The following is a 57,671-nucleotide window of genomic DNA, read 5'->3' as shown; positions in this document are numbered from 1 at the left end:
AACCGTATTTTAAAGCAACATCAGTAACTTTTTCTCCATGTAATAAATTCATACTAGCTTCAGATAATTTTCGATTTTTAATATATTCACTAAGCGTCATCTCTGAAAGATAAAAGAAAATTTTCCTAAAATGATAATCAGAAACACCAGCATAAATAGAAATTATTTCAAGAGATAGGTCATCAGTTAAATGATCTTCAATATAATCAATTACTTTATTTAAATCTTTTAACATTATCTTCTCACCTTCCATATCTACATAATATCAAAGCTGCTTTTTTCATGCTCGACTTTTTTTACATAAAAAATATCGAATTGGACCTATATCAATAACTAAGTCATAGAAACATGCACTATCATAAGGGTTGATTTTACTGATAAAGGAATGAATATTTTTTTATCTGCTATCATTTGTTGAAATTGACTATAAATATATTGATTCCCAAGATCAATGAGAAGTATTATACATTTGTATTAGGTACAGCATATTTATGAATCAAGTAACTTTATACCCAATTAGCACCTTGTCATCGGCATAAATCACAGTTTACTGTTAGATTGAAAAATTACTAAATATTACCTTTATATAAAAATTGTATTGACATTGGAAAAATAATGAATTAATATTTTACTATAGCTTAATTTAATATGAAGTCGAAGGGAGTGTTATTATGACAGCAGTATTTGAGGTGGTTTTGAACTAATTAAATATAGAGCAAAAGGGTTTTTAAAATGGATGAAGATGCCATTTATTCATGTTGCCTTTTGCTGATGTTATGAGTATAACCGTTCGGCCTAAATAATTTTGGTGGTTAACGCGATGCAGGTTATCGTGTTTTTTTTATGCCTATAAATTTATTATCCCGCAGGAGGTCTATTCTCTTTGCGGGATTTTTGTATCCTTTTTTAGAAGACGGATCAAACTAATTTGTTCTAACACTTATAATAATGTTTTATATTATGGAATTAAAATAAATGAAGGTTCAATAAAGCCGTGATATTGTAATAATTTACGAATTAGGCTTAGTGATATAAGTTATTGTGATGAAAGGAAGATTTTATGAATTTAGAAAAATTAGGTTGGAATAATTATTTTGAAGAAGAATTTAGAGTGTATTTTAATAAAGGTCTTATTGCTGGAAGAATAGTTTCACAGCAGAAAAATAACTATTTACTACATTATGAAAAAGGTATAATAGCTGCAAAGCTTGCAGGTAAATTTAGATATAATGTAGCATACAGTAAAGACTTGCCAGCAATTGGTGATTGGGTAGCTGTTCAGTTAATAGAAGGCAGCACCAAAGGAATAATTCAAGGTGTTTTGCCTAGAAAGAATTGTTTTGCAAGAAAACAACCTATATCTGGTGGAAGAAAGATTAGAAATGGAATAATAGTAGGAGGGCACATTGAGGAGCAGGTTGTAGCTTCAAATATAGATACAGCTTTCATTGTAAGTGGGCTTGATGGAAACTTTAATATCACAAGAATAGAAAGATATATTACATTAGCATATAACAGTGGAGTAAATCCAGTAATCATTCTAAATAAAGCAGATGCATGTAATAAAATTGATGAATATAAAACAAAAGTAAATGATATTGCAATAGGAATACCTATTTACTGCATTAGTGCTATAAGTAATATAGGCATGGAGGTTTTTAAGGAGTACCTATCATATGGTAAAACAGTAGTATTCTTTGGTTCTTCAGGAGTAGGAAAATCAACTATTATTAATTATTTACTTGGAGAAGAAAAACAGAAAACAGGCTCTGTTAGTTCAGCTAATGGAAAAGGTAGACATACAACAACTAGCAAGGAACTATTTTATCATGATTCTGGTGCAATGATAATTGATACTCCAGGGCTTAGAGAGCTTCAGCTTTGGGGTGATCAAAATGGAGTTGAAGAGAGTTTTAAGGATGTAGCTAGGTTATCAGAAAATTGCAAGTTTAAGAATTGCAACCATGATAAAGAGCCAGGCTGTGCAATAAAACAAGCTATAGAAGATGGTATCATAAGTCAAGAAAGATTTGAAAGTTATATGAAGCAGTTAGGTGAGATAAAAAGGTTAAGTAAAGAAAAAAGGCAATATGAAATATTTAAAAGTAGGAAAAGTAAGAGGGGATGTATGTAGTATGGTAGTAGAACTTAATAGAGCTGATTTTAATAAGGTTACGGATTTATTTATAGATTTAGAATATAATTTATCAATTTTCAGTGTTATAAATAAAATCAATCCAGGCAGGATTTTTGTTAACAATGTGGACAATCCAACAACAGCATTAATAATAAGTCCCGAGGGTATGTATTTCGCAGGAAATGCAAAAGATGATGACTTTAATTGTGAGTTAAATAATGTATTGAAAGATGATATTTTTAAAAAAGCATTAGAAAAAAGTAAGGTAGATTATATAGTTTTTTATTCTTCAAAGGAATGGAAAAATTCATTTAAAGATATATTTAATTCTCTATATCCAATGGAGGATGATAGAAGATACCTAGAACTAGAAATAGATAAATTTCATAATGTGGAAGTATCGGAAAAGGTAAAAAAAATAGATAGAGAAATGTTGCTAGATAGTAATTTGAAAGAAATTGATGATGTAAGAGAAAGTATAATTGAAAACTGGTCTTCCATTGATAATTTTTTAGAAAAGGGATTTGGGTATGTATATATAATTGATGGTGGTGTTGTAAGCAGATGTATAGCTGACTGTGTAGTTGAAGAGAGATGTGAACTAGGAGTAGAAACAGAAGAGGATTATAGAAAAAAAGGATATTGCACACAAGTGGTTATTGCTGCTTTAAATCATTGTAAAAATAACAATATAAAAAATGTAGGTTGGCACTGTTGGGATAATAATATTCAATCCTATAAATTAGCTGAAAAAGTTGGATTCCAGCAAAAAAAGAATATTAAAGTATATTTTGGGTGGTATGATTTATACGATAATTATTTAATAAATGGTAATTATTATATCAAGAAAAATGTTAATTACAAGCTTTCAGCTGAATTTTATACTAGAGCCTTTGAAAATAACCGTGGGTTTCTATGGCAATTTTATAACGCAGCATGTGCTTACTTTAAAATCAATAAGAGGGAAGAAGCTAAAAGATATTATCAGATTGCCTTGAAAAATGGATGGAAAGGCATTGAGCCATTAAAATCAAGTCCACTATGTGAATATCTCTATGATTTAGAGGATAGCAAAAGGATTGAAGCAGAATTAAAAATGTAGGAGACTATTTTGAGTATTGCATTTGCTCTTTATATGATTTAGAATGGTGTGGAAAATGAAGAAGTTAATTGAGCAATAAAGTTTGTTGCATGTCCCTTCCCTCTGATAGTTTAATGGAGCTTTCTTGAGAATATTAACATGTTTTATAAATATTTAAAGTATAATTTTATTAAAAGGAAATTAAGTGGGGGTATGATTTATGAAATCGCTGATAATATATTGTTCTGATTATAAAAAAAACACTGAAGAAATTGCACGGATATTGGCTGACAAAATCGATTCGGAGTTAATTAATATAAGAGATGTTAGTGATTTAGACATAGAAAGTTATGATCTGATTGGATTTGGTTCTGGGGTATACAGGGAGAGTTTCTCACCAAAGCTTTTTAATTTGGTTGATAAGTTGAATTTAGCAGGTAAAAATATTTTTGTATTTTCAACCAGTGGAGTTGGGATGAAGTTCTATAATAAAAGGTTAATTAAACTTTTAGAGTCAAAAGGAGCAATAAACAAAGGGAGCTTTGCCTGTAAAGGTAGCTTTATAGCAAAGGATTTTACTAACAAAAAGCTTTTTAATATTATGGGCAGATTATCACAAGGGCATCCCAATCAAAGAGATTTTAAAGAAGCAGAAAGATTTATTGTAAGGGTATTGGATTCACTTTAAACTTATGGGTATTAACTCAGGGTGTTAATCTTCTTACCTAAGAACAAAAGAATATTTATATGTATTATAGTTGAGTAAAAGCAGAAGATATTTATTATAGAAGGGAGAAACATCAATGAATATTAATTTTTCAATAGAAGAATCAGTAAAAAAACGATACAGCGTAAGAAATTATAAAGAACAAGAGGTTGAACTAGATAAAAGAAAGGCAATTGAATCCTTTGTTAATTCATTGGATAATCCTTTTGGAAAAAAAGTTAACTTTCATTATCTTGACAATAGGGAAATGAAGGATGAAGATAAGCTTGGAACTTACGGTGTTATTAAGGGGGCAATGCAATATATTGGAACAACTATTAAATTAGAACCAATGGCATTAGAAGCCCTAGGATATGAACTAGAAGCAGTTATTCTTTATTTAGCTCATCTTGAACTTGGGACCTGTTGGTTAGGGGGAACCTTTAATCGTAAAGGATTTGCAAAGGCTATGAATATAGAAGAAGATGAAATATTTCCAATCATAACTCCCTATGGTTATGCTGCTACAAAGAAGCATATGAAAGAAATTGTAATGAGAAAAATGATAAAAGCAGATCAGCGTAAAGAATGGAATCAATTGTTTTATATAAATGATTTTCAGACAACTCTTACAAAAGAAAAAGCAGGAGATCTAGAGGTACCTTTGGAAATGGTTCGCTTAGGCCCATCAGCATCAAATAAGCAGCCTTGGAGAATTCTAATAAAGGATAATGCATGCCACTTTTATGAGTATAAACAGCCGGGATATAGTGACAGTTTTCCATATGATATTCAAAGGGTGGATATGGGAATTGCTGCAGCTCACTTTGATTTTTCAGTTAAAGAAAAGGGGCTCATAGGTTATTTTGATACAGAATGTGAACCAGAATTAGAATTGCCAGACCATATGGAATATGTGTTTTCTTGGATTAGAGAATAGGATAAGATATTATGTAATTTATTTATGTTTAAACTCCCCTTGGACTACGGTCTGAGGAGAGTTTTTTATAGGGTATACAAAAATGCAAAAGTATTAATTGGTATTTATGGTGTATGTAGTTTTCATACAGTCCTTACTTTCCGAAAACATTATTTATTTTCAAATATATAATCACACTTTTGGCATTGCACCATTATGTGTTCAGAATCTTCTTTGTGATATGCCCCTGACCAGTGACAAATACTTTGAAGTATTGGAACTACTGATTGTCCCTTGTGCGTCAAAGTGTATTCTACTCTGGGAGGAATCTCGTCGTAGGATTGGCGGTGTACAATTTCATCAGCAATCAGCTCTTTCAATGTAGCTGACAGAACAGCATCAGTAATATTCATCATTTCTTTTCTTAAGGAACTATATCGCAAGATTTTCTTTTCAGCTAATACACAGATGATACGTGACTTCCATTTTCCACCGAATATTTCCAGTCCATATTCAAGAGGGCAGCGAATATCTTTTTCTAATTTAGGTTGATACATTTTTTTCACCTCCATTTATAAATTATAATTCTAATACTCTAATGCAACAAGTTGCTATTAAATTTAATAGTAACTCAATAATTTGCTTATATCTTTTGGAGAATGAGTGTGAAGAATATAATAAATCTATGCTTAAGCTATTATCAAATAAAGGAGGAATTTATATGAATGAAAAAGTAATTAAACTATTTAAAGAACAGATGTGGTATCTAGCAACCTATTCAACTGAGCCAAATGCTGTACCTGTAGCATTTAAGAACGTGACAGATGATGGTAAGCTGGTAGTTGGGGATGTATTTTTGGAAACTACATTAAACAACATCAGAGCAAACGGAAAAATTGCGGTTTCAGCCAGTAACACATCCACAATGGAGGGGTATCAGATTAAGGGTACTGCTCAATATATTACTGAGGGACCAATGGTTGACACATTTAAGAACGTAGTTTCTGATATGTTTAAGGGAGAACTTACTGCAAAGGGTGCATTGATTATTACTCCGGAGAAAGTTATTGTCACTACTCCTGGTGCTAACAATAAAAATGAACTCTAATAGCATTTACATTACGGTTAGTTGACTGACACTTTCATAAAGAAAAAAATCGTTCTTAGTGCAGAGAAGTTTCTGCACTCTAATATTTTACTTGCGGTGGTTTTGTGATATCAGAGCCGCCGTTTATTTTTATTTTTAAACCAATAAATAATAAAAAGATATATTGTAAATAAAATAATACATATATTAAAAACAACATGATAAATGCAACACTTTTGTTGAAAAAAAGTATTGGACAAAAATTTCATTCTAATTGCAAGGCGAATAAATTAGTATAAAGTTGATAATTGACGAATACTTTTTGTAGACATACTCCTAAAATATAATTAAAATGTAATTAATGGTAAATTATTCGTTGAGATATTCATTTGAAAATAAACTAATAGTAAAAAAATTAACAATACAAAACTTAATGATACAAATATATTAATAAAATGTTTCTATAGAATGGGCTGAGGTATCGAGGCTTAATAGGCTGAAAGGAGATATAATGATGTATCAAAAATTCAAGGACAGAAAACCGTTAGAAACAATTGAAACGGCAAGAAGAGCACTATCAAATTGGGGAGTTTTTGTGACTGAAACATGGTTCGATAGTTTTCATGGACTATATTCAGTAGCATTAGTGGTGGATGGAACTGATTTCTATACATGCGGGAAAGGAACAGATAAGATATATGCACTGGCAAGTGCTTATGGTGAGATTATGGAAAGATTGCAAAATCTCGCCTTTTTTAGATTTAAAGGGAGAAGTCTTTTAAAAGATAATTGTAAATATAACGATGATTCTTTTGTTGAGAAACAGAATGATGATGTTATTTATTCTAATTTATCTTATTGGATAAACTGTGTGCAAGGAGAGACTGATGATAAAATACTTGAAAAAATGCAGCAGTTTAGTTATTCATCAGGAGAGTATATTAGATATGAAAGATTTCACAATATTCAAAATGATGAAGTGATAGCCCTACCTATAGATATTGTAGATCTTTATTATGGTACCAACGGAATGGTGGCAGGAAACACTAAGGCGGAGGCTTTTGTCCAAGGAATATCGGAAATTTTAGAAAGGTTTGTAATCAAAGAAATTATAGAAAAACATATTACACCACCTACTATTACTACTGAGGTTAAAAATAACATGCCAGATGTTATTAATTGGATAGATGCAATTGAGGAAACTGGAAATTATAAAGTAGAATTAAAGGATTTCTCTCTGGGGAGAGGGATTCCAGCCATTGGTCTGGTTCTGTACAACTGTAAGGATATTTCTTACTTTGTAAAAGCTGCTGCACATCCATCACTTGAGGTTGCTGTTGAGCGTTGTTTTACAGAATTAATGCAAGGTAAAAAGATTGAAGATTTCGAAGGGATGACACGGGGAAGTGATTTCTTAAAAGAAGGTGGCGATATTGATAATTTTATAGAAATATTTGTAGATAGTTCAGGTCGATATCCGTCAACATTTTTTGTGGGAAATCCATCATATGAGGGAAGTTTTGAGAAGAAATCTTATGTTGATAATCAAGAGATGCTATTTGAATTGATTTCTTTGATTAATGATTTAGGTCATTCTATTTTTGTGAGAGATGTAACAAAGTCTGAGATATTAGCTTATCGTATTTTAGTTCCCGGGATGAGTGAATTATTCAATGTTATGGATCCGGTGGTGATTGAAGATTGCATTGATTATGAAAGGCTTCGAAATATCATACAATTTAAGTTACATGACATATCTACTGATGAAGCTTATTTTGTGATTGAATTTCTAAAGAAAAAAAACTATTCTGAAAATCACACTCTTGACATCTTTATTGATGATATTAAGCTTACTGATGATAATATTTACTCCATTGTTTCCATAAAATTGTTCATGTGTCTTCTTTATATCAAAGTTAATGATCTTGAGAATGCTCTTCTATGGATGAGAAAATATAATGAGACGCTAAATCCTTCTGACCCAAGTAGTAGGTATTACTATTGTTATGAATTATACTTGGCTTTAAAAATTGAACATGATAACAATCAGCACATTAGTCAATTGTTATACTGCTATTTTGATGAAGAAATAGTTGATGAGGTTATGAGTGATGTAGATAATAACCCTTTTGAATATTTCTATCCACTAAATTGTAGTAATGATTGTTTGAACTGTGAATATTCTGCAATGTGTAAATGCAAAAATGAAAAGACTATATATAACTTAATAAGAAAATAATTGTAATAGTAGATTGAATTTAATGTTATTTTTAGTAGTACAAGCTTAAATTTAATCAAAATTAATATAAATATTAGGAGTGTTTAATTGCTTTGATGAAACTGGTATAGGATTCTACTTAAGATTTTAACTTAGGATATATACAAATTAATGATGTATATATATCCTAAAGGGAGAAAACTTACCATTTCAATAGATATAAATGTAGCAATGATGCAAGCTATATAGTATTCATCATGCTATATAAAAAGAAAGGAGGAAACCAAATGAAAATTATCAAAGTTAAGAGTAATGTAGTTAAGAAACCAGTTATCGTACCAAACAACTGTGGCGTGCATAAGAATCAAGCTACAACAATGTAAAGTAATAGTCTTTTATTGATACATTCTCAAACATGAGAGTATCATCGTCAAAGTTTTGATTACTATATTTATTTCCATGATTTTACAATAAGCTATTTATGGTGATAAATTAAAACAATAGTGAAATAAATAGACGATACAGTATGTATGGGTTTCATATAGTGCTTTTTACAAAATTTTATGTTGAGTTACTATATAGAGATTTTGAGCACTTATAAATTAATAGTAATGCAAAAGACACAATGAGTTATACGCTTACTATTTATTTAAATGGAAATCCAATCAAAAAGAAGACTTAGCAACTACTGATTAAGTAGTGACTAGGTCTTCTGATGTTTTGAAATGAATGTATTATTATAGATTTAAATTAATACAATGACAATTGGAGGTGCGAAAATGATATATGAATTTCCAGTAAATACATCAAAATACTATTTTGATGGCAATTCCTTGACGTTATATAAAGATTCATTTGAAAATGTTCAGGAAATGCCTAAATTTTACGAAATGGCAGATAGAACATTAGGGAAAGCACTATTTCTAACAACAATAAATTGTAATGGAAACTGTGCTTATTGTTATGAAAAAGGAGATTTTTTTGGAGAGGTAAGTCCTATTATGAGTGAGGAAGCTGCGGATAAAGCAGTTAAATACTTACAAGATAAATATGATAAAATATCTAAGGTTAGCTTTTTTGGTGGAGAACCCATTTTGAATTTTAAGATTATTAAACATATTGTGGAGCAACTTGAAGCTAATTTTATTATTGAAAATTATGATATTGTAACCAATGGTGCATTAATTGATGATGAAATGATTAGTTTTTTTGAAAAATATAAGTTTAATATAACAATAAGTGTTGATGGTCCGAGTTTCATTCATGATACACTTAGAGTAAATTGCCTACATCATAAAATAATTAGTGTTATAAACCGATTAAAAGAAACTGCAATTTCAGATAAGGTTAAACTTAATTGCACATTGACAAAATTTCATCTTGACAATATAAGTAGAGATGAACTTGCTACGTATTTTGAAAGCTTGGGAGTTGAATACTATATTTCTGAAGTAGCAACTGAAATAGATTGGCTTAAAATAAAAGATAATCAAGATGAAGAAAAAGATATTGAAAAGTATATTGATGAATCATATAGTAAGATTTATAAAAATGCACCAAATAAGAATATTAGTATCTTTGTAAAGGCAATAATTGAGTCGTTATTACATGGTATATGCTTTGATGACTTTTGCTGTGAGTTGAGTAAAGGATTTCTAGAAACCTTTGACACCGATGGGAATCGTCACCCATGTGTAAGTTTAATTAAATATGATATTAATGATCCATTGGTAAGGGAATGCAACAATAAAAACAATAAGGTATGCAATGAATGTTGGGCAAGAAATATATGTAGAGACTGTGTAGCACAGTATATTTCAGGTAAAGCAGAACGCCCATACTTAACAGGTATTTGCTATATGAAAGAACATTATGAGTATTCATTAAGAAAAATTGTAGAAATTCTTGAAGAATCAGAAGAAAGATTTCAACGCATAATTGACAATTATGAGCATTTTGCTTAATTTAGATTTTAATAATGAATTATAGGCTATAGAAATTTATTATAATCGCACATGTGACTATTAAGCACTAAAATATTTTAGGGGGATAATTAGATGTCAAATTTTAACTTGTTCACAAAAAAGACACTCGGGATACTTGATATCATTCGCATTCCTATTCATTACTGTCCCTTTTATTCTATTTCAATTGCAGTTGTTAGTTTTTTCAGTGGTGTAGTTCCAACACTTTCATTGCTAGCTGTTTCATACTTCATCAATTCTTCAATCAGATTTTTTACAGAAGGTTCAGGGGCAGCTCATATAAAGTTATCTGTATTGGCAATTGTTTTATGTTCACTGTATTCGAGTTTGTCTCCTTTATTATTAGAGTATCTTAATACTAAGCTTGAAAATATTTTAAGAGAGAATTTTTTTATTTCTTTAATAGGAAGGGTTGCATCACTTAAATATGAATATTTTGAGGATGACCAGAGTTTAGACTTAATATCTAGGGTTTCTAGACAACCTGAGACTCAATGTGTTAAGTCTTATGGACAGGTTTTGGGAGCATTTAGTCTAATACTTAAGATTCTAGGAATTATGGGTGTGCTTCTATTTAAGGTTGCGTGGGCGGCATTAGCAATTGCATTTATAGCAATACCAACATTCCGTATTGCGATAAGAGGCGGTAAGGAAAATTATGAAGCGAATCGAGAGTCTGAAAAACATATAAGAAAAGCTGGGTACCTATCAGAAATTTTGATAGGAAGAAATGCTGCTAAAGAAAGAACTCTTTTTAACTACTCAAAGAAGATTAATGATTCGTGGCATAAGCAATACGAAGTTGCTAGGAATCTCAAGTTTAAAGCCAGTTTAAAATGGTTAAAGGAGTCTGAAATTGGTGGAATTTTAACTTCCTTACTGATAGCGGTTATTATCTTAATTCTTGTGTTTCCGCTGAAAAGAGGTTTATTGTCTATAGGACTATTTATTTCTATTGTTAATAGTACGATATCGCTAATTCCAGATTTGGCTTGGCAATTGCCGGAGTATACTGAAGCAATAGCTCAATCCAAAGAATACTTAGAAGATTTTACGAGTCTATTGTCATTAAAGTATAAGAATGAGTACTTATGCGTTTCATCAGAGAATAGAGTTTTAGTGAATCGCATAGAATTTAGGAATGTAACATTTCGATATCCAGGAACTAAACGCGATGTTTTAAAGAACCTTAACCTTGTTATTGAAAGCGGAAAGCATTATGCTCTTGTTGGAGCTAATGGTTCAGGAAAGACAACAATCACTAAATTACTAACAGGATTGTATGAGGAATTTGAAGGAGATATTCTTATTAACAATATTTCAATCAAGATGTACAGCCAGGAGGAATTAAAATCCATGTTTGCTGTGGTATATCAAGATTTTGCAAAATACGAGATTTCTTTGAAGGATAATATTACATTAGGAAATGTGAATGGTTATAGCACTCAACGTTTTCAAGAATCAATTGAAGAAAGTGGATTAATTGAGTTAGTACAAGAACTACCTAGAGGCATTGATAGCTATATTGGAAGAATTATAAAAGATAGTCTTGATTTATCAGGAGGACAGTGGCAACGAATTGCAATGGCAAGAACACTGGTAAGTAATGCATCGTTGAGAATTTTAGATGAACCAACGGCAGCACTAGATCCAGTAAGTGAGAGTCGGCTTTACGAGAACTTTGAAAAAATTAATCATGGGAAGACAACACTTCTCATTAGTCATAGATTAGCTTCAACGAAACTTGCAGACGTTATATATGTGATTGAAGACGGAGCTGTAAGCGAGCATGGTAATTTTAATGAACTAATGACGAAAAATGGTTCTTATGCAGAAATGTTTCATAGTCAGAGGAGGTGGTATGAGAATGAAAACTAATAAAAAATCTTCCTTCCTTACAATTGTTCAGGCCTTTCGGAAAGTAGTTGGTGCCTGTCCAATGTACTTCCTATTTATTTGCATTATTGACTTGCTATTGGGTTTAACACTTGCCCTTAATACTGTAGCACTTGACCGCTTTTTTAACGTTATTGGTAAATATATTACTGGTGAAGCAATGTTAGCAAGAATAATTGGTTCTTTTATATTACTTCTTCTTTGCATTTTAGCGAACCCAGTATTGAATGGAATAAGTACAGTTTTTGGTTTGGATTATGAGCGTAAAGTTACAGGAAAACTTGAAAAATTGTTTAATCAGAAATGTGCCATGCAGAAAACAGCTTGTTTTGAGGACACTTCTTTTTTAGATGATATCAATAAGGCTCATGAAGGTGTAAAAAATAGTGTATCACTTATAACAGGAATTGTGGATACTACACTTATCTACATACCATACTTTATGATTATAGGTATTTACCTTTATAGGTTAAAACCAAATTTAGTTATAATTATCTTTCTATTTTCTCTCCCTGTTATGCTTTCTCAAATGTTTAAAAGTAGATTATATGCTCGACTTGAAGATAAGGCTGCACCGTTACGTAGAGAGTGCGAGCATTATGAGGAATGCATCATTGGAAAAGAAAAGTTGAAAGAAACAAGATTACTAGGAGCATATAATTTCTTTATTAAGAGATATAAGAATAAATTAGAAACACTGAATGACGAAATTATTAATACTCAAGTTAAATCAATAAGAATTGAGCTGTTATTTAAAATTTCGGCATTATTGGGACATATACTTACACTTTTATTGCTTATTAAGTATCTTTTTGACGGTTCTATTTCAGTAGGAAATTTTGGTGCTGTTTTAGCTTCAACTGGAATGATTATGAGTATGCTAGAACAGATGATTTGCTACATAATAGGAAACGCAATGAAACGGATTGGTACTGTTGATAACTATCTTAAATTTATGAATATAAAAGAACAAGAAGAAAAGAAAATCAACTATGAAAAAGCTCCACAAATTGAGTTTAAGGATGTTTCCTTTAGCTATCCAGGAAGTAAGCTAGAGGCTATCTCAAATGTGTCTATTAAATTTGAGAGTGGCGAAATCGTAGCAATTGTAGGAGAAAATGGTGCTGGGAAAAGCACATTAACAAATCTAATTTCAGGAATTTACTTACCCAATAAAGGTGGCGTATATTTTAATGATCAAGATACAAAATCATTAGACCATAAAAGCTTGATGAAAAATATATCTAGTATATTCCAAAATTTCCAACGATATAAGATGACATTACAGGATAATATTATTATAAGTGATACATCAACCACTGTGATAAATCAATGTGTTGAGAACTCATTAAAAGAAGCTGATTTAAATGTGAATTCCAAAGTATTTCCACAAGGTATGAATACAATGCTTTCACGAGATTTTGATGGGGTGGACCTTTCAGGAGGGTATTGGCAAAGAGTAGCCATCGCAAGAGGTTTTTATAAGCAGCATAATATGATTCTTCTTGATGAACCTACTGCTGCCATTGATCCAATAGAAGAATCTAAGTTATATATGAAATTTATCGAGTTCTCAAGAGGAAAAACATCTTTCATTGTTACGCACCGACTGGCTCTAACTAAGATGGCAGATAAAATAGTTGTTATGGACAAAGGTAAAGTTGTTCAGATAGGAACTCACAAAGAATTAATTAGTATAAATGGAAAGTATCAAGAATTGTATAATTCCCAAAGTAAGTGGTATGTAGAAAGCTAATCGTAATTAATAGCAATATCACAAGTGTTTTATTGCTTAGATGAAACTGGTATAGAATTCTCCCTTTGATTTTATTTTAGGATATATCCAACAAAGGAGAAAACTTGCCATTTCAATAGATAAAGATGTAACAATAATGTAGGTTATAGGGTATGCAACTTGCTACATCAAAAAGAAAGGAGGGAACAAGATGAAAATCATTAAAGTTAAGAGTAACGTTGTTAAGAAGCCAGTTATAATGCCAAGCTCATGTGGGGTACACAAACAGCAAGTTTCAACAAAGTAAAGTTGTAGCTATGTTAACAAGGAAACACATTTAGAACCTTGAGAAATCAGGGTTCTTTTTAATTGCAAAAAGTTATAAGTTTCCAAAGACATAGTAAGGAAACAATGAAAGTGATATAATAAAGCGAATGAGTATGACTTTTGAAGAAGAATACGTGAAAAAGTATAACAAGAAGAATTAAGATTGAATCTTTAAGAAGATAAATTAGAGGAGGATACATAATGAAAATTTCAAAAGAAGATGCGTTGATGTGGTTTGAGTTTTTTGCCATGCTACCAGAGGATGAGGAGCTTATGACAAAACAACAGGAAATCATATACGCTACCTTTGCACAAATAGAGGAGTCAATTGATCATAGGAATAATATCTTAATGTCAGAAATTAAAGACTTAAAAACTCTTGGGAATAGAACTTATTTCGTGGGAAATGAAAGAAAGTTTGCAATGGGATGCCGTTCTTGTCTTATGGGAACTGGCTTAAGTGCAATTAGAAAAACAAACAAATGTAACATAGAGTGTAAATTCTGCTATAACTATGGAGAATTAGAGGATCAGCCTCCTATAGGTGAAGGTATGTGGGAAATCGGAGGTACAAAGTTTTATGAGAAGGATATAGATTTACTTCTTTCCATCCATAAGAAGCCTACTGGGGTATGCTATGTTTATTTAGAGCCTTTTATGGAAATTGAAAAGTACTATCCTGTTATAAAGAAGTTTAGTGAGGCAGGGGTTCATCAACATTTATATACCAATGGTACTTTAGCTACAGAAGAAACCTTGAAGGCTTTAGCAGAAGCTGGCCTTGATGAGATAAGATTCAACCTAGGGGCAACTAGTTGTGCAGATAAAGTTATAAAAAATATTGGACTTGCTAAAAAATATATTAAAAATGTAGGTATTGAAACTCCAATGACTCCTGAGTTTTTTGAAGGATTTTTTGAGAAAAAAGAAGCAATTTTAGACACAAATCTGGATTTTATAAATTGTGCAGAGCTACATTTAAATGAGAATAACATACACAATTATGAAGGCGAAAACATGTATATTTCCAGACATGGTTATATATCTCCAACTTGGAGCAGAGAATTAACTCTTAAATTCATGAAAATAGCTGAAGAGGAAAACTGGGATTTAGCAGTTCATGATTGCTCAAATCATACAAAATTTGCGAGAAATTTAAACTTGAGTAGCAAAGAAGGTAAGTGGTTCGGAGCTAGTAGCTATGGCTGTGAGTTTTCAAGGATACCATACGAAGTATTTCTACCAATACTGAAGGATGATAACTTCAAATTTTTATGTGAAGAAGAACTGCCTGAGGGCTATAAAGTAGGAGAGCTGTTTTTTTAATTAGATGAATGGAATTTATTAAAATTATATCAATGGTTTCAAGCCCTAGAGTGTAATTATGCACACTCTAGGGCTTTTGTGGGTGGAAATATATTTATAACATTGGTTGATGGTATTCAGTTTTCAATGGTATGGAAAGATTATTATCGACAGTGAAATTTTTCAAATAAAAAATAAATTGACTTAAATAGACTACTGTGCTAAAGTGATTTTGTAAATTATAAATTACAAAATAGTTTAATATTTAAGTTTTCTAGGGTTCCGCAGTTTATAACTGGCAGGTCCGAGAGAAAACGCACAGTTAATTGTGTACACGGAAGGATAAAAGCCTGGGAGATATTTTAATAATATCACTTATGGCTTTTTTATTTTTATTTCTTTTAAATAAGTCATGAGATATTATTATACTAATCTAACTACTAATTAAAGGAGGATTTCTAATGAAAAAGTTTGTCATTGAAAATGAATTTTGGAGCCTATTTCCAAGTGTAAAAATCGGAGTAATTGTTTGTTATGGTATAGATAATACTATAAAGGATAAAGAGGCATATAAAAAAATGATTTTAAATTCAGAGAAGGAAGCCTTAAAGTATTTGCAGAACGAAGAATTTAGCAGTAACGAAGTTATAAAAGTATGGAGAGAGGCATTTAAAAAGTTTAAAACAAAGAAGGGTGCAAGGTCATCTATTGAGGCGTTACTAAAGAGAGTGCATAATGGAAATCAATTAGGAACTATTAATCCACTTGTTGATATTTATAACTCTGTTTCATTAAGATATGCACTTCCTTGTGGTGGTGAGGATATAGATACATTTGTTGGGGATATAAGATTAACTAAGGCTGTTGGAAATGAAAGTTTTGTAGTATTAGGAACGGATAAAAGTGAACCACCATATGAAGGTGAAATAGTATATAAAGATAATGAGGGAGCAATTTGTAGGTGCTGGAATTGGCGTGAGTCAGTAAGAACCATGCTTACTGAAAATACAAAGAATGCTTTTTTGTGTATTGAATTAATTGATGAAAAAAGAACAGAAGAGTTCGAAAATGCTTTAAAAGATTTAGAGAAAACAGTACAAGATAATTTAGGAGGAACATGTAAGGTCTCAATTCTTGATATTAACAATAAAGAAGTAACAATACTTTAATTTGAGGAGGATAAGTTAATGAGTGGTTTCAGTTATAAAGATATTTATAGCGAAGATGGAAAAAGAGTATTGGAAGTGAACATACTTCCAGAAAAACATTGTAACTTTGATTGTATATTTTGTCCTATTGGAAGATCGCAAAACAAGGTAGACACCCAGAAGTCTTTTGATGAAATGGATAGTTCATTAAAAGAACTGGAAAGCATGATAGAAAAAACTAAAGCTGAGTTAGTTTTTATTAATTCAAAAGGAGAAGCTTTAGTGAATGAAAATATTATTGATATAATTAATATTATTAAAGGTAAAGGGTTGCCAGTGAAGCTATTATCAAACGGTTATATTCTAAACTTGCCAGAATTTAAAGAGATTGCAAATATGTGCGAGGAAGTTATTGGTGAGATAAAGGTTGCTTCAAATGAAGATTTCCAAAAAATCCAAAGGCCAATTGAAGGATATACCTTTGAGAATCATATTTCAAATATGAAAGCTTTTAGAGAGCAGTATAAAGGTGAATTTATATTAGAAGTAACTATTCTAAAGGGCTATAACGATGATGAAGAATCCATACAGAAACTAAAAAGTGTTATTAAAGAAATATCTCCTAACAAGGTAATTATTGAAAGATTAGAAGATGAAAAATTTAAGAAAAAACTTGGTATACCTGATGAAAGATTTGAGGAAATTTCAAATTCATTACTAAATATTTAGTAATGCTCAGATTTAATATAAATAATAAATATTTTAAGAGAATCCTAAATGTAAAAAGGATTCTCTTAATTTTTAATAAGTATTAAAAATCAGTAAGAATATTATGGATTAAGTTGTGTCATTAATTCTTAAAATATGTACATTTATAGTAAATAATGGTATTATATTATGAAGCGTTGTACATATAAAGTTACTAATTCATACGAAAAAGGAGTAAATATAATGAGCGATGGATGGAATATAATAAAGAACAATAATGATATTGAGATTTATTAAATGGATATTGTGGCTTTCATGATTCTTGTATCTGTAAAGTTGACTATATAAGTGGTGCAAGCGTTAATGAAGAAAGAACAATGACAGGTTGTAGTGCTGAAACTTCAAAATTGAAGGTTAATTTTCAAAGCCAAATGGTATTGAAAACTCTTCAGTTACAGTTTATTGGTTTGCGTCGTATGAATTTAATAGGATATGAAAAAAACTATTTTAGTGATATTACATCATGTTATTTATCTATGCATGAGGGATATATACTTTGGGCTAATAATGATTGGTTTGATCCAGAAGCTCCTTGTGAAAATAAACTTTTAAATGAACCTATGGATACATTTATTGTAGCAGATAAGTTGCAATGGAGATTTATAGATGACAACAAAAAAGGTTAGAAGAGTAGGTAAAAGAAAGAGTATGGGGTGGAAATGTTTTTTCTGATTCGGAATTGCGAAACTTAAAGTATCCACCTTTGAAAGATTTTTAGAAAACTTTTTATATAAAAGGAGGAAAAAATGTTTTTTAATAATATAGAAACAGATAGATTATTTCTTAAAAACATATCCAGTGATGACAGAGATTTTATATTTAGCGAATTTTCAGATGATGTAGTTAATAGATACCTATTTGATGCTGAGCCATTAACTGATGTTGAAGGTGCAGATGAAATTATTAATTTTTATACACAGCAGGAACCACGATTACAGAATCGTTGGATTATAATAAGAAAATCAGATGGGATTAAAATGGGTACATGTGGGTTTCATTGTTGGAATCACACAGAGTATAAAGTGGAAATTGGTTATGATCTTAAAGAAGAATTTTGGGGAAATGGGTATATGCAAGAAGCAATTAAAGAAATTATTACATTCGCCATAAGAAATATGAATATAAAAGAAATAAGTGCATGCATTTATATTGACAATAAAAGGTCAATTAGTCTTGTTGAAAATCTTGGATTTGTTTTATCTGGTTCAACATATGAATTATTTAGAGATAAAAAATATTTGCATAATATATATTCCCTTTATCTAACCAATTTAACATAATCTATCTACGGCGTAATGGTGTTGACCAAGCTTTAAAAATTAATCTTCCAGACAAAACATAACAAAAAAAGTCGGGAATAACTGCTTGAAAAGCAATATGATATAAATGTAGACAGGAGTGATGAGTATGGGATGGATTGAATGTATTGGTGAAGCTATTAGTTACATCGAGGAAAATATCACCGAGGAACTTACAATAGAGGAAATTGCAACACAGGCTTTGGTGTCACCTTTTTATTTCCAAAAAGGATTTGCAATGCTTTGTGGTTTTACGGTTGGAGAGTATATTAGACAACGTAGGCTTACTCTTGCCGGCAGTGAGCTTGTATCTACTGATGAGAAAATTATTGATATTGCAGTGAAATATGGCTATAACTCACCAGATAGTTTCACAAAAGCCTTCACTCGTTTCCATGGTGTCACACCTACTGCAGTTCGAAAAGACGGAGCAATGATTAAATCTTTTGGGACCTTAAAAATCAAATTTTCATTGGAAGGCGGTTATATTATGGATTACAAAATTGTTGAAAAAGATTCATTTACAGTTATGGGAGTATCAAAGGTATTTAAATATGATAGTGCAACTAGAGAAATTCCACAGTTTTGGACAGAGCATTATCAAACAGGAAAGGGTAAAGTTGTGTGCGGAATGTACGGTGTATGCATTGATGAGAGTATGGGTTCAGATGAATTTGAATACTTGATTGCCGATAATTATATTCCATCCACATTAACTCCAGAGGGGTTTATTACAAAGATTATTCCTAAGCACACTTGGGCTGTTTTTGCCTGCAAGGGTGCAATGCCAAAATCATTGCAAGATGTAAACCAAAAAATCTTCTCAGAATGGCTACCTAACTGTAAAGATTATGAAATTGCAGCTGGTTATAACATTGAAATGTATACAAATATAGCTGATTATCCAAAGGGTAATCAGGATGAAAATTATTACAGCGAAATTTGGATTCCTATTAAGAAAAAATAAATAAAAGATAAAAAACCAATACTTAGTGTTATTAAGTATTGGTTTTTTATGTAATTAGCAAATATTAATGTGATATACTAAAAGAACACATATAATATAAATATTAAGCATATCTTTAAAGAAATATTTTTTCAAGAATATTGACAAACTTATTGCCAAATTAAAAGATTATATAATATAAAGGAGAAGATAAGAAATGTTTAGTTATAAAATATTAGATAAAACAAGTATTGAAACACTTCATAAAACGTTTTCAGATGCATTTTCTGATTATCAGGTTAAGATGGATTTACCTATCTGGAAGTTTAAGCAAATGCTTCAAAGAAGGGGTTATGTCTCCGAAATGTCCATAGGTGCATTTAAAAGTGAAATGTTAGTTGGATTCGTTTTAAATGGATTTAGAAATTGGAATGGAAAATCAACAGTATATGATCTTGGGACAGGCGTTACAGTTGAATATAGAAGACAAGGTATCACAAGCAATATGCTTTTAAATATCAAAAAAGAGCTTAAAGAAAAGCAAGTAGAGCAATACTTACTTGAAGTAATTAAATTTAATACATCTGCGGTTGAACTATATAAAAAACAAGGCTTCGAGATTCAAAGAGAGTTCCAATGTTTTCATCTAGATAAAAATAAATATAATCCAATAACAACCTATATGGTTGAAAATGTTGACAAAATTAACTTAAGACAATTAACAGGATTTTGGGATTTTGAGCCATCTTGGCAGAATTCTATTGATTCTATAAGCTCTATACCAGAAGCATTTCAATATTCTATTGTGCGTTTTGATAACAACATTGTTGGCTATGGCATTATTGATAAAAAAACAGGGGATATTCCCCAAATAGCAGTGAATAAGGATTATAGGGGTAAAGGAATTGCAAGAAGTATAATTACAGATATGATAAAAAATACAGAATCACATAAAATCAGCGTTCTTAACGTAGATGATCAATCTGAATCTACTAAAAACTTTTTACTCCAATTAGGTTTTGAATATAGTGTTAGTCAGTATGAAATGCTTTTGAAGATATGATTTAAATGATTAAGAAACAATTTTATAGATGAAGGGATAATAAGACAGGGATATTTTTGGAAGGATAGAGGGGTTGGAGATTTGGTGTTATATTCTATTTTAAAAGCTGAATATATGGATGGATAGTATATTCTGAGTATGATTTCCAAAACTAATATATAATGTTTACAAATATTTTAATTAAGTGTATAATTTTCATATGTAACAGTGTAATTTTGAAAGGTGGAGTGCCATTCGGTCAAATTAGTACTATGTAATCAAAAAGTATAATTTGACACGGAGAAGTAAGATAGAATCATTTATTAAAATAGAGTGGTAAAACTGTTTGATGTGACAGTTTATTTGGTGAACCATTTTATTAGTATATGATTTTATTTTACTCTCTAGGCAATTGAACTATCTTTTTATGATAGAAGTCGTAGAGTAAAATCTACGGCTTTTTATTTTATTTAAATTATACTGTTACATTTATATTTTATATGACAAAATTAGTTTAAGAAGGAGATATAATTATGAAAAGACCATATGTGAACTTAAAAAGTGAAAATAAAATTAATGATTTTATGTTAGAATTACAAAATAGTATAAAAAAGCTTAAATCTTTAGAAGGAGTAATTGGAATAACCTTAAATGGAGGGATGTCTCGAGGTTATGTAGATTATCTATCTGAAATTGACATAGTTATTTATTTAGATAAAGAAAATTATGAACTATGGAATAATGGAAAATCACCTATACCAATTGGGATTACAATGGCTCAAAAATATCTTTACGATATAAAGATATTAAATTTGGAGGAAGAAAAACAGAAATCGTGGGATAGTATTGCTTTATGGGATTTATCTTACGCAAAAATTTTATATGATCCCAATGGAGAAATAAAAAAATTTGTAAGAGATAAACTTATAAATAAACCAGAACCATTACAAGCAGAAGGATTACTTTTTGATTGTTGGTGGTATTTTAGATTAGCAGGTGATATATGGATTCATAGGGGGGATAAAGTGCAAGGTCATTATATGATGAATAATGCTGTCACTAAGTTAGTAGAAGCTCTATTTATAGTAAATGGTGAATACATTCCACATGAAAAATGGATTATTAATTTTAGTAGAACTCTTTCTTGGACACCAACACAATGGGAAACAAGAATTCTTAAAGTAATGAGTACAGGAGATTTATCATTAGAAAGTTTAATTAATAGGCAAAGTGTCATTGAAAAGTTATGGGAAGAAATAGATTTATATATTGTTAAAAAAGAGTGTCCACATTTTAAGCTTAGAGTTATGCAAAAAAGCTTTTATGACTTACTTAAACTGCTATTTGAAAATGATTTTGTAACAGTTGAGGAATGGAGTGAAAATGCCAGTTTATCCTTTTTATCAGGAGAACCTTTTTTTAGTTTTGTAACTATTAAAAATGGAAAAATAATTGTTGATAAAGAAAAAGCTTTTTCAATAAAACCCGAGGATTTATATTATTGGCATTATGAAATTTTAGAAAAAGTATTATTAGAAATATAAGGTTTGTTAATAAGTGGTATATTAGTAGAGTGATTAAGAGAAGAAAAATGCTCTTTTTTATTCGCAATGAAGGTCAAGAAATAGAATTCTTTATGATATATACTTTAGATATTGGAGGTGGAAGAATGAGTGAGGCTGAAACTATTATGGCGGTACAACGTATGCAAGAGTACATTGATGTTAATATTTTAAGAAAGATTACGTTAAAAGAACTAGCTGTTGTGGCAGGATATTCACCATGGCATGCTGCAAAACTATTCAAAGAAGTTACTGGTAAGGCACCATTTGACTATATTCGTGCATTAAGGCTTACTAAAGCTGCGTTAATACTACGTGATAGTAATGAAAAGATTATAGATGTAGCGATGGATTTTGTCTTTGACTCACACGAGGGATTTACAAGAGCATTTTCAAAGGAATTTGGGATGCCGCCAAGAAAATATAGTCAATGTACACCACCAATAAAACTATTTATGCCTCAGAAAGTTTTCGATACCTACCGAGCACTTCATAAAGGAGGAAAAAAGATGAGTGATAACAATAATACCAAATCTGTATTTGTACAGGTTATTCAGCGTCCTTCACGAAAAGTTTTGTTAAGGCGAGGAAAAAAAGCAACGGGTTATTTTGAATATTGTGAGGAGGTAGGGTGTGATGTATGGTCAGTACTAACAAGTGTAAAAGAAGCCATATATGAACCAATTGGAATGTGGCTTCCAAAACATCTTATTAAAGAAGGAACATCACAATATGTGCAAGGTGTAGAAGTTCCCATTGACTACACAAATGATATTCCTAGTGGATATGAACTTATAGAATTGCCACCTTGCAAATTAATGATTTTTCAAGGTGAATCCTATAATGATGATTTTATGGATGCAATCTATGAAGTGTGGAATCATATTGAAAAATTTGACCCTACTGTTTACGGATATCAGTGGGCACCAGAAACTGCACCAAGATTTCAGCTTGCACCAATGGGATACAGAGGATATATTGAAGCACGTCCTATTAAATCAATAAATTAAATACTGGATACAAAAACTTTTTTAAAGGCACTAAGATAATAAAATCTTAGTGCTTTCTTTGTATGCATATTTGTTTATGGATATGGAAAAACAATCTACAGACATTCAGAAAATATGTGATGTGATATAATAGAATAAAGTTTAAAAGTTACTATATATGGAATATATAGTATGAGAAATATTATACTGTGAAAAATATTTAGATATTGATCAAAGGAGAATTAAGTATGAAATATAACAAGTATTGGGAATTCGAAGGTGAAATTACAACTCTTTATAACCAGAAAAAATACAGAGAAGCCTTAAATTTATTAGAATATGCATCAGAATATCTTCCTAAACAGGAATTTGATAAGTATTTATTTGAAATAATGATTTTAAAAGCTGAATTTTATTCTCATGAGGAAATGTATGAAGAGTCTATTAATGTGATATCATATCTTCTTAATGAAGGATGGGCATGTGATAAGGAGATTTTTGATGAAGTTCATTTAAAAGCAGATATCAGGTATGTTGATCTTAAGAATAAAAATGATTCATTATTAGCAAAGGCTAGAGAAAAGGCTAGATTTAAATATGCTGTCCATCTACCGATTAATTACATTGAAGGAAAGAGGTATCCATTATTTATTACATTACATGGTGATCCTGGAAACATAGGTGAATTTAGTGAATACTGGAAGCCTGATGAATTTTTAAAGAAAGGTTTTATTGTTGTATATGTTCAATCTTCACAATTATATCGTCATAATGGTTTCAGTTGGACAATGAATCCACTTATTTCAAGAAATGATATCAAAGAATGTTATAATTTAATATTACAAGAATATTCCATTGATGAGGAGTGGGTAATAATTGGAGGATTCTCAGGGGGAGCAATAACAGCCTTAGACATTACATTTGCTAATGTGATTCCTATAAAAGGGTTTATTGCAATAGGTCCAGATTTTACAGAATCATTTACCAAGGTGAATGTTAAGCTTGCAGCTGAAAGAGGGGTTAGGGGCATATTTATGGAAGGAGAAATTATAATGCCATTGGAAGAGCAAGAAGAAATGATTAAAGTATTTGAAGAAGTTGATCTTCCCTATGAATTCTATGTAAATAAAGGTATAGGACATGCTATTCCACAAGATTTATCCGATAAATTAAATAAGGCATTAAGTTTTATATGTAATTGTTAATATTAAGTGTGCTACTTATTGTACTATAATCCTTTTGGTATTAGCACTATATACAAGCAATATTGTTAACCTTATAAAAATTATTTTAACTATACCACTTCTGTAATAAAAAACAATTTAAAAATCTAACTTTCATTAGGATGAAATCATAGTGATAGTAGTGCATAGCTGATAATAAAATATTATAATAAAGTAAAAGATAAATATGACTAGTTCTCTATATAAATATTTACATAGGGAAATAGGTTTATAGAAAACTATTTTTATAGTTAACTAGGGATATATTTAACTATAAAACTATATAACTAGTTAACTAGTTGTTCTGTTCATGTGGGTTTGAGGGCTTTTGTTAATTTTATGGATATAATAAATAGGCAGGGTTATAGTTAAAAATTAAATGGTTATAAAGGTTATGATAGACAAAAGAAAAAATACAAATATTATAGTGTTATGATAAGGGTGATTATGATGGTTTATTTAAGTGTTTTTACATTTCCAAATGATGATATAGAATTTGATTTTTTACTAGAGGAAAAAAGAACGTGCTACGACTCATTTTATCCATTTAAGATATTATCAAAACATAGTTTTGAAAGAATTGATTTTGAACCAGTTACGATTTTATATGGTGGAAATGGTTCGGGAAAATCAACGGCATTAAATGTGATAGCAGAAAAAATAGGGATTAATCGAGATTCTATCTATAATAAATCTAATTTCTATCCTGACTATGTCAATATGTGTGAGATGGAACTTGAAGATGACATCCCTAAAAATAGCAGAATTATAACAAGTGATGATGTATTTGATTATATGTTGAATATCCGAAACCTTAACGAAGGAATTGATCAAAAACGGGAAAAACTTTTTGAAGAATACTTAGATGCAAAATATTCTCATTTCCAAATGAAGTCTATAGAAGAATATGAGCAACTAAAGAAAGTAAATATTGCTAGAAGTAAAACTCAGTCAAAGTTTGTGAGAAATGAAGTTATGGATAATGTAAGGGAGTATTCAAATGGAGAAAGTGCATTTCGGTATTTTATTGAAAAAATTTCAGAAAATGGATTATACATATTGGATGAGCCTGAAAACAGCCTTTCTCCCAAACGTCAGATGGAATTAATGAAATTTATCGAGGACTCTGCACGGTTTTTAGGATGTCAATTTATTATATCAACACATTCACCTTTTCTCCTTGCTATGGGTGGAGCAAAAATATATGATCTTGATGAAAATCCAGTTGATGTGAAAAAGTGGACGGAATTAGAAAATGTGCGTACATATTACGAATTTTTCAAAAGATATGAAAAGGAGTTTTGACGATGTAGGAGAGTAGATAGATGATTAGTATTCTATAGCCAATTTAATAAAAGGAAGGATTTCATAGTAAAAATCAGGGTGATTACGAAAATTTATGGTAGACAGAAGAAAGAAAAGTTAGTGATGTCTAATAACTAATAGGAATTACTTTTCAATTCTAGAGCAGGATAATAAAAAAATATCCCGCAATAAAAAGCAGGATAAATTCTATTGGAAAATCATATTTGGTTTTTATGGCAACTAGACAAAATAAGTTTATCTTTTGCTCTATTTATGATATTTTCCTGTACACTCTACCATATCAAGCTCAATCACAGCTGTACCCTTAATCATTTTATCAGGAAGCTCTTTTCCAGCAAACTGTGGAGTGTACTTTTCAACTAGCTTATTCAACACTTCATGTTTATAATCCAAGTCCTCAAGCAGTGAAGCGTTTCCAACAATTACAACGCTATTGTACTCTGCCTCGGTGTCACAGGCATTCTCGATATTGTCAGTCAAGAGACCAAACAATTCATCAACCTCAAAGCATACTTTGGGGTTTCTATTTATATTATCGATTTTTTGTCCCTTTGGTAGACCATGCATATAAATTTTGTTATTGTAATAAATAAAGTGCATGGCAACCACATATGGATAACCATCCTCATTGATAGTAGCGAATCGTCCGGTATCCGCACGATGAAGGAGCTCATCAATCTGCTCCAACGTTAACTGAAACTTCTTCATTCTATATTGCATAACTTAATTATCCTCCTAATCATGTAAACTTGATTTCTATTCAAGATATATATGTACTTGATATAGAATTAAACATATTATAGCATGGAAGTGAACCTATTAAAAGTTACACTTATATGATATAATATAGGATACACTTTGGTATAAGGATGGTTATAATTATATGATTTATATTCAAGAAAATTCAAATGATCCAATGTATCTTCAAATTTATAATCAGGTCAAAAAAGATATTGAACAAGGAAATATTGCACATGGAGAACGGCTTCCAGGTATTCGTACACTAGCCAAAACATTAGGTATTGCACGCAATACTGTCAGTCAGGCTTATACCCAGCTTGCAGTGGAGGGATATATTCAAGCAAGACATGGGTCAGGTTTTTTTGTTCTAGATACTTCAAGTGAATTTACGGAGAGAAATTATGTGCCGCAGAGTATAAATGCCTTATCTATCAAAAAATCAGAACTGAAGAAACCTGTAATTCTATATGATTTTCAGTACGGTACACTTCCTTATGAGCAATTTCCTTTCAAGTTATGGCGAAAATACACCTCTCAAATTCTCCTATCATCGCAAAAAGAAGTAGTTAATCATTATCCAGATAAGCAGGGTGATCTATTATTAAGAGAAGAAATCGGAAAACACCTGTACAAATCAAGAGGTATGGTTTGTAGTAAGGAACAAATTATCATCGGTTGTGGGCTACAATATTCCTTAAATATTTTGTGCACTCTTCTGCGTAAAGAAAATAACACTATTGCAATGGAGGAACCAGGATATAATGGAGCAAGGGATGTATTTATAAACAACAATTATAATGTACATGCAATCCCAGCTAGTAAAGATGGACTTATCCTTTCATCAATTTGCTGCTCTAACGCATGTGCTGCTTATGTAACACCTTCCCATCAATTTCCTTATGGAACTGTAATGTCAATTGTGCAGCGTAAGGAGCTCCTTAATTGGGCAAATGTTAACAATGCTTACATCATTGAAGATGATTATGACAGCGAACTCAGATATGATGTCAATCCAGTGCCAGCACTACACTCTTTAGATGCCGAAGATCGTACTATTTATATTGGAACTTTTTCAAAGTCTCTTTCCCCTTCTCTGAGGGTGAACTATATGGTGTTGCCAGTACGCCTCCTAAAGAGGTATCATAGTTTATTCTGTTCTCATAGTTCTCCTGTATCATGGTTAACGCAACGTGTTTTAGCTGCATATATGAGAGAGGGAAATTATGAGCGTCATATTCGAAAAATGTGCATTACCTACAAAAGGTGTCATGATATATTTTTACAGGAAGCGACGAAAATGTTTGGAAAAAAAGTAATATTACATGGTCGTGGAGCAGGGGTGCATTTCGTTTTGGAGTTTCCGGGTGGTGAAGAACAAGATTGGCTTATTAAACAGGCAGAAAAAGTCGGAGTCAAAGTATATTCTATGATTCCATTTTGGAATGACAGGAATGAATATCCCCGAAACATTATATTTGTAGGATACAGCTTACTGAGTGAACAACAGATACGAGAAGGTATCGCATTGCTACACTCTGCATGGTTCAATACATTAACATAATGAAAATTCAATGGTGAAACTTCGGAAGACATGGTAGGTAAATAAATGTATACTAAATATATAATATGGCAAGGATGTTATCCATAAACAAATAGAAAAAGAAATTGAGGATTTTTTTGATAAAAGATGGATAAAAATGCTTTTGATTAATTATATTGACATAATAATAAACCAATGCTATCCTTATAAAGAATTTAAAAATATAATATAGTATCTTATCAAGAGAGGCAGAGGGACTGGCCCTATGAAGCCCGGCAACCAAAGGTAGTTATTTTAAACTTTATGGTGCTAAATCCAGCAGGATTAACCTGGAAGATAAGAATTGGAAGAACATAACTTCTTGCATTATCTTTTAGGTAAGGCAAGAAGTTTTTTATTTTCAGATGCCTAAGATCACTAAGTCTTATACAAAAAAATTAAAACATTAATTAACTAAGGAGGAAAAAATGAAAGATAACTTGAAAAAGGGCAGTGCTATTGCTTTGTTACCATTATTTATTTTTATAGCAGTTTTTATGGGGATATCATTAGTTACAAAGGACTTTTATGCTATGCCTGTAACTGTACCATTTTTATTAGCAGCATTAGTAGCATTATTTATGAATAGAAAAGTATCACTAGATAAAAAGTTAGATGTATTCTGCAAGGGAGCAGGAGAACCAAACATCATTTTAATGTGTCTGATATTTATATTGGCAGGGGCTTTTGCAGAGGTTGCTAAAACTATGGGAGCTGTAGAATCTACTGTTAATTTAGGGCTTACATTTTTACCAAGTAACATACTAGTAGCTGGAGTTTTTATAATTGCATGTTTTATAGCAATATCTATAGGTACATCCATGGGAACAATAGTAGCATTAGTTCCTATAGCTACTGGAATTGCGGCTAAGACAGGTATACCTATAGCTTTAGTGGTTGGAGCTGTTGTTGGTGGAGCAATGTTTGGGGACAACCTTTCTATGATTTCTGATACAACTATAGCAGCCACCAGGACTCAAGGCTGTGAGATGAGAGATAAATTTAGAATGAATTTTACAGTTGTATTGCCAGCAGCAATAATAACAACTTTAATATTCACTTTTATAACATTGGGGCAAGATTCTAAGGTAGTAGGGGATTATTCATATAGTTTAGTTAAAGTTTTACCTTATGTAGGAGTATTACTTGCTGCACTTTTAGGGGTTAATGTGTTATTAGTGCTAGTTGGAGGAATCTTATTTGCAGGAAGCATAGGAATATTTACGGGAGCCTTTGATATAATAGGTCTATTGCAGGCCATAGGCAAAGGAATTGGGGGAATGTCTGAGCTTGTAATAATTTCAATGATAATTGGTGGAATGGTTGAAATTATAAAATTCAATGGAGGGATTGAGTTTATACTAGGATTTATTACAAAAAGAGTTAACAGTAAAATAGGAGCTGAATTTGGAATTGCCACATTAGTAAGTTTAGTTGATATATGTACAGCTAATAACACTATAGCTATAGTTACTGTAGGGCCTATAGCTAAAGATATATCCAATCAATATGATATTGAACCTAAAAGAGTAGCGGGTATATTAGATATGTTTTCTTGTGTGTCCCAAGGAATTATTCCTTATGGTGCACAACTTTTATCAGCATCAGCATTAGCTAAATTGTCACCATTTATCATAATGAAATATCTTTATTATCCATATTTAATGGGGATAAGTGCCCTTATAGCAATTGTATTTGTACCTTATTTAAAATTAAAAATCAAAGAGAAGCTATAAGAATATTCACTTGAAATCATATTTTATTATAAATACTTAGCAAAACAGGAACAGTTTTCTTTAAAGGTTGTTGTTATAATAAAATTAACTTATTAGAACGGGGCAGTTAGAGGTGACATTGAATTATAGGCAAGAATCGAAAATATTATTAGTACAAGGTCATTGTATAGTATGTCCCCCAATAAGTATTTACGATAAATCAAGGAAGAAAGGTGATAAATGATGTTAAGTTATTATGGTAGATTATCTTCAGAAGTATATGATATGGATAAGCCTATAGGGCATTCTTTTGGAGATGTAGAATTTTACATGAATAGATTAGAGTCTTGTAAAGGACCTATTCTTGAACCTGCAACAGGAACGGGGCGTATATTAATTCCGCTTTTAGAAAAAGGATTAAATGTGGATGCATTTGATATTTCAAAAGATATGTTAAATATATGTGAGCATAATTGTAAAGAAAGAGGTTTGAATCCTAAACTTTTTGAAGGTAAGATGGAGTCTTTTTCACAAGATACAAAATATGATGCTATTATAGTGCCAACTGGAACCTTCCTTCTACTACATAATAGAGAAGATTCAATAAAAGCATTACAAAACTTTTATAGGCATTTGTCTAATGGTGGTAGATTAATTGTTGATATATTTTTGCAAACAGATATTTCAACAGGTACAGTTTCCACAAAAACTTGGGACTGCTCTAATGGAGATATAATCACATTAGAAAATAAAATTGTAGAGGTTGACTATATAAATCAATATACCATTTCCCATGGGAGATATGAAAAGTGGCGTGAAGGGGTACTTTTACAAACTGAATTGGAGCGGTTCCCATTAAGATGGTATGGTGTAGAAGAGTTCAGACTAATACTTGAAAGTATAGGATTTAAAAATATTGTGATTTCTTCAGACTATAAATTTGGTCAGTATCCATCGAATTCTGAGCAAGTCGTTACCTTTGAAGCTGTTGCTATTAAATAGAAATATATTAATGTTCCCTCAGACTACGGTCTGAGGGATTTTTCCTTTAGGGAGTGATCAAATACGAAAAAGTAATAGCTTTGTGTAGTAGATATAAAAAATTATATTTAAATTTTTGATTAATTATAAATGTTAACGTAGATAAAAAATTACAAATAATATAATATTAATATATAATATTCTCGTATGAAGGTGAAATTTATGAAATGGTTACTAGAAAAATATAATGTGAAAACTATAAAACCATATTTATGGATATTTTCCATAGGAATAAGTAGTATATGCTATTTTTTTATAAATAATTATCAGAATCCCAAATTACATTCCGTATATACAGATATAGATGATTTAATTCCTTTTGTAAGTGTATTCATTCTTCCATATATGATGTATATGCCAAATTTAATAATCTCACTTATAATAATGTGTTATTGTGATGAGGAAAGATATTTCATTTCACTTTTGACTTTAAATATAGTTAATTGTATTTGTCTTATAATTTATCTAAACTTTCAAACCTATGTTCCAAGGCCAATAATAATCCATGATGATTTTCTATGCAATTTTGTAAAGTTTATTTATAGTAGGGACAACCCCTATAATTGTTTTCCTAGTATTCATGTAGCAGCAACTTTTTCAGCTTTAAAGGGAATAAATAAGCTTAAAAATATGCCAACAAAATATAAGATTGGATTTAATATAGTTGGATGGTTAATTATAATCTCAACTCAATTTGTAAAACAACATGTGATTATAGATTTGTTAGCTGGATTAGTTTTAGTGGAGGCTGTTTATAAGATTATAGAATATTTATATTACAATAAACATTACCTAAAGGGATTTATTAAAAATAAAAAGAAAGATGATGAAAAGGGTATGGCACAATAACTATGAAGTTGTGATATTATCCCCTCTCAGGCTTATGTTTGAGAGGGGTCTTTTTATGTGTCATTTTTCTTGTTCTTTTATAAACATATTTTTAATTTTGTGCTGGGTAACTACAACATATCAAAGAAATCCATGTAATTAATTCCCATATTAAAGCTACAAATGAAAATATAATGAAATTTAATGTATAGGTAAATTCAATTGAATGACAACTTTCTATTTGAAATTCAAATTAGACTGCCTTAAGTGTAAAATATATAATTAAAAGTATTGATGTATGGAGGGGAATTATGGGTACTAACATAAATATTGTTTCGGGATTTTTAGGGTGTGGAAAGACAACATTTTTAAATAAAGTAATTCCAAATATGCAAGGAAGTAATGCTTTAATTGAAAATGAATTTGGCAATATTGGTATTGATGGGGATTTAATACAACATAGTCTTCCAATTAAAGAGATTTATTCTGGATGTATTTGTTGTACAGTTAAAGAAAATTTTAATAAAGCCTTAGAGGAATTAGTCTTAGAGTATAAACCAGATAATATATTTATTGAGCCTTCAGGTGTAGGTAGTTTATCAGATATACTAAAGGTTTGTAATAGGGTTTCCTCAAATTCAACCTTAAATATAAAGATTAAGGATGTTATCACCATTGTAGATGTAGATTCCTTCAATGATTACAGTGAGAACTTTGGAAGTTTTTATTTAGATCAAATAGAAAATGCTCAGATGATTTTTTTAAGTCATTTTGAGAATCTAGTGGATAGTGAAGTTGAAGAGATTATTAAGAAAATAAGTTTAATAAATCCCAAGGCTACAATTTTTAAAGAGCCATGGATTTCTTTATCAGGGGAAGAAATTGTTGAAACAATAAACAGTATGGAATCCTATGAAATTGAGTTAAAGGATAGGCCTGCCTTTTTGGCAGCTAATAAGATGTTTGAAACTTTTTCTATAGATAAGCTAAGGACTTTTTCAGAGGAAGAAATAGATAAAGTATTACTTTCTTTAAATCAACAGGAGTATGGTTTTATTGTAAGAGCTAAGGGAATTGTTCAGCTTTCTACAAAGAAACTGGTTTACTTTGATTATACCCCACATCATTATCATTGGGAGTATTTAGAAACGGTAAAAACTACAAAGGTAACCGTAATTGGCAGTAACTTAGATAAGAAAAAAATAGTAGGAATTTTTTATTAATAAATTAGGGGGGTACCATGGGAAAAATAATTGATTATAAATGTACATATGGTAATGAACAGGGAATTAGTAAAGAAATTATTGAAAAAACCAATTTGAAATTTCCTGATGCTTATAAAAATTGGGATAGTATGGTGACACTTGCAAAGGAGCTTAAGGAATACTATAAGGACAATGTTTGTACACTACCCTTCTGTCATACTGTGGAAGGGGAGGCACTAGGGGGAAAAGTTAATCTTGGGGATGAGAATATAGGACCAAGAGCCAAAGAATATATTTGTACAACTACAGAAGAACTGCTAGATTTACCTAAAATTGATTTTTCAAAGGGAAGAATTTCCGAAGTTTTAAAAGCCTGTAAGTCTTTGAGAGAACAAGGTGAAAATGTGGTTTTAAATGTTTCGGGACCATTTACAATAATGAATGTTTTAATTGAACCAAGGGTTGTTTTCAAAACTTTTAGAAAGAATCCAGAGTTAATTAGGGAAGTTTTTAATAAATTTCAACATGAAATAATTGAATTTATAGAAGAAGCACAAAAAGTAGGGGTAAACATCATTAGCTATGCAGACTCTTCTGGGGGAGTTAATATTCTTGGACCTAAGTTTGCAGAACAAGTAGTGGAAATGTTTACTTATCCTTTATTAAAAACAATGGATAAAATCATAAATGAAGAAATCATAATAGTACTTTGTCCGAAAACTACTTTTTCTTTATTAGGAACTGATAAAGCAGTGTGGAAGGATGTTTCTTTAGGAGGACCTTTAAACTATGAAGAAGGTTGCATAAAGGCTATAGGACTAGCAAAGTTTGTTGGACAAACATGCATGAAAAATAAAGACTTTCAGTTAAAAGATGGGGTTATTAAAACCCTTGAATTACTATAAATAAATAACACCTTAAAAAAAGGAGATGGTTGTATATGCACAAGGATGATAAAATGACCCCAATTGAAAGGTTAAATGCCTTCATGACAGGAAAACCTATGGACAGAATACTTGCAATGCCTGTAGCTTGCTCTATGTCTGGACTAGCATTAGGAATGACCCACAAAGAGAAAAGAAGTAGTGCGTTAAATGAAGCTAAAGCACAGATAGCTTGTTATGAAAGGTTTGGAAACGATTTATTAGTGGTTGAATATGGATTACATGGTGTAGGTATTGCATTAGGTAGTAATATGAATGATCCAGAGGAATCTGTACCAGCAATTATGAGTTATGTTTTAGAGGATTTAAATGATATAGATAAACTTGATATGTCAAAGTTAGAATTAAAAAACGATAAACTTTTCCAATTACATATTGAGGCTGCAGAAATATTAATTGATAAGCTAGGTAAAGAGGTTCCAACAGGGGTTTTAATATCTGGACCCTTTACTGCAGCAGCAAGTATTTATAAAACAGAAAATTTTTTAAGAGCAACTAGAAAAAATCCAGAAAAAGTACATGAGTTAATTAAGTTTTGCACAGAAGCATTAAAGATGATATGTAGAGAATTTATAAAACGAGGTGTTCTTATATTGCTATGTGACCCAATTGCATCAGGAACAATTCTTAATAGAAAACAATATTTAGAATTTGTATTACCTTACACTATAGATTTAATGCAGGATATTCATGAGGCAAAAGGCTTAGTTTGTTACCATATTTGTGGAGACACAACATCAATAGTAGGGGATATGGTAAAGTCCGGTTGCGATATGTTAAGTATAGATAATAGAGTTGATTTAGCTTACACAAAACAAGTAGCAGGGGATAAAGTTCCAATTCTAGGTAATGTAGACCCAGTAGAAGTTCTAATTTTAGGAAGTACACAGGAGGTAGATTCTGCAGTAAAAACTTGCATGCAAAAGGCTTATGATAGTCCTTGTGGCTATATTTTAGCATCAGGTTGTGACCTTTCAGGAAATGTTCCTTTAGAGAATATTGATCAATTTATGGCCTCTGCAAGAAAATATGGAAAGTGGCCAATAGATCCGAAAAATTTCATGTAAAAATATATGTTTGAAAAATTTTGTAATTAAAATGGAGGAATAATAATGACAGCATCTAAAGAACAGTTATTAAAAAGATTATCTGATGGCGTATTAGAAATGGAAGAAGAAGAGGTAATAGAAGCCTGTGAGGAATATGTAGAGGCAAAGTATAAAGCCTTTGATGGTATTATGGAAGGACTTGTAGATGGTATGAACCGTGCAAGTCAATTATATGAAGAGGAAGAATATTTCGTAACAGATGTATTACTATGCTCAGATGCAATGTATGAAGGGCTATCAATATTAAGACCTCATCTTCCTATAGAAGAAGAAGGAAATAGCAAGCCAAAGGGAGTTATTGGAGTTGTAGAAGGAGATACCCATGACATAGGAAAGAATCTAGTAAAAATTATGATGGAAACTGCTGGTTTTGAAATGATTGATTTAGGAAGGGATGTTTCGCTTAAAAGTTTTGTAGACAAAGCTAAAGAAGTTAAGGCTTCTTTTGTATGCATGTCAACCTTAATGACAACAACTATGTCAGGAATGGGAAAAGTTATTGAATTGTTAAAGGAAGCAGGAATTAGAGATGAAGTTAAAGTCCTTATAGGTGGAGGACCGATTTCTCAAAAATTTGCAGATACCATTGGTGCAGATGGGTACAGTTCCAATGCTGTGGAGGCAGTAAAATTAGCAAAAAAAATGCTTAATATAGCTTAGAAAGAAGGATGTAATATGATATCTCCAAGAGAACGATTAAATATGGTTTTCAACAGAGAACAGGTTGATAGAGTTCCATGTATTTGTCCTGGTGGCATGATGAACATGGTTACAACAGAAGTAATTGAAGACCTTGGAATAGATTTTTCAAAGGCTCATAGTAATGCGCAAACTATGGCTGATTTAGCTACTGCAGTATATGAAAAGGACTGTTTTGAAAATTATGGAGTTCCTTTTTGTATGACCATTGAGTCTGAAGAGTTTGGAGCAACTGTGAATATGGGGTCAAACATATATGAACCTCATGTTGTGGAGTATGCGATAGATTCAGTAAAGGAATGGACGAAACTCCACGAGATTAATTTTCAGGAGGGAAGAGCTAAAGTAGTTATTGATGCAATTAAATTATTAAAAGCAAAGGGGACCAATGTTCCTATAATAGGGAATTTAACAGGGCCAATAAGCACTGCTAGTTCTGTTATGGAACCTGTAGTATTTTATAAAGAGCTGAGAAAAAACAATGAAGAAGCTCACAAATATGTTGATTATGTTACCGATCAATTAATTTTATTTGCAAAGAAGCAAATAGAAGCAGGGGCAGATATAATTGCTATTTCTGACCCTAGTGGAACTGGTGAAATCTTAGGACCTAAGCTATTTGAAGAATTTGCTGTGAAATATATTAATAAGCTAGTGGATGCTATTCAAGAAGTACAGGGAAAAACTATCGTGCACATATGTGGCCAAATGAAAAATGTGTATAAAGAGGTAAAAAAAATAAAAAGTGATGTTCTAAGCTTTGACTCCATTGTTAGTATGAGTGAGGCACGAAAGAATTTAGGAGATAGATTACTTATGGGTAATGTGAGTACCTATACAATTGAATTTGGAGAGCCTAAGAAGGTTTCTGATTTGACTAAAAAATGTGTTAAAGATGGAGTGAACATAATTTCACCTGCCTGTGGACTTGGAATGAAATCTCCTCTTACAAATGTCAAAGCAATCCTTGAGACTTTAAAAAAGGAGATGCTATAGAAATGCCTAAGATTTTTATTAAACAGTTAGGTAAGGACTTTGAGTATGTTCCAAAGAAAAACTTACTACAGCTATTATTAGAAAATGATATTTTTGTAGATAATCCTTGTAATGGAAATGGTTCTTGTGGGAAATGTAAGGTCAGGGTGTTGGAAGGAAATCTTCCGCCACTTTCGCCAACGGAAAGAAAGCTATTGAAAGAAGATGAAATAAACGCAGACATAAGACTTTCCTGCTTGGTAGTACCAAAAGAAGATATTACAATTGAAATTCTGCAAAAGGAAAGAAAGCATAAAATACTTACTACTGGGTATGTACCTGAATTTGAGTTTAATCCTACAATTTCTAAAAAAATCTTTGAAATAAAAATGCCTACTTTAGAAAAACAAAGTCCTTTTGAAGATTCTTTATGTGAGGCACTTGGGTCTAAAAAGGTCAACTGGAAGTTGCTAAGGGACTATGAAAGCAGCTATGGAACTGTAACTGGAGTATTTAATGACAGCGAGTTAATTGCCCTTGAGGCAGGTGATACTACTGAGTTTCTTTATGGTGTTGCCATTGATATCGGAACTACAACGGTGGTTGCAGCATTAATTGATATGAACAATGGTGAGGAATTAGCTACAGCTTCAAGAATTAATCCCCAAAAGAAGTTTGGGCTAGATGTTTTAACTAGAATAACCTATGAATTAGAACATCCAGAGGGTTCAAAAGAAGAGTTACAGAAAACTATTGTAGAAGCTATTAATGAAATGGTTGAAGAGTTATGTAGTGAGGGAAAAGTAAAGAAAGAAAATATTTATGAAATTTCTATTGCTGCAAACTGTACTATGATGCATTTTCTTTTAGGTGTTGATGCAACATCAATTGGAAAATCTCCCTACGCTCCTATATTTACAAAGGCAAAAAACATATCAGCAAGTGACCTTGGGATAAAGGCTGCTAAGTGTGCAAGAGTATATTGCCTTCCTTCTGTATCCTCTTACATTGGAGCTGATATAGTGGCAGGTGCCTATGTTTGTGAATTACATAAAGCTGAGGAAAATATACTATTTATAGATATTGGAACTAATGGAGAGATAGTTTTATCTAAGGGTGGAAGATTACTTTCCTGTTCCTGTGCAGCAGGACCAGCATTAGAAGGAATGAATATAAGTTCAGGGATGAGAGCAGCAGAGGGCGCTGTTGAAGGTGTGGAAATCACTGAAAATGGAATAGACCTTAAGGTTATAGGAGAGGAAGACCCTATAGGGATATGTGGAAGTGGGATACTAGCAGTAGTGAAAGAGCTTCTTAGAACAGGAATTGTAAAAAACAATGGAGCATTTATAAAAAAAGAACAACTAGAGGAATCTGATTATCGATATAAGATGATACAATTAAATGGGAATAAAAGAGAATTTATTTTAAAAGGTACTCCAGAACAGCTACTAATAACTCAAGGGGATGTTCGTCAGGTACAATTAGCAAAAGGAGCTCTGCTTTCAGGATTTTATGCCTTGTTAAAACAGGCTAAGATTGATATGGGTGAATTAGATAAGGTGATGATAGCTGGACAATTTGGCGCTCACCTTCCAGCAGATAGCCTTGTAGGAACAGGAATTTTGCCAGAAGAGGTAAAGAATAAACTAGTATATGTAGGGAATTCTTCTAAAACTGGAGCATACATGGCACTTATGTCTGTTAAAGTTAAGAAAGAAATAGAGGAATTAGCAGGTGAAATGGAATACATGGAACTTGGTGCCTCAGAGGGATATGAAAAATTATTTTCACAGTGTCTTATATTTGGAGATAAATAATAGATTCTATAAAACATATAAATAAAAGGCATATGGCATAGAACATAGGTCATAAAATAAAAATATATGAATTACCTTTGAAAAAGCATAGGTAATTCATATATTTTTTTATTCTCATTTAAGTAGAGAACCCAAATCTATGATTTGGTGTGAATCACTTACTCAGCGAACGCAGTGAGTCGAGTTTCAATTATTAAGTTGTTAGCTCTCTATTTGCTGTGAAATAAATTGCTTAATTTTAGATAAGCCTCCATGCTTAAATTTTAAGGTATAGTAATCCTTTGAAATATTAATAAGTTCAATATCAATTATATCTAAATTTAACAATGCTTCCTCTATTTTTTCTAAAGTTCCATCTTGGGAATTTTCAATAACTGCTTGCTTTGTTTTTAATCTTATCCATTCCATAAGCAGAGTATTATAGTTGTTTTTTATAAAATCCATATCCAAGCCTCCTTAAAGTAAAATTATAAAATATAAGAATGATCTATATTACTCCTTATATTTTATAAAACTGTGTTTTATACCTTTGGGAATAAATTTAATTGTATTTGGGTATAAATATAATTAAATATAATCATTTATATTTTAACATAATAATATGAAATATAATATAACTAATTAAAGTATAGTTTAATCTAACTTGATTAATTATAACTATATATATATAATAATATATAAGTGATAATAATTGAATAAGTCAAGGGTAAGTAGAAAGCTTAACTTGTGAATTAACATATTTAGATTTTAAATTAAAAGCAAATAGAAAGATCCTAAACATAAATGGGGGTAAATTTTAATGAATGATAATATGAGTGATAATGAGATTATGACTGTTAGTGAGGTGGCAGAATATTTCAAAATAAGTGAAGTTACTACATATAAACTAGTACAAGAAGGGAAAATTCCAGCCTTTAAAATTGGTAGGCATTGGAGAGTAAAAAGAAGTGATTTAACTGAGTTTATTGAAAAGTTAAAACGAGGAGAAAGAATATAAACTTAGTTTATAATAGGAGGATATGTTTTGAAAAGTAAGATTAAAAATAAAATTAGGGTTATATCTCTAGGGGGACTAGGGGAAATTGGTAAAAATATAACAGTTATAGAATATAAGGATGAAATTATTGTAATAGATTGTGGAATTTCATTTCCAGAGCCAGATATGTATGGGGTTGATCTAGTTATTCCAGATATAACTTATTTGCTAGAAAATAAGGATAAAGTAAAAGGTTTTTTCTTGACTCATGGACATGAGGATCATATAGGTGCATTACCTTATGTGTTAAAACAACTTAATGTTCCAGTGTATGGGACCCGTCTAACTTTAGGATTGGTGGAAAGTAAATTAGAAGAGCATAATATACTAAAAGATTGTGACCTTAATGTTGTAAAAGCTGGAAATACTATTAAATTAGAAAATATAAGTGTAGAATTTATAAGAAATAGTCATAGCATTGCAGATTCCTGTGCTATTGCAGTGCATACACCTATTGGTAGAGTTATTCACACTGGAGACTTTAAAGTAGATTATACTCCAATTGATGGAGAGGTTATGGATTTACAAAGACTTTCAACTTTGGGCAAGCAAGGGGTATTATTGCTACTTGCTGATAGTACTAATGTGGAACGTCAAGGGTATACCATATCAGAAAAGGTAATTGGAGAATCCCTTAATAGGATTTTTGGTAAAGCAACAGGAAGAGTAATAGTGGCAACCTTCGCATCAAATATTCATAGGCTACAACAGATTGTAAATGCATCTATTTTCTATGAAAGGAAAATAGCCTTTAGTGGAAGAAGTATGGAAAAAATATCTCAAGTAGCAATGAATCTTGGGTATTTAAACATTCCTGAAGAGAGTATTGTTGGTATAAATGACATTGGTAAGTACGATAGTGAAAACATTACAATAATCACAACTGGTAGCCAAGGTGAGCCGATGTCAGCGCTTACAAGAATTGCTGCAGGAATACACCGAAGTGTACAAGTAGAAAAAGGTGATTTGGTTATTATATCTGCATCTCCAATACCAGGAAATGAAAAGTGTATATCCAATGTAATAAATGATTTATTTAAAAGGGGTGCTGAAGTTATATATAATTCCTTAGAAGAAATCCATGTTTCAGGGCATGCTTGTCAAGAGGAATTAAAGCTAATACACTCTTTAGTTAAACCAAAATACTTTATGCCGGTTCATGGAGAGTATCGTCATTTAATGCAGCATGGATTACTGGCTGAGAAGCTAGGTATGGATAAGTCTAATATATTTGTATCCCAAGTTGGTGATGTATTGGAAGTGCACAGCAAAGCTGCTACCATATCAGGTAAAGTAAAAACAGGAGCAATAATGGTAGATGGACTAGGTGTAGGAGACGTTGGAAGTAGTGTATTACATGATAGAAAATTATTAGCACAAGATGGAATTCTAACTGTAGTAATTACAATTAAAAAAGATTCTTATACTATAGTAGCAGGACCAGACATAATAACTAGAGGTTTTGTTTATGTTAGGGAATCAGAAAACATCATTAATGATGCAAGGGGCATTGTATTAAAAGAAGTTGAAAAGAAATTAGCAGCTAAAGATATGAGTAGAAGAAATATAAAATTTGCAGTTAAAAATTCTCTATCACAATTCATATATATGAAGATTAAAAGACGACCAATAATTATGCCAATAATTATGGAAGTTTAAGATTTAAAACAATAATAAATAGAATTTTTTATTAAAAAACTTTAAGAAGATAACGTAATAGAAATTAAATAAGCTTTGAATCTAGTGAATAAGATTCAAAGCTTATTTTAGTTTTGTATATTAAGTGATTTATTTTCACTAATTGTAAGTTGTCTTATTTAATTTAACTTCAAAAATAATAATTGCAAACATATTGACAGTTATCTATGTGTAGTCATATAATGGATATAGACGATTATCTATATAGCTTTTAAAATGAGTTAAGTAAAAAATTCACTTTGTAATATTGGAATTAATTAAAGTTAAAAAATATAATTTAAGGAGATGGGAATGTGTTTGTATTTGAATGGTTAAATAATCAACTATTGAAAATGGAATGGCTTAGTAATTTAGTTACACTTATAGTAAAAAATTTATTTGGCCTAGATGTTAGTAGCAGAATTGGAGGAAGTATTCACTTCTTTATATATGATGTTATGAAGATATTCATACTACTTTCAGTATTAATATTCTTAATTTCATATATACAAAGTTTCTTTCCTCCAGAGAGAACTAAGAAAATTTTAGGAAGATTTAATGGTATTTGGGCCAATATATTGGGTGCCTTACTTGGAACTGTTACACCCTTTTGTTCCTGCTCATCCATTCCTTTGTTTATAGGATTTACTAGTGCGGGTCTACCAATTGGGGTTACATTTTCATTCTTAATATCTTCACCTCTTGTAGATTTAGCTTCTGTTATTTTGCTTGCAAGCATATTTAACTGGAAGATTGCAATTGCTTATGTTGTTGTAGGTCTTATTCTTGCAGTTATTGGAGGCTCAATTATTAGCAAGTTGAAACTTGAAAAATATGTAGAGTCCTTCGTTTTTAACAATAAGATGATTGAAGTAGAGCAAGAAGATTTGACTAAAAAAGATAGGATGATTTTTACTAAAAATCAGGTTTTGGACATTATAAAAAAAGTATGGCTATATATTTTAATCGGTGTAGGAATAGGAGCTGCAATTCATAACTGGATTCCAGAGAATGTAATTACTGCTGTTCTTGGTCAGGATAAATGGTATTCTGTTCTGATAGCAACTTTTGTAGGAGTTCCTATGTATGCTGATATTTTTGGAACTCTACCAATTGCAGAAGCATTGGTACTTAAAGGAGTAGGAATTGGTACAGCCTTATCATTTATGATGGGTGTAACTGCACTTTCCCTTCCATCTATGATTATGCTAAAGAAAGTAGTGAAACCAAAACTATTAGGTATATTCGTAGGAATTGTTACTATAGGAATCATTATCATAGGTTATGTCTTTAATGCCTTTGGGTATCTTCTACTATAAGAATATATATTTATATATTTAATTTTAATAGAATTTGTTTTATTTAGATTTTTTAAAATAATATTTAAGGAGTGATATGTATGATAATTAAGATTCTAGGATCAGGATGCAAAAAATGCATTACATTAAAAGAAAATACTGAAATAGCATTAAAAGAAACAGGGAAGGAAGCTGAGATAATTAAAGTTATGGATTTTAAGGATATTATGGCTTATGGAGTAATGACAACTCCAGCACTAGTTATTAATGAAAAAGTTGTTTCCTTTGGAAAGGTATTAAAACCAAAAGAAATTATAAAGATTCTTGAAAGTTCTAAATAAAAATTCCTTATGTCTTCATTGGAAAAAATTTGTAGTTTATCTTAGGGAATAGTCTTTAAATAATAAATTAATATATTGGAGTATATATAATACTAATAAAAGCTTCTCAGCAAGTTTTTAGGGACCTATGGGTTGTCTTCCTATTACCATTCTTCGTAATACGTGTGATATGGTAGTTAGATAACCTATAGGTCTTAGTTTGTTTGTTTATATTGGTTCATTTCTAATATAAATAAAGTTCTAAAAAACTTAATTGTAAAAAAGAATTGTTAATTCAAGAAAATTGTAAGAACCATAAGATAAGACAATATATTTGAGTATAGCAGAGTATTTTATTATATTAATGATTTTATAATTAATGGATATTATGACATAATGTACATCAGAGTAATAATGGAATAAATTGAAAAATATATGGATAATTCTCTTTAGCTTTTAAATTTTTTTAATATTAGTGTAAGATAATCAAATCAAAAGCGTCTTATAAGTGAGGAGGTGATAGAGTGACGGAGTTTGAGGATATATATAATAATTATTTTAAAGATATTTTTTTGTATATATATAGTTTATCTGGAGATAGGCATATAGCAGAGGATATCACAGCTGAAACATTTATGAAGGCAATAAAATCTATTGAAAAATTTAAGGGTAACTGTGATATACGAGTGTGGTTATGTCAAATTGCAAAAAATTGCTACTTTTCTTTTCTGCGCAAGAAGAAAAAAACTATACATTTAGATGAACTTTCTGAACAAAAAGATAATTTTAATTTTGAACAAATAATATCTTCAACAGAAGAATCTATGGAAATTCACGAAATTCTTCATAATCTTGACGAACCATATAAAGAAGTATTTTCACTGCGAGTTTTTGGAGAATTGAGCTTCAAACAGATTGCTTGTTTGTTTGGAAAAAGTGATAATTGGGCTTGCGTTACGTATCACCGGGCTAGAAATAAGATCAAAGAGCGAATGGAGGATTATAAATGAAAGTACCTTGTAATGTGATTAGAGATCTTTTGCCTTTATATCTAGAAAATATTGCCAGTAATGATACTTGCATTATTGTGGAACAGCATATTAGTTTTTGTGAGGATTGTAGAAAGCAACTTGATGAGATGAAATTATATAATAATCCACCTATAGATACAGATGTAGCCCCACTGAGAAATCTAAAGGCTACTTTGCGTAAGAAAAAACTCCAAACAATTATTTTTTCTGTTATGTTGACCATAGTTATTGCTTCAATTACAATTGCTTTTTTTACTGCGCCAAAGTATATTCCTTATAGTGAAGGCACAGTATCCTTAATAGAAAAGGATAATGGGTCGGTACTTGCTTTATTCAGTGATAAAGTATCAGGATATGATATAAGTAGTTATCCTAATGATGACAACACAGGTTATGTTTACAATATAACTGCATGGGATAGTATTTGGAACAGAAGTATTGCTAAAAATCCTGCAAATAATACTGTTTTGAATCCAAATGGTGAAGTGGTAGATTCCGTCTACTATTATATGACTAATGGAAGTGAAGATAGATTAATATATGGTAATGACCAAAATCCTGGTGGAGGTGTTTTCACATTGCCAAGACTTGTTTTGGCATATTATTTAGTTATTGACTTAGCATTGGTAATGCTTTGTGGAATAATTATGTTTGTATTCCGAGGATATGAAAAAGTAAAAAATGTGACAATAAAAATTCTATTTTTGCCTATATCATATTTTTTAGGTCATCTTTGTATTAAAGGATTTACAACGTCATCATATTCTGCAGCAAGGGATTTTTTTGCAATCTTGCTAGTGATGATTCCACTGTACATTGGATTCCTATCTGCTATCAGTTTAATGAGAGAATATAGAAATGGTAAAAGGGACTAATATTTAAGTAGGTTTTTAAAAATTTAATTTACTGGTAACAGAAACGCACGATATACCCTCTATTATAAAATTTCGAGAACCTAATTAGTATTGGGAAATTAAATATTATGTGGTATAATAAGAAATAGTAGGAATGAATTGTGAAAAAATAAATAATTAAAATTTCAAATAAAGAATTTTAAATTAGGGGGAATAAAAAAATGGTAAGATATCGTTGTTCAGTATGTGGCTATATTCATGAAGGGGAGTTGCCAGAAGGTTTTAGATGTCCTAAATGTAAACAACCAGCCTCAGTATTTGTTAAAATTGAAGAAGAAAAAGAGATTAAAAATATTTACGCAGGAACAAAGACAGAAAAGAATTTGATGGAAGCTTTCTCAGGTGAAAGCCAGGCGAGAAACAAATATACATACTTCGCCAATATTGCACAAAGAGAAGGATACGATCAGTTAGCTGAAATTTTTCTAATGACAGCTAGAAATGAACAAGAGCATGCTCGTATATGGTATGAAGAGTTGGGTAATTTAGGAAACACTGCTGAAAATCTTTTACATGCAGCTGAAGGTGAAAACTATGAGTGGACAGACATGTATGATGGTTTTGCAAAGGATGCAGAAGCGGAAGGATTTAAGGAGTTAGCTGAAAGATTCCGTAGAGTGGCTGCTATTGAAAAATCTCATGAAGAGCGTTATCGTAAATTACTAAAAAATATTGAAATGCAACAGGTATTTGAAAAAGGTGAAGAAACTATGTGGGAATGTCGTGTTTGTGGACATCTTATAATGGGAAAAAAGGCTCCTGAAGTTTGTCCTGTATGTAAATATTCTCAAAGTTATTTCGAAGTTAGAAAAGAAAATTATTAATTTTAAGCCGTCACTTATTGTGGCGGTTTTTTTATTTTGCATATTAATATTGATGGATAGTTCTTTATATAATTCAAAGTAATAGTTTATAAATATGTAAACATTATAATTTTTATTGACAATGGATAATATTTTTGTTATTGTTTAAAAGTATGAAATTTGTGTGAACTTATATTAGGAGGATATTATGCAAGAAACAAAGGTTAAAGTAGTAGTAGCTGATCCGTCGGCAATAGGTTTATTTGGACTAGCAATGGTAACATTAGTAGCATCATCTCAAAAGTTAGGATTAACAGAGGGAGTATCTTTAGTATTACCATGGGCAATATTTTTAGGAGCAACAGCACAATTGTTGGCTTGTTTAAATGATTTTAAGCATAACAACACTTTTGGAGCAACTGCTTTTGGTGCTTATGCATTCTTTTGGTATGGTGTTGGTTTTACTTGGTTAATTCAAAATGGAGTATTTGGACCAGCCCTAGCAGCTAAAGCTGACATAAATCAATTAGGAGTTGCTTATTTAGGGTATTTAATTTTTACAATATTTATGACTATAGGTGCAATGGAAACTCATAAGGTGTTATTTACAATATTCCTATTGATAGATTTCCTATTCTTAGGATTAACGCTAACAACTTTTGGAATAATGGAGCATGGAACACATATGCTAGCTGCTTATTCTGAGTTAGCAATAGCTTTAGTATCTTTCTATGGTTCAGCAGCAGCAGTATTAAATACTCACTTTGGAAGAGTATTTTTACCTGTTGGAAAACCTTTTGGAATATTTAAGAAGTAATATTTAGGTGATGAATTTTTTCATCACCTTTTGTATATCCATGATACACAAAAGGTGATTCTAATTTTTATAGTGGTTATAAAGGTTTAAAGCCTCCAAGAATAGTTTATAAGCTATCCTTGGAGGCTTTTATATTTATATAAGAATTACACTAGTATTTAATTTCTATTTAGAAATATTTATTTTTTTACCTTCTTTACGCCACTTACTAAATTCAGCTGTTGCTGTGAAAAGTGCATCTGTGGATGAGTTAAGTGCAGTTTCAGCAGAATCTTGAATAACACCTACGATAAAACCTACACCAACTACCTGCATAGCAATGTCACTTGGGACTCCAAATAAGCTACATGCTAGAGGAACAAGTAATAGTGAACCTCCGGCTACTCCAGAAGCTCCACAAGCACTTACCGCAGAAAGTACACTAAGAATTATTGCTGTACCAATATCTACTTGGATACCAAGAGTATGAACAGCTGCAAGAGTTAAAACAGAAATAGTAATAGCTGCACCAGCCATGTTAATTGTGGCACCTAAAGGAATTGATACTGAATAAGTATCTTTATCTAAACCAAGTTCTTCACATAAACTCATATTTACAGGAATATTAGCAGCAGAACTACGTGTAAAGAATGCTGTGATTCCACTTTCTTTTAAGCATTTAAATACAAGGGGGTATGGATTTTGACGAATAGCTACGTACACCATTATTGGATTTACAACAAGAGCTACAAAAATCATACTTCCAAGTAGAAGTAAAAGTAATTTTCCATAGCTAAGAAGTGAAGCTATTCCACTTGTAACGATAGTATCAACTACAAGTCCCATGATTCCTAAGGGTGCAAAATTTATTACCCATACAACCATTTGAGATAATGCATCAGAAACATTGGAAATTATTAATTTTGTAGAACTTGCAGCATTTTTTAAGGCAAAACCAAGAATTACTGCCCAAGCTAATATACCAATGTAGTTAGCATTGAAAAGAGCCTTTACTGGATTATCAACTAGGTTTAATAGTAATGCTTTAAGAACTTCTACTACACCGCCAGGAGGAGTAATATTTTCTACCCCAGCTACAAGGGTTAGACTTACCGGGAACATAAAGCTTGCAATAACAGCTACAAGTCCGGCTAAGAATGTTCCTAAAAGATAAAGAATAATAACGGTTTTCATATTGGTTTCATGACCACTTTTGTGTTGGGAAATAGCACTGGTTACCAAAAATAAGACTAGGATAGGTGCAATGGCTTTTAAAGCACCTACAAATAAAGATCCAAAAATTGATAATGGTTTTGCTACATTAGGAATGGTTACGGCTAATATAATACCTATGATTAAACCTATGATTATACGTTTTACTAAACTTAATCCATTCCATTTCTTCATTAGATTCTTCATAATATTTTCCTCCTATAACGTTAAATAAAAAAAATAAGTTTCTGTGGCTTTAAATTTGTTACTAGGAAATTCTTTGGTAAAAATAAGTTTATCATGAATCTTCACTAATGTGAAGTGGAAAAGCATAATGAATTTTCAATTAATTAATGGTCACCTTTACATAAATAACCTATATAATAAACAATTAGAAAATAAAATCAGTTTTTAAATTATCTATTAAGGCTTATATTAACTAGGTTTATAAGTCATATAAATTAAATTTAAAATATTAATAAAATCAATTCAATTGCAAGAAAAAAAATTTTTCAAGCATTATGGAAAGATGCCACTATATATCTCTATACTATTTTGGGATAACAGTTCTAAAATTATTCATTGAAAATAAAAATTTAATTGAGAATACAGATTTTACTGATGTTAGAGTTATTGGATTTTTACTAGAATATGTGTATTATTTAAATAGTAAATATAAAAGTGAAGTTATTGTAAAAAATTAGTGGTAAGAGAAAATTTCTAGGGTGTTCAAAGTGTTATAGAATAGGATTATTTTGCATGAGTATTTGGAGGTGGAAGTATGGGAGATGTTATATATAGAAAATTAGAATTAGAGGAATGTGAGTATATAAACAAAATGAATCCATCTCAATATATAGGAAAAGCATGGAGAGATGTGGGTGGCAAACGTAAATTAGTAGAAATAAATTACCAAGATTGTGATTGGCCAAACGGCTATGAATATCATCTAAGAAATTTGAAGAAAACCATTTTAAGTGGGGGAAGTGCCATTGCTGCTTTTGATGATAATAATAAATTACTGGGGTTTTCAACAGTTAATCGTGAATTTTTTGGTGAAAAATTTAATTATGTTTTATTAGATCAGCTTTTCATAACCTTAGAGTGTAGAAATAAAGGAATAGGTAAAAATTTATTCGTACTTTCTGCCAATGTTGCAAGAGAGTGGAAAGCAGATAAAATTTATATTTGTGCAGGTTCTGCTGAAGAAACAATTGCATTTTATTTTTCAATAGGCTGTAAAGAAGCAGAGGAAATAAATAAAGAACTATATGAAAATGACCCAAGGGATTACCAATTAGAGTTTTCATTATAAAAATCACACATATATTATTTATTTTAGCAATATAAAAATAAGGATGCTATGTAAAAATTATAAGCATCCTTGTTTTATGTAACTTAGTTTAGGATTTATTTTTTTGCATAAATATAGGAATACTTTCTGCGAAAAATCTCATAAAAGTGTCTTTAAATTCTTGATCTTCCTGTTTTAAAACCCCTAGAGAATATTGCATTGCAACACCATCTAGAGCTGCTATTAAAATAGCAGCAAGACTTTTCTTACAGTTTTTATTTTCAATACCAAATGCGTAGAAGTACATATCTGCTACCTTGTTTATTATTTCATTATAATCTTGTTTAAGGCTTTCACTAAGAGAGCCACCCTTGGATAATACGTAGCCTATTAATAAAACCAAAAGGCGTTGCTCATTAACCTTAGACATACGTTCTCTAACTTTATTACTAATTTCATTTAACATATTTTCAGTGCTTTTAAGATTACTACTTTCATCTTTTTCAGAAAGTTTTTGAGCAAAGTACATAGCTTCCTTTACTGCGTGGTAGAATAGCTCGTCCTTATTCTTAAAATGATGATATATTGCACCAGTAGTAAGCCCAGCAGCTGAGGCTATTTGACGCATACTTGTTTCTTCAAAGCCGTTTTCTATAAATACACTAATTGCAGCATCTAAAATATGTTGCTTTTTTTCATTAGGTTCATTAGCGTTCATTTTATTCACCCCATTTAAAAATAGTATATCATATTTTTACAACATCATGGTTCACATATCATAGGACTATTATATCAAGGACATAATAGTCTGTATTTTCATAACATATTTATTATTTCGAATGTTAATTCATTGACAAAGGTAGGTGTGTATTATATTATAAACATAACAACTGTTATGTTATATTGTGGAACGGTTGGTAATAATATATTGTAACCTACTTCAATAAAGTAACCTAAATTAAATATGAAATGGGGGAGAGTTTACATGGAGGCATTTAAAGTTTTAGAAATTAAGCAAAGTGTTTTTGACAACAATGATCGTCAGGCTGAGCTACTTAGAGAAGAATTGAAAAAAGATGGGGTCTTTTTATTAAATCTTATGTCATCACCTGGTTCAGGGAAAACAACAACTGTTTTAAGAACAATTGAAGCTCTTCAAAATGAAATGAACATTGGTATTTTAGAAGCTGATATTGATTCAGACGTGGATGCACACAAGGTTTCAAAGACTGGAGTTAAAGTAATTCAACTGCATACAGGAGGAATGTGTCATCTTGATGCTGATATGACTAGACAAGGTTTAAAAGGTCTTGGAACAGATAATATTGATTTTGCAATATTGGAGAATGTTGGAAACTTAGTGTGTCCTGCGGAATTTGACACTGGTGCATCAAAAAATGCTATGATTCTAAGCATACCAGAAGGAGATGACAAGCCTTTAAAATATCCTTTAATGTTTTCAATAGTTGATGTTTTATTAGTCAACAAAATAGATGCATCGGACTATTTTGAATTTGATATGGAGGCAGTAAAAGAGAGGGTAAAAAAACTGAATCCTAATATTAAAGTTATTCCAATTTCAGCTAAAACTGGAGAAGGAATTGGAGAATGGGCTGACTGGATACGTGGACAAATAGATAATTGGAAAAATAAATAACTTTAAATAATTCATAACATTAAAAATATTATAAACTTACTTTAAAATATTTTGACTATATATAATAATCAGCTTCTTTCGGTTACTTTTGTTTTAATAACTTAATAAAACCTAAAAGTGCTGATTATTTTAATATAGTTAATAATAATAATAATGAGTCTTGCCATCTTTGCAATTCATTGTAAACGCTGGTGTTTATAGTTTTGTTTATGATGACATATAATTATTTTGGGGAGGGATAATATATGGTCAAGGAAAAGGTACTTGATCTTGCAAATCACATCAGTAATAAGAAACGTGGCTCGAAAAATGAAATCAAAGCTACAGATCCAGAGTATATGATTCTTGAACCTGTTGTTTCAGAAGAAATGGCTGAGGTGGTACTTTGTATGGAAATACGTAAAAAGGTTACTGCTAAAGATGTTGCTCCTTTATGTGGCAAATCTGTAGAGAGAACAACAGAACTTTTGTTAGAATTAGCGGATGCAGGGGTTTGTTTTGTAAATGAAATTGATGGAGTAGATACATTTTGGTATGAGACCTGGGTTCCAGGTATCATGGAAATGATGGTTAACAATAAGGAGAATGTTAAAAAGTATCCTCAGATTCCTAGGGCTTTTGAAGCCTATGGAAGAGTAAGAGGACCTAAGACAGCAGGAAGTTTTCCTGTAGGAGTAGGTCTTATGCGTGTTATACCTATAGAACATGCCATTGAAGGTGAAACTAGAAGAGCATCCTATGAGGAAGTTTCTAAGTATCTTAATGATAATGATATTTTTTCAGTTGCTGATTGTTCATGCCGTACAGCAAGAGAAGCTATGGGAGAAGGCTGCGGTCATCTTAAGGAAGACATGTGCATTCAGATGGGTCACGCAGCAGAATACTATATACGTACGAAGAGGGGCAAACAGATTACTCGTGAAGAAGCCTTTGAAATTATTAAGAGAGCAGAAGAAAACGGCTTAATGCATCAAATACCTAACTTAGATGGTTCTGGTAAAACTCATGCTATTTGTAATTGCTGTGGATGTTCTTGTCTTGCTTTAAGAACTGCTAGTATGTTTATTAACGCTGACATGGTACGTTCAAACTATGTTTCTAAAGTGGACAAAGAGAAATGTGTTGCTTGTGGAGAGTGCGTTCAAAATTGTCCTGTTAATGCACTACAATTGGGGCAAAAGTTATGTTCAAAAACACCAGTAACTACTGAGATAAAGAGAATTGATACTCCACGAGATACTGAGTGGGGTCCAGATAAATGGAATCCTGATTATAGAACCAATAGAAAAGATGTAGTTGATACAGGTACAAGTCCTTGTAAAACCAATTGTCCAGCTCATATTGCAGTTCAAGGTTATGTTAAACTTGCATCTCAAGGAAGATATAGGGAAGCTCTTGAACTTATCAAACAAGAAAATCCGTTTCCTGCAGTATGTGGACGTATTTGCCCAAGAAAGTGTGAAACAGATTGTACTAGGGGAGATATTGACGATCCAGTTGCTATTGATGAAATCAAAAAATTTATTGCTGAACAAGATTTAAATACTGATCATAGATATGTGCCTAAACGTAAGCACGAGTACGGTAAAAAAATTGCTGTTGTGGGAGCAGGGCCTTCAGGTCTTAGCTGTGCATACTACTTAGCCATTGATGGGTATAAAGTAACTGTGTTTGAAAAAGAAAATGTTCTTGGTGGAATGTTAACTTTAGGAATACCTTCATTCAGGCTTGAAAAGAATGTAATAAATGCTGAAATTGACATACTGAAAGAATTAGGCGTTGAATTCAAGACAGGGGTTGAGGTTGGAAGAGATATAAGTCTTAATGAATTAAGGGATCAAGGTTTTAAAGCCTTCTATATTGCAATCGGTGCATGTATGGGAAGGAAACTTGGTATTGAAGGTGAAAATGTAGAAAATGTTATAACCGGTATAGATTTTATGAGAGATGTTAACTTGGGTAAGGAGTTAAAACTTGAAGGCAATGTAATCGTAATCGGTGGTGGTAACGTTGCCATAGATGTTGCGAGAACAGCTACTAGAATTGGGAATACACAAATTAAAATGTACTGTTTGGAAAGTCGTGAACAAATGCCTGCACTTCCAGAGGAAATTGAGGAAGCATTATCAGAGAATATTGAAATTAATAATTCTTGGGGACCAAAGAGAGTAATTGTTGAAAATGGTCGTGCTACAGGAGTAGAATTCAAGAAATGTATTTCTGTATTTGATAAGAGTGGAAGATTTAATCCATCTTATGATGAAAATAACACTATCATAGTTAAGGCTGATACTGTACTGCTTTCAATAGGTCAAGGAATGAATTGGGGAGAACTTTTATCAGGTAGTAAAATTGAACTAAATAGAAATAATACTATTAAAGCAGATCCATTTACATTACAGACAGGTGAGCCTGATGTTTTTGCTGGTGGTGATGCATTAACAGGACCTAAGTTTGCAATAGATGCAATTGCTTTAGGTAAAGAAGGTGCAATTTCAATTCATCGTTATGTTCAGCCAGGACAAAGTTTGATTATTGGTCGAGATAGAAAAGAATATCATGCATTAGATAAGGAAAATATAGAACTTCAAGGATATGATAGTACTCCTAGACAGAGTGTAGGTCATGTAGATGGAAGCAAGTCAAGGAAAACCTTTAAAGACTTGCGTGAAACATTTACTGAAGACCAGATAAAAAGGGAAACAGAACGTTGTCTTAGCTGTGGTGCAACGGTTGTAGATGAATTCCTGTGTGTAGGATGTGGACAATGTACCACTAAATGTAAGTTTGATGCTATTTCCCTTGTAAGAAAATATGATGGTGAGGGTGTAGCCTATGAGGATTTAAAACCTGTAGTTATAAAGCAAATTCTTAAACGTAAAGTGAAAATTACAACTAAAAAAGTAAAGAAACTTTTTAAATAACTTAGTTAACTATAAAAGATTTTATAAAGTAATTTTAAATTTAGATAGGGGTAGAGGGTGAATAAAATGTTTGAATTTAATTATGTTGAAGGAGCAACAATGTTTTCTGCATGGGGAATGTGGTTTGTAGTTTTTGCAGGTTTGTTTTTATTCAATGAATTTTCTAGAAGACAGAAGTGGGCAGGATTTTTTAGTTTTGTTATTTTGCCAATTATTTTAACAGTTGTTTGGATGACTGTTTTAAAGGATGTTACCTATACTGACTGGTTCCATCTAGCTAAAGTTTATTCTGCAACAGCAGGATGTATTGGATTTTGGTGTATTCGTCATATCGAGAAAAAGGATAAAATTACTGGTGAGGTTGTTTGGAGACTAGCTGATAATAAAATTGCACTATGCTTTCCACCGTTGATTCTAGCTATTAACATTATAGAAGCAGTGGCAAGAGATATTGAGGTTGGATCCACTTATTGGATGATGAATTCAGGAGCTATTGAAGGAGAAGTAGTAGGTGTAATGGGTGGTCCATGGAATTATATGAATGCAGCGGCTGGTATACTAAATATCATTGCTATAACTGGTTGGTTTGGAATAGTAATTAGAAAACAAACTAAAAAGGACAAAAGTAAGGATATGCTATGGCCTGATATGCTTTGGTTCTGGATTATTGCATATGATTTATGGAATTTTGTATATACTTATAATTGCATACCTACTCATTCTTGGTATGCAGGCTTAGCATTACTCATTGCACCAACTCTATGTGCATTTACTGTTGGAAAAGGTGCTTGGCTACAGCATAGAGCTCAGACCTTAGCTATATGGTGCATGTTTGCTCAAACTTTTCCAAATTTCCAGGATACAGGAATGTTTGTAGTTAAATCAACTTACAATACTACTATTTATACAATTTTAGGAGCTATAGCTCTTGCAAGTAATATAGCTGTATTTCTTTATATGATATATAAAATAAAGAAAACTAAGAGAAATCCATACAAGGGAGAACTTTATACTGACCTTGATGAGTTTAAAGAAATTAAAATGATGATGTAAAGCGATATATTATGATTATAGAAGGCAAAAAATAGGCCTATAGGCCTATTTTTGCTATCTAGAACTATTAAGATAATACAATATACAATAATTAAGTTCTAATACGTATCTATTAATTGAAAATAATAGATTATACACTTATTGGTTATTGTTGTTTACAAATTTAGATACTATAAAAATTATTATTGCTGATATAATAGCTATGCCAGCAAATAAAAATCCTATTGGTATAAGAAAGAATGGTTCAGATAGAGTTCCATCTGGCAAGACTTCGGAACCTACTACATTAAATATCGTAAAACACGCTATACTAGCTACTACTAAAAGAATACTAAATAAATATTTTTTCATTTTTAATTTTCCTCCTATAAATTTTTGTACTTCAGATTAATTTTTGTTTGCAATTAAGTACTTTATAAATTCTGTACCTTTTAATATCATTTTATACTTGGAAAATAGAATTGTCAATAAATATTTATTGATTTACAATAAATATTTATTATTAATACAACCTAATTGGTGTCGAAAGGGTTGCGTTTCGATTTACAACTGAGGTTCCGATTTACAACTGCGGAGATAAAATAGATGGTTTTAAATGCTTGACTTTGGGGAGCATTTTATTTTGTAAAGGAGTGAATATTATGCACATGGCTGATGCTTTGATTTCACCAGTGGTGGGAGGAACTATGTTGGCTGCTACTACTGGAATTACAGCTTATTCAATTAAAAAAATACAGAATGATATGGATGAAAAGAAAATTCCCTTAATGGGGGTAATGGGAGCCTTTGTTTTTGCTGCACAAATGATTAATTTTTCAATCCCTGGTACTGGTTCTAGTGGACACATTGGAGGAGGAATACTACTTGCAATATTATTAGGGCCCTATGCGGGATTCTTAACTATGGCTTCTGTTTTGTTAATTCAAGCACTGTTCTTTGGAGATGGCGGGTTACTTGCCTATGGTTGTAATGTATTTAACCTTGGATTTTATACTTGTTTTATAGCATACCCTTTAATTTATAAATGGTTTACACGTAAAGGGATTACTACTAAGAAGATCTTTGGTGCCTCAATGGCATCTACTATAGTTGGTCTTCAAATAGGAGCTTTTAGCGTTGTACTTCAGACTCTTATGTCTAGAAAGACTGAATTGCCTTTTGGAACCTTTTTATTGTTAATGCAACCAATACATCTAGCAATCGGAGTAGCTGAAGGGTTTGTTACATCAGCAATTGTTACTTTTGTATGGAAGGCTAGACCAGAAATTCTAGAAAAGGCAGCTAGAGGAGAAGCTCTTGGTAATATATCTATGAAAAAGATACTTACTAGCCTGGTAATTGGAGTAGTTTTAGTTGGCGGAACGCTTTCTTGGTTTGCCTCTTCAAATCCTGATGGATTGGAATGGGCTATGGAAAAAACTTCAGGAACAGCAGAATTTGAAACACCAGATGGAATTCATAATACATTATCAGAAATACAAAGTAAGATAGCGTTTTTGCCTGATTACAGTTTTAAGGCAAAGGAAGACGAAAGTGAAAAAGAAGCAGCTGTAGAAGTTGAAGAGCAATGGCCTGCAGTTAGTGCTGGAACAAGTGTTTCAGGTATCGTTGGTGGAATATTGACACTTGCACTGGCAGCATTCACAGGATTTGTTATCAGCTTAGTTAAAAAAAGAAAAGAAAAGTTTAATAATAAAAATAAGCTAGGTGGTAATGAAACCACCAGTAAAATTCTACAATAAGGATTTGATTTTACATGGCAAAAGTAATAAATTCTCTTTATAATATGAGACTTCTAGGTGATTTAGCAGGGAAAGAAACCACAATACATGGGCTTCATCCCATTACAAAGTTATTAACTACAATTGTTTACCTAACTGTAGTTGTATCATTTGGAAGATATGAAATTAGTAGTCTTTTGTCTTTTATTTTCTATCCTGTGGTTATTTTTGTGTTAGCAGAGCTGCCAGTTGTTCCAATCCTTAAAAGACTATTACTTGTAGAGCCTTTTATTATTGGAATTGGCATATTAAACCCCTTATTTAATCATCATACAATGGCTCTAGGAGGTATTGTTATTTCAAGAGGATGGGTAATATTTTTATCTATTTTTATAAAATGTGGTTTAACGGTAACTGTTAGTATTTTATTAATTGCAACTACAGGAATGGATAAATTGGCTGTAGCATTGCGTATGCTGAAAGTTCCTAAAATCTTTGTATTACAGTTATTATTAACATATAGATATATATCTGTGCTGATAGAAGAGGTTTCTAGAATGATGAGAGCATATTTACTTAGGGCGCCTGGACAAAAGGGCATACATAGAAATGTTTGGGGTTCTTTTGCAGGACAGTTGATACTTAGGACATTTGATAGGGCACAACGGGTGTATCAATCTATGAATATGAGAGGATTTACAGGTGAGTATAATACAGGAAATATTGAAAAATTAAGCTTTAGTGATTTTGCATATTTAGCAGGTTGGAGTATATTTTTCATTTTAGCAAGAATTTATAATATACCTATGCTTATAGGTTCATTAATTACGGGGGTGATTAAATAGATGAGTTGTCATAAACTTGAGGTAAGGAACTTATATTTTTCCTATCCTGATGGACATGTAGCAGTAAAAGATATATCATTCACAATCCATCACGGTGAATCTGTGGGAATTATTGGTGCCAATGGTGCAGGAAAGTCCACACTATTAATGCTTTTGATGGGAGTTCTATTTCCAAGTAACGGAGAGGTGGTCATAGGAGATGTGTATGTATCAAAAAAAACATTACCCTTGATTCGTCAGAGGTTAGGAATGGTTTTTCAAGATCCTGATGATCAGTTGTTTATGACAACTGTATATGATGATGTGGCTTTTGGACCACGAAATTATAATTTTGATGAAAAAGAAGTTGAAATCAAAGTTACAAAGGCTTTAGAGTTAGTAGGAATATCTCACTTGAAAGATAGAGCACCCTTTAAATTATCAGGTGGAGAAAAGCGAGCTGCTGCAATTGCATCGGTTCTATCAATGGAACCAGATGTATTAGTTATGGATGAGCCAACAGCAGCTTTAGATCCTAAATCAAGACGAAGATTAATCAATTTATTAAAAGGCTTTCAGCACACAAAAATAATAACTAGTCATGATTTAGATATGGTATTTGATACTTGTAAAAGAATTATTGTGATAAAAGAGGGTGAAATTGCTGCAGACGGAAACACAGTGGATATTTTAAGTAACGCGGATTTACTAAATGATTGTGGATTAGAAATACCTCTTTCACTTCAAAATTGTCCAA

The 57,671-nt window shown here is 31.3% G+C and carries 52 protein-coding genes and 2 riboswitches (2 of these 54 cut by a window edge); of the genes, 45 read left to right on the top strand and 7 right to left on the bottom strand.

All coding sequences use genetic code 11. The annotated features are described in order from the left end of the window. A protein-coding gene (locus B3086_RS12305; RefSeq protein ID WP_346879271.1) for an AraC family transcriptional regulator crosses the window boundary here: on the bottom strand, positions 1–235 show its start. It extends 629 nt beyond the left edge of the window; only the first 235 of its 864 coding nucleotides appear in the window; its start codon is at positions 233–235; its stop codon lies beyond the left edge, outside the window. A gap of 825 nt (positions 236–1,060) precedes the next feature. Between B3086_RS12305 and rsgA the strand changes: the two genes are divergently transcribed. From rsgA to B3086_RS12285, 4 genes are all read left to right on the top strand, one after another. Further along, positions 1,061–2,134: a ribosome small subunit-dependent GTPase A gene (gene rsgA, locus B3086_RS12300; RefSeq protein ID WP_346879270.1), complete on the top strand. Its 1,074-nt coding sequence runs from the start codon at positions 1,061–1,063 to the stop codon at positions 2,132–2,134. Then, entirely contained in the window at positions 2,091–3,239 is a 1,149-nt protein-coding gene (locus B3086_RS12295) for a GNAT family N-acetyltransferase (RefSeq protein WP_346879269.1), read from the top strand. Before rsgA ends, B3086_RS12295 begins: the two co-directional genes overlap by 44 nt. Before the next feature lie 199 nt (positions 3,240–3,438). Further along, a complete protein-coding gene (locus B3086_RS12290) occupies positions 3,439–3,906 on the top strand; it encodes a flavodoxin domain-containing protein (RefSeq protein ID WP_346846374.1) in 468 nt (155 codons plus the stop codon). A gap of 115 nt (positions 3,907–4,021) precedes the next feature. After that, a complete protein-coding gene (locus B3086_RS12285) occupies positions 4,022–4,864 on the top strand; it encodes a nitroreductase family protein (RefSeq protein WP_346846375.1) in 843 nt (280 codons plus the stop codon). Between the two features lie 149 nt (positions 4,865–5,013). On the opposite strand, the gene B3086_RS12280 is transcribed toward B3086_RS12285, so the two are convergent. Beyond that, the gene (locus B3086_RS12280) at positions 5,014–5,400 is read right to left on the bottom strand and encodes a helix-turn-helix domain-containing protein (protein ID WP_346846376.1); all 387 of its coding nucleotides are present in this window, start codon (positions 5,398–5,400) and stop codon (positions 5,014–5,016) included. A 41-nt stretch (positions 5,401–5,441) separates the two neighbouring features. Between B3086_RS12280 and B3086_RS12275 the strand changes: the two genes are divergently transcribed. From B3086_RS12275 to B3086_RS12200, 16 genes are all read left to right on the top strand, one after another. Beyond that, on the top strand, positions 5,442–5,951 hold the full coding sequence (locus B3086_RS12275; RefSeq protein WP_346846377.1) for a pyridoxamine 5'-phosphate oxidase family protein: 510 nt from the start codon (positions 5,442–5,444) through the stop codon (positions 5,949–5,951). Between the two features lie 490 nt (positions 5,952–6,441). Continuing rightward, complete coding sequence (locus tag B3086_RS12270) at positions 6,442–8,169, top strand: YcaO-like family protein (protein ID WP_346846378.1); 1,728 nt, start codon at positions 6,442–6,444, stop codon at positions 8,167–8,169. Between the two features lie 758 nt (positions 8,170–8,927). Continuing rightward, entirely contained in the window at positions 8,928–10,112 is a 1,185-nt protein-coding gene (locus tag B3086_RS12265) for a radical SAM protein (protein WP_312654270.1), read from the top strand. Positions 10,113–10,205: 93 nt separating this feature from the next. Then, positions 10,206–12,011: an ABC transporter ATP-binding protein gene (locus B3086_RS12260; protein ID WP_346893475.1), complete on the top strand. Its 1,806-nt coding sequence runs from the start codon at positions 10,206–10,208 to the stop codon at positions 12,009–12,011. Continuing rightward, entirely contained in the window at positions 11,995–13,785 is a 1,791-nt protein-coding gene (locus B3086_RS12255; RefSeq protein ID WP_346893473.1) for an ABC transporter ATP-binding protein, read from the top strand. The genes B3086_RS12260 and B3086_RS12255 overlap by 17 nt, the downstream gene beginning before the upstream one ends. A 507-nt stretch (positions 13,786–14,292) precedes the next feature. Continuing rightward, on the top strand, positions 14,293–15,417 hold the full coding sequence (locus B3086_RS12250) for a radical SAM protein (protein ID WP_346846381.1): 1,125 nt from the start codon (positions 14,293–14,295) through the stop codon (positions 15,415–15,417). A 242-nt stretch (positions 15,418–15,659) separates the two neighbouring features. Continuing rightward, a riboswitch (guanidine-I (ykkC/yxkD leader) is annotated at positions 15,660–15,755 on the top strand. A gap of 102 nt (positions 15,756–15,857) precedes the next feature. Further along, entirely contained in the window at positions 15,858–16,565 is a 708-nt protein-coding gene (locus tag B3086_RS12245) for a B3/4 domain-containing protein (protein WP_312654261.1), read from the top strand. Positions 16,566–16,583: 18 nt separating this feature from the next. Continuing rightward, positions 16,584–17,273 (top strand): radical SAM protein, encoded by a 690-nt coding sequence (locus tag B3086_RS12240; RefSeq protein WP_346893471.1) that lies wholly within the window; start codon positions 16,584–16,586, stop codon positions 17,271–17,273. 356 nt (positions 17,274–17,629) lie between these two features. Further along, entirely contained in the window at positions 17,630–17,938 is a 309-nt protein-coding gene (locus B3086_RS12235; protein WP_312654259.1) for a hypothetical protein, read from the top strand. 120 nt (positions 17,939–18,058) lie between these two features. After that, positions 18,059–18,592, top strand: coding sequence for a GNAT family N-acetyltransferase (locus tag B3086_RS12230; RefSeq protein WP_312654257.1), 534 nt, complete (start codon positions 18,059–18,061; stop codon positions 18,590–18,592). A 127-nt stretch (positions 18,593–18,719) separates the two neighbouring features. Further along, positions 18,720–19,577 (top strand): AraC family transcriptional regulator, encoded by an 858-nt coding sequence (locus B3086_RS12225; RefSeq protein WP_346846383.1) that lies wholly within the window; start codon positions 18,720–18,722, stop codon positions 19,575–19,577. A gap of 196 nt (positions 19,578–19,773) precedes the next feature. Then, on the top strand, positions 19,774–20,619 hold the full coding sequence (locus B3086_RS12220; RefSeq protein ID WP_346893469.1) for a GNAT family N-acetyltransferase: 846 nt from the start codon (positions 19,774–19,776) through the stop codon (positions 20,617–20,619). A gap of 512 nt (positions 20,620–21,131) precedes the next feature. Next, positions 21,132–22,142 (top strand): DUF4037 domain-containing protein, encoded by a 1,011-nt coding sequence (locus tag B3086_RS12215; protein ID WP_346893467.1) that lies wholly within the window; start codon positions 21,132–21,134, stop codon positions 22,140–22,142. Between the two features lie 125 nt (positions 22,143–22,267). Further along, a complete protein-coding gene (locus tag B3086_RS12210) occupies positions 22,268–23,170 on the top strand; it encodes a helix-turn-helix transcriptional regulator (RefSeq protein WP_312654245.1) in 903 nt (300 codons plus the stop codon). Positions 23,171–23,397: 227 nt separating this feature from the next. Beyond that, complete coding sequence (locus tag B3086_RS12205; protein ID WP_312654243.1) at positions 23,398–24,354, top strand: hypothetical protein; 957 nt, start codon at positions 23,398–23,400, stop codon at positions 24,352–24,354. Between the two features lie 468 nt (positions 24,355–24,822). Next, a complete protein-coding gene (locus tag B3086_RS12200) occupies positions 24,823–25,677 on the top strand; it encodes an AAA family ATPase (RefSeq protein WP_312654276.1) in 855 nt (284 codons plus the stop codon). A 267-nt stretch (positions 25,678–25,944) separates the two neighbouring features. On the opposite strand, the gene B3086_RS12195 is transcribed toward B3086_RS12200, so the two are convergent. Next, the gene (locus B3086_RS12195) at positions 25,945–26,418 is read right to left on the bottom strand and encodes a pyridoxamine 5'-phosphate oxidase family protein (protein WP_346846385.1); all 474 of its coding nucleotides are present in this window, start codon (positions 26,416–26,418) and stop codon (positions 25,945–25,947) included. Positions 26,419–26,581: 163 nt separating this feature from the next. On the opposite strand from B3086_RS12195, the gene B3086_RS12190 reads away from it, so the two are divergent. The 10 genes from B3086_RS12190 (at position 26,582) to B3086_RS12145 (ending at position 38,354) form a co-directional block, all read left to right on the top strand. Beyond that, positions 26,582–28,000, top strand: a complete 1,419-nt coding sequence (locus B3086_RS12190) for a PLP-dependent aminotransferase family protein (RefSeq protein ID WP_346893465.1) — start codon at positions 26,582–26,584, stop codon at positions 27,998–28,000. Positions 28,001–28,212: 212 nt separating this feature from the next. Next, positions 28,213–28,322, top strand: a riboswitch (SAM riboswitch). 124 nt (positions 28,323–28,446) lie between these two features. Continuing rightward, entirely contained in the window at positions 28,447–29,754 is a 1,308-nt protein-coding gene (locus B3086_RS12185) for a Na+/H+ antiporter NhaC family protein (protein ID WP_346846387.1), read from the top strand. 222 nt (positions 29,755–29,976) lie between these two features. Continuing rightward, positions 29,977–30,735 (top strand): class I SAM-dependent methyltransferase, encoded by a 759-nt coding sequence (locus B3086_RS12180; protein WP_346879255.1) that lies wholly within the window; start codon positions 29,977–29,979, stop codon positions 30,733–30,735. A gap of 201 nt (positions 30,736–30,936) precedes the next feature. Then, positions 30,937–31,623, top strand: coding sequence for a phosphatase PAP2 family protein (locus B3086_RS12175; protein WP_346877045.1), 687 nt, complete (start codon positions 30,937–30,939; stop codon positions 31,621–31,623). A 290-nt stretch (positions 31,624–31,913) separates the two neighbouring features. Next, a complete protein-coding gene (locus B3086_RS12170) occupies positions 31,914–32,825 on the top strand; it encodes a GTP-binding protein (protein ID WP_346880061.1) in 912 nt (303 codons plus the stop codon). A gap of 17 nt (positions 32,826–32,842) precedes the next feature. Beyond that, positions 32,843–33,712 (top strand): uroporphyrinogen decarboxylase family protein, encoded by an 870-nt coding sequence (locus tag B3086_RS12165; RefSeq protein ID WP_346879250.1) that lies wholly within the window; start codon positions 32,843–32,845, stop codon positions 33,710–33,712. A gap of 35 nt (positions 33,713–33,747) precedes the next feature. Next, positions 33,748–34,818 carry a uroporphyrinogen decarboxylase family protein gene (locus B3086_RS12160; protein ID WP_346893463.1) on the top strand — a complete coding sequence of 357 codons (1,071 nt, stop codon included), beginning with the start codon at positions 33,748–33,750 and terminating at the stop codon, positions 34,816–34,818. A gap of 45 nt (positions 34,819–34,863) precedes the next feature. Then, on the top strand, positions 34,864–35,520 hold the full coding sequence (locus B3086_RS12155) for a corrinoid protein (RefSeq protein WP_346893461.1): 657 nt from the start codon (positions 34,864–34,866) through the stop codon (positions 35,518–35,520). Between the two features lie 15 nt (positions 35,521–35,535). Continuing rightward, on the top strand, positions 35,536–36,555 hold the full coding sequence (locus B3086_RS12150; protein ID WP_346877041.1) for a methylcobamide:CoM methyltransferase MtbA: 1,020 nt from the start codon (positions 35,536–35,538) through the stop codon (positions 36,553–36,555). 2 nt (positions 36,556–36,557) lie between these two features. Continuing rightward, complete coding sequence (locus B3086_RS12145; RefSeq protein WP_346893459.1) at positions 36,558–38,354, top strand: ASKHA domain-containing protein; 1,797 nt, start codon at positions 36,558–36,560, stop codon at positions 38,352–38,354. A 201-nt stretch (positions 38,355–38,555) separates the two neighbouring features. Here the strand turns inward: B3086_RS12145 and B3086_RS12140 are convergent, their stop codons facing one another. Beyond that, positions 38,556–38,798 carry a hypothetical protein gene (locus B3086_RS12140; protein WP_346846396.1) on the bottom strand — a complete coding sequence of 81 codons (243 nt, stop codon included), beginning with the start codon at positions 38,796–38,798 and terminating at the stop codon, positions 38,556–38,558. Between the two features lie 355 nt (positions 38,799–39,153). On the opposite strand from B3086_RS12140, the gene B3086_RS12135 reads away from it, so the two are divergent. From B3086_RS12135 to B3086_RS12100, 8 genes are all read left to right on the top strand, one after another. After that, positions 39,154–39,351 (top strand): helix-turn-helix domain-containing protein, encoded by a 198-nt coding sequence (locus B3086_RS12135; RefSeq protein ID WP_198028608.1) that lies wholly within the window; start codon positions 39,154–39,156, stop codon positions 39,349–39,351. Positions 39,352–39,378: 27 nt separating this feature from the next. Then, on the top strand, positions 39,379–41,049 hold the full coding sequence (locus B3086_RS12130) for a ribonuclease J (protein ID WP_346846397.1): 1,671 nt from the start codon (positions 39,379–39,381) through the stop codon (positions 41,047–41,049). A 332-nt stretch (positions 41,050–41,381) separates the two neighbouring features. Continuing rightward, positions 41,382–42,386 (top strand): permease, encoded by a 1,005-nt coding sequence (locus tag B3086_RS12125; RefSeq protein ID WP_346893457.1) that lies wholly within the window; start codon positions 41,382–41,384, stop codon positions 42,384–42,386. A gap of 80 nt (positions 42,387–42,466) precedes the next feature. Further along, positions 42,467–42,706 carry a thioredoxin family protein gene (locus B3086_RS12120; RefSeq protein ID WP_035135794.1) on the top strand — a complete coding sequence of 80 codons (240 nt, stop codon included), beginning with the start codon at positions 42,467–42,469 and terminating at the stop codon, positions 42,704–42,706. Positions 42,707–43,209: 503 nt separating this feature from the next. Then, the gene (locus tag B3086_RS12115) at positions 43,210–43,695 is read left to right on the top strand and encodes an RNA polymerase sigma factor (protein WP_346877037.1); all 486 of its coding nucleotides are present in this window, start codon (positions 43,210–43,212) and stop codon (positions 43,693–43,695) included. Beyond that, positions 43,692–44,591, top strand: a complete 900-nt coding sequence (locus B3086_RS12110; protein WP_346846400.1) for a zf-HC2 domain-containing protein — start codon at positions 43,692–43,694, stop codon at positions 44,589–44,591. Before B3086_RS12115 ends, B3086_RS12110 begins: the two co-directional genes overlap by 4 nt. A gap of 200 nt (positions 44,592–44,791) precedes the next feature. Further along, positions 44,792–45,454, top strand: a complete 663-nt coding sequence (rbr, locus tag B3086_RS12105; RefSeq protein ID WP_346846401.1) for a rubrerythrin — start codon at positions 44,792–44,794, stop codon at positions 45,452–45,454. Positions 45,455–45,641: 187 nt separating this feature from the next. After that, positions 45,642–46,250, top strand: coding sequence for an acetate uptake transporter (locus tag B3086_RS12100; RefSeq protein ID WP_035130633.1), 609 nt, complete (start codon positions 45,642–45,644; stop codon positions 46,248–46,250). Between the two features lie 165 nt (positions 46,251–46,415). Here B3086_RS12100 and sstT read toward each other — a convergent pair whose 3' ends face one another. Further along, on the bottom strand, positions 46,416–47,648 hold the full coding sequence (sstT, locus tag B3086_RS12095) for a serine/threonine transporter SstT (RefSeq protein WP_346846402.1): 1,233 nt from the start codon (positions 47,646–47,648) through the stop codon (positions 46,416–46,418). A gap of 574 nt (positions 47,649–48,222) precedes the next feature. Between sstT and B3086_RS12090 the strand changes: the two genes are divergently transcribed. Beyond that, complete coding sequence (locus B3086_RS12090; protein WP_346846404.1) at positions 48,223–48,756, top strand: GNAT family N-acetyltransferase; 534 nt, start codon at positions 48,223–48,225, stop codon at positions 48,754–48,756. Between the two features lie 88 nt (positions 48,757–48,844). Here B3086_RS12090 and B3086_RS12085 read toward each other — a convergent pair whose 3' ends face one another. Continuing rightward, on the bottom strand, positions 48,845–49,453 hold the full coding sequence (locus B3086_RS12085; protein ID WP_346846405.1) for a TetR/AcrR family transcriptional regulator: 609 nt from the start codon (positions 49,451–49,453) through the stop codon (positions 48,845–48,847). A 267-nt stretch (positions 49,454–49,720) separates the two neighbouring features. On the opposite strand from B3086_RS12085, the gene hypB reads away from it, so the two are divergent. The 3 genes from hypB to B3086_RS12070 all read left to right on the top strand — a co-directional run bounded on the left by hypB (position 49,721) and on the right by B3086_RS12070 (position 54,369). After that, positions 49,721–50,392, top strand: coding sequence for a hydrogenase nickel incorporation protein HypB (hypB, locus tag B3086_RS12080; RefSeq protein ID WP_346846406.1), 672 nt, complete (start codon positions 49,721–49,723; stop codon positions 50,390–50,392). Between the two features lie 245 nt (positions 50,393–50,637). Then, positions 50,638–53,316, top strand: coding sequence for an FAD-dependent oxidoreductase (locus tag B3086_RS12075; RefSeq protein WP_346846407.1), 2,679 nt, complete (start codon positions 50,638–50,640; stop codon positions 53,314–53,316). Between the two features lie 66 nt (positions 53,317–53,382). Beyond that, positions 53,383–54,369 (top strand): DUF5692 family protein, encoded by a 987-nt coding sequence (locus tag B3086_RS12070; protein WP_346879359.1) that lies wholly within the window; start codon positions 53,383–53,385, stop codon positions 54,367–54,369. 138 nt (positions 54,370–54,507) lie between these two features. On the opposite strand, the gene B3086_RS12065 is transcribed toward B3086_RS12070, so the two are convergent. Then, a complete protein-coding gene (locus B3086_RS12065; protein ID WP_346846409.1) occupies positions 54,508–54,720 on the bottom strand; it encodes a DUF3955 domain-containing protein in 213 nt (70 codons plus the stop codon). A 290-nt stretch (positions 54,721–55,010) separates the two neighbouring features. On the opposite strand from B3086_RS12065, the gene B3086_RS12060 reads away from it, so the two are divergent. The 3 genes in view from B3086_RS12060 to B3086_RS12050 are tightly spaced (at most 14 nt apart) and all read left to right on the top strand, a layout consistent with a single transcriptional unit that may run on beyond the window. Further along, positions 55,011–56,111, top strand: coding sequence for an energy-coupling factor ABC transporter permease (locus tag B3086_RS12060; protein ID WP_346846410.1), 1,101 nt, complete (start codon positions 55,011–55,013; stop codon positions 56,109–56,111). Between the two features lie 14 nt (positions 56,112–56,125). Further along, entirely contained in the window at positions 56,126–56,935 is an 810-nt protein-coding gene (cbiQ, locus tag B3086_RS12055) for a cobalt ECF transporter T component CbiQ (RefSeq protein WP_346846411.1), read from the top strand. Beyond that, on the top strand, positions 56,936–57,671 hold the 5' portion of the coding sequence (locus B3086_RS12050) for an ABC transporter ATP-binding protein (RefSeq protein ID WP_346846412.1). 38 nt of this gene lie beyond the right edge of the window; the window shows 736 of its 774 coding nt (coding positions 1–736); the start codon lies at positions 56,936–56,938; its stop codon lies beyond the right edge, outside the window.

It is taken from the genome of Clostridium sp. UBA871 (genome assembly GCF_002295255.1).
In the GTDB taxonomy this organism is placed as follows: domain Bacteria; phylum Bacillota; class Clostridia; order Clostridiales; family Clostridiaceae; genus Clostridium_J; species Clostridium_J sulfidigenes.
Note: the sequence above shows the minus strand (reverse complement) of the source record. Positions and strands in the feature narration are given on the sequence as shown.

Excerpts from the sequence above, each read along its gene's own strand:
- rsgA (WP_346879270.1), top strand. The coding sequence starts at position 1,061 with ATGAATTTAGAAAAATTAGGTTGGAATAATTATTTTGAAGAAGAATTT.
- B3086_RS12295 (WP_346879269.1), top strand. The coding sequence starts at position 2,091 with ATGAAATATTTAAAAGTAGGAAAAGTAAGAGGGGATGTATGTAGTATG.
- B3086_RS12290 (WP_346846374.1), top strand. The coding sequence starts at position 3,439 with ATGAAATCGCTGATAATATATTGTTCTGATTATAAAAAAAACACTGAA.
- B3086_RS12285 (WP_346846375.1), top strand. The coding sequence starts at position 4,022 with ATGAATATTAATTTTTCAATAGAAGAATCAGTAAAAAAACGATACAGC.
- B3086_RS12280 (WP_346846376.1), bottom strand. The coding sequence starts at position 5,400 with ATGTATCAACCTAAATTAGAAAAAGATATTCGCTGCCCTCTTGAATAT.
- B3086_RS12275 (WP_346846377.1), top strand. The coding sequence starts at position 5,442 with ATGCAACAAGTTGCTATTAAATTTAATAGTAACTCAATAATTTGCTTA.
- B3086_RS12270 (WP_346846378.1), top strand. The coding sequence starts at position 6,442 with ATGATGTATCAAAAATTCAAGGACAGAAAACCGTTAGAAACAATTGAA.
- B3086_RS12265 (WP_312654270.1), top strand. The coding sequence starts at position 8,928 with ATGATATATGAATTTCCAGTAAATACATCAAAATACTATTTTGATGGC.
- B3086_RS12260 (WP_346893475.1), top strand. The coding sequence starts at position 10,206 with ATGTCAAATTTTAACTTGTTCACAAAAAAGACACTCGGGATACTTGAT.
- B3086_RS12255 (WP_346893473.1), top strand. The coding sequence starts at position 11,995 with ATGAGAATGAAAACTAATAAAAAATCTTCCTTCCTTACAATTGTTCAG.
- B3086_RS12250 (WP_346846381.1), top strand. The coding sequence starts at position 14,293 with ATGAAAATTTCAAAAGAAGATGCGTTGATGTGGTTTGAGTTTTTTGCC.
- B3086_RS12245 (WP_312654261.1), top strand. The coding sequence starts at position 15,858 with ATGAAAAAGTTTGTCATTGAAAATGAATTTTGGAGCCTATTTCCAAGT.
- B3086_RS12240 (WP_346893471.1), top strand. The coding sequence starts at position 16,584 with ATGAGTGGTTTCAGTTATAAAGATATTTATAGCGAAGATGGAAAAAGA.
- B3086_RS12235 (WP_312654259.1), top strand. The coding sequence starts at position 17,630 with ATGACAGGTTGTAGTGCTGAAACTTCAAAATTGAAGGTTAATTTTCAA.
- B3086_RS12230 (WP_312654257.1), top strand. The coding sequence starts at position 18,059 with ATGTTTTTTAATAATATAGAAACAGATAGATTATTTCTTAAAAACATA.
- B3086_RS12225 (WP_346846383.1), top strand. The coding sequence starts at position 18,720 with ATGGGATGGATTGAATGTATTGGTGAAGCTATTAGTTACATCGAGGAA.
- B3086_RS12220 (WP_346893469.1), top strand. The coding sequence starts at position 19,774 with ATGTTTAGTTATAAAATATTAGATAAAACAAGTATTGAAACACTTCAT.
- B3086_RS12215 (WP_346893467.1), top strand. The coding sequence starts at position 21,132 with ATGAAAAGACCATATGTGAACTTAAAAAGTGAAAATAAAATTAATGAT.
- B3086_RS12210 (WP_312654245.1), top strand. The coding sequence starts at position 22,268 with ATGAGTGAGGCTGAAACTATTATGGCGGTACAACGTATGCAAGAGTAC.
- B3086_RS12205 (WP_312654243.1), top strand. The coding sequence starts at position 23,398 with ATGAAATATAACAAGTATTGGGAATTCGAAGGTGAAATTACAACTCTT.
- B3086_RS12200 (WP_312654276.1), top strand. The coding sequence starts at position 24,823 with ATGGTTTATTTAAGTGTTTTTACATTTCCAAATGATGATATAGAATTT.
- B3086_RS12195 (WP_346846385.1), bottom strand. The coding sequence starts at position 26,418 with ATGCAATATAGAATGAAGAAGTTTCAGTTAACGTTGGAGCAGATTGAT.
- B3086_RS12190 (WP_346893465.1), top strand. The coding sequence starts at position 26,582 with ATGATTTATATTCAAGAAAATTCAAATGATCCAATGTATCTTCAAATT.
- B3086_RS12185 (WP_346846387.1), top strand. The coding sequence starts at position 28,447 with ATGAAAGATAACTTGAAAAAGGGCAGTGCTATTGCTTTGTTACCATTA.
- B3086_RS12180 (WP_346879255.1), top strand. The coding sequence starts at position 29,977 with ATGTTAAGTTATTATGGTAGATTATCTTCAGAAGTATATGATATGGAT.
- B3086_RS12175 (WP_346877045.1), top strand. The coding sequence starts at position 30,937 with ATGAAATGGTTACTAGAAAAATATAATGTGAAAACTATAAAACCATAT.
- B3086_RS12170 (WP_346880061.1), top strand. The coding sequence starts at position 31,914 with ATGGGTACTAACATAAATATTGTTTCGGGATTTTTAGGGTGTGGAAAG.
- B3086_RS12165 (WP_346879250.1), top strand. The coding sequence starts at position 32,843 with ATGGGAAAAATAATTGATTATAAATGTACATATGGTAATGAACAGGGA.
- B3086_RS12160 (WP_346893463.1), top strand. The coding sequence starts at position 33,748 with ATGCACAAGGATGATAAAATGACCCCAATTGAAAGGTTAAATGCCTTC.
- B3086_RS12155 (WP_346893461.1), top strand. The coding sequence starts at position 34,864 with ATGACAGCATCTAAAGAACAGTTATTAAAAAGATTATCTGATGGCGTA.
- B3086_RS12150 (WP_346877041.1), top strand. The coding sequence starts at position 35,536 with ATGATATCTCCAAGAGAACGATTAAATATGGTTTTCAACAGAGAACAG.
- B3086_RS12145 (WP_346893459.1), top strand. The coding sequence starts at position 36,558 with ATGCCTAAGATTTTTATTAAACAGTTAGGTAAGGACTTTGAGTATGTT.
- B3086_RS12140 (WP_346846396.1), bottom strand. The coding sequence starts at position 38,798 with ATGGATTTTATAAAAAACAACTATAATACTCTGCTTATGGAATGGATA.
- B3086_RS12135 (WP_198028608.1), top strand. The coding sequence starts at position 39,154 with ATGAATGATAATATGAGTGATAATGAGATTATGACTGTTAGTGAGGTG.
- B3086_RS12120 (WP_035135794.1), top strand. The coding sequence starts at position 42,467 with ATGATAATTAAGATTCTAGGATCAGGATGCAAAAAATGCATTACATTA.
- B3086_RS12110 (WP_346846400.1), top strand. The coding sequence starts at position 43,692 with ATGAAAGTACCTTGTAATGTGATTAGAGATCTTTTGCCTTTATATCTA.
- rbr (WP_346846401.1), top strand. The coding sequence starts at position 44,792 with ATGGTAAGATATCGTTGTTCAGTATGTGGCTATATTCATGAAGGGGAG.
- B3086_RS12100 (WP_035130633.1), top strand. The coding sequence starts at position 45,642 with ATGCAAGAAACAAAGGTTAAAGTAGTAGTAGCTGATCCGTCGGCAATA.
- sstT (WP_346846402.1), bottom strand. The coding sequence starts at position 47,648 with ATGAAGAATCTAATGAAGAAATGGAATGGATTAAGTTTAGTAAAACGT.
- B3086_RS12090 (WP_346846404.1), top strand. The coding sequence starts at position 48,223 with ATGGGAGATGTTATATATAGAAAATTAGAATTAGAGGAATGTGAGTAT.
- B3086_RS12085 (WP_346846405.1), bottom strand. The coding sequence starts at position 49,453 with ATGAACGCTAATGAACCTAATGAAAAAAAGCAACATATTTTAGATGCT.
- hypB (WP_346846406.1), top strand. The coding sequence starts at position 49,721 with ATGGAGGCATTTAAAGTTTTAGAAATTAAGCAAAGTGTTTTTGACAAC.
- B3086_RS12075 (WP_346846407.1), top strand. The coding sequence starts at position 50,638 with ATGGTCAAGGAAAAGGTACTTGATCTTGCAAATCACATCAGTAATAAG.
- B3086_RS12070 (WP_346879359.1), top strand. The coding sequence starts at position 53,383 with ATGTTTGAATTTAATTATGTTGAAGGAGCAACAATGTTTTCTGCATGG.
- B3086_RS12065 (WP_346846409.1), bottom strand. The coding sequence starts at position 54,720 with ATGAAAAAATATTTATTTAGTATTCTTTTAGTAGTAGCTAGTATAGCG.
- B3086_RS12060 (WP_346846410.1), top strand. The coding sequence starts at position 55,011 with ATGCACATGGCTGATGCTTTGATTTCACCAGTGGTGGGAGGAACTATG.
- cbiQ (WP_346846411.1), top strand. The coding sequence starts at position 56,126 with ATGGCAAAAGTAATAAATTCTCTTTATAATATGAGACTTCTAGGTGAT.